Annotated in this window: 39 protein-coding genes and 1 riboswitch (2 of these 40 cut by a window edge); of the genes, 15 read left to right on the forward strand and 24 right to left on the reverse strand. The window is 62.7% G+C overall.

Features of this window, described 5'->3' with window-relative positions:
- Nucleotides 1-6,572: the 3' portion of a glycoside hydrolase family 94 protein gene (locus E4P32_RS19215; RefSeq protein WP_233526730.1), read on the forward strand. Its footprint begins 2,218 nt before the window's first position; 6,572 of the gene's 8,790 nt are visible here — the last part of the coding sequence; its start codon lies beyond the left edge, outside the window; the stop codon is at nt 6,570-6,572.
- Nucleotides 6,573-6,597: 25 nt separating this feature from the next.
- On the opposite strand, the gene E4P32_RS19220 is transcribed toward E4P32_RS19215, so the two are convergent.
- Nucleotides 6,598-8,319, reverse strand: coding sequence for an IlvD/Edd family dehydratase (locus E4P32_RS19220; protein ID WP_116435886.1), 1,722 nt, complete (start codon nt 8,317-8,319; stop codon nt 6,598-6,600).
- Between the two features lie 158 nt (nt 8,320-8,477).
- Between E4P32_RS19220 and E4P32_RS19225 the strand changes: the two genes are divergently transcribed.
- Nucleotides 8,478-9,377 carry a LysR family transcriptional regulator gene (locus tag E4P32_RS19225; protein ID WP_116435887.1) on the forward strand — a complete coding sequence of 300 codons (900 nt, stop codon included), beginning with the start codon at nt 8,478-8,480 and terminating at the stop codon, nt 9,375-9,377.
- Nucleotides 9,378-9,414: 37 nt separating this feature from the next.
- Here the strand turns inward: E4P32_RS19225 and E4P32_RS19230 are convergent, their stop codons facing one another.
- The 3 genes from E4P32_RS19230 to E4P32_RS19240 form a co-directional block, all read right to left on the reverse strand.
- Nucleotides 9,415-10,242, reverse strand: a complete 828-nt coding sequence (locus E4P32_RS19230; RefSeq protein ID WP_158559746.1) for a PDZ domain-containing protein — start codon at nt 10,240-10,242, stop codon at nt 9,415-9,417.
- A gap of 103 nt (nt 10,243-10,345) precedes the next feature.
- A complete protein-coding gene (locus E4P32_RS19235; RefSeq protein ID WP_135008769.1) occupies nt 10,346-11,641 on the reverse strand; it encodes a hypothetical protein in 1,296 nt (431 codons plus the stop codon).
- Nucleotides 11,642-11,978: 337 nt separating this feature from the next.
- On the reverse strand, nt 11,979-13,676 hold the full coding sequence (locus E4P32_RS19240; protein ID WP_116435890.1) for a methyl-accepting chemotaxis protein: 1,698 nt from the start codon (nt 13,674-13,676) through the stop codon (nt 11,979-11,981).
- 383 nt (nt 13,677-14,059) lie between these two features.
- Between E4P32_RS19240 and E4P32_RS19245 the strand changes: the two genes are divergently transcribed.
- On the forward strand, nt 14,060-15,268 hold the full coding sequence (locus E4P32_RS19245) for a GGDEF domain-containing protein (protein WP_116436047.1): 1,209 nt from the start codon (nt 14,060-14,062) through the stop codon (nt 15,266-15,268).
- Nucleotides 15,269-15,278: 10 nt separating this feature from the next.
- Here the strand turns inward: E4P32_RS19245 and E4P32_RS19250 are convergent, their stop codons facing one another.
- Nucleotides 15,279-16,520 (reverse strand): ABC transporter substrate-binding protein, encoded by a 1,242-nt coding sequence (locus tag E4P32_RS19250; RefSeq protein ID WP_116435891.1) that lies wholly within the window; start codon nt 16,518-16,520, stop codon nt 15,279-15,281.
- Nucleotides 16,521-16,651: 131 nt separating this feature from the next.
- A riboswitch (cobalamin riboswitch) is annotated at nt 16,652-16,903 on the forward strand.
- Between the two features lie 250 nt (nt 16,904-17,153).
- Between E4P32_RS19250 and E4P32_RS19255 the strand changes: the two genes are divergently transcribed.
- The 4 genes from E4P32_RS19255 to E4P32_RS19270 are packed head-to-tail and all read left to right on the forward strand — an operon-like array spanning nt 17,154 to nt 22,303.
- Nucleotides 17,154-19,331 carry a TonB-dependent siderophore receptor gene (locus E4P32_RS19255; RefSeq protein ID WP_116435892.1) on the forward strand — a complete coding sequence of 726 codons (2,178 nt, stop codon included), beginning with the start codon at nt 17,154-17,156 and terminating at the stop codon, nt 19,329-19,331.
- Nucleotides 19,321-20,463, forward strand: coding sequence for an ABC transporter substrate-binding protein (locus tag E4P32_RS19260; protein ID WP_233526731.1), 1,143 nt, complete (start codon nt 19,321-19,323; stop codon nt 20,461-20,463). The genes E4P32_RS19255 and E4P32_RS19260 overlap by 11 nt, the downstream gene beginning before the upstream one ends.
- Nucleotides 20,460-21,539, forward strand: coding sequence for an iron ABC transporter permease (locus tag E4P32_RS19265; protein WP_116435893.1), 1,080 nt, complete (start codon nt 20,460-20,462; stop codon nt 21,537-21,539). Before E4P32_RS19260 ends, E4P32_RS19265 begins: the two co-directional genes overlap by 4 nt.
- Nucleotides 21,539-22,303, forward strand: coding sequence for an ABC transporter ATP-binding protein (locus E4P32_RS19270; protein ID WP_116435894.1), 765 nt, complete (start codon nt 21,539-21,541; stop codon nt 22,301-22,303). The genes E4P32_RS19265 and E4P32_RS19270 overlap by 1 nt, the downstream gene beginning before the upstream one ends.
- A 59-nt stretch (nt 22,304-22,362) precedes the next feature.
- Here the strand turns inward: E4P32_RS19270 and E4P32_RS19275 are convergent, their stop codons facing one another.
- The 6 genes from E4P32_RS19275 to E4P32_RS19300 form a co-directional block, all read right to left on the reverse strand.
- A complete protein-coding gene (locus E4P32_RS19275; RefSeq protein ID WP_116435895.1) occupies nt 22,363-23,532 on the reverse strand; it encodes a branched-chain amino acid ABC transporter substrate-binding protein in 1,170 nt (389 codons plus the stop codon).
- Between the two features lie 183 nt (nt 23,533-23,715).
- Nucleotides 23,716-24,333 carry a 3-isopropylmalate dehydratase small subunit gene (leuD, locus tag E4P32_RS19280; protein WP_116435896.1) on the reverse strand — a complete coding sequence of 206 codons (618 nt, stop codon included), beginning with the start codon at nt 24,331-24,333 and terminating at the stop codon, nt 23,716-23,718.
- Complete coding sequence (gene leuC / locus E4P32_RS19285) at nt 24,326-25,735, reverse strand: 3-isopropylmalate dehydratase large subunit (RefSeq protein WP_116435897.1); 1,410 nt, start codon at nt 25,733-25,735, stop codon at nt 24,326-24,328. Before leuC ends, leuD begins: the two co-directional genes overlap by 8 nt.
- A 32-nt stretch (nt 25,736-25,767) precedes the next feature.
- Nucleotides 25,768-26,652 carry an alpha/beta hydrolase gene (locus E4P32_RS19290; protein ID WP_116435898.1) on the reverse strand — a complete coding sequence of 295 codons (885 nt, stop codon included), beginning with the start codon at nt 26,650-26,652 and terminating at the stop codon, nt 25,768-25,770.
- A 130-nt stretch (nt 26,653-26,782) separates the two neighbouring features.
- Nucleotides 26,783-27,109 (reverse strand): hypothetical protein, encoded by a 327-nt coding sequence (locus E4P32_RS19295; RefSeq protein WP_116435899.1) that lies wholly within the window; start codon nt 27,107-27,109, stop codon nt 26,783-26,785.
- A 22-nt stretch (nt 27,110-27,131) separates the two neighbouring features.
- Complete coding sequence (locus E4P32_RS19300) at nt 27,132-28,085, reverse strand: DMT family transporter (RefSeq protein ID WP_116435900.1); 954 nt, start codon at nt 28,083-28,085, stop codon at nt 27,132-27,134.
- A 221-nt stretch (nt 28,086-28,306) separates the two neighbouring features.
- Between E4P32_RS19300 and E4P32_RS19305 the strand changes: the two genes are divergently transcribed.
- From E4P32_RS19305 to E4P32_RS19315, 3 genes are all read left to right on the forward strand, one after another.
- Complete coding sequence (locus E4P32_RS19305; protein ID WP_116435901.1) at nt 28,307-28,690, forward strand: hypothetical protein; 384 nt, start codon at nt 28,307-28,309, stop codon at nt 28,688-28,690.
- A 169-nt stretch (nt 28,691-28,859) separates the two neighbouring features.
- On the forward strand, nt 28,860-29,522 hold the full coding sequence (locus E4P32_RS19310) for an NAD-dependent epimerase/dehydratase family protein (protein WP_116435902.1): 663 nt from the start codon (nt 28,860-28,862) through the stop codon (nt 29,520-29,522).
- 156 nt (nt 29,523-29,678) lie between these two features.
- Nucleotides 29,679-30,230: a flavin reductase family protein gene (locus E4P32_RS19315; protein ID WP_116435903.1), complete on the forward strand. Its 552-nt coding sequence runs from the start codon at nt 29,679-29,681 to the stop codon at nt 30,228-30,230.
- 73 nt (nt 30,231-30,303) lie between these two features.
- On the opposite strand, the gene E4P32_RS19320 is transcribed toward E4P32_RS19315, so the two are convergent.
- From E4P32_RS19320 to E4P32_RS19340, 5 genes are all read right to left on the reverse strand, one after another.
- Nucleotides 30,304-31,965 carry a methyl-accepting chemotaxis protein gene (locus E4P32_RS19320; protein ID WP_116435904.1) on the reverse strand — a complete coding sequence of 554 codons (1,662 nt, stop codon included), beginning with the start codon at nt 31,963-31,965 and terminating at the stop codon, nt 30,304-30,306.
- 144 nt (nt 31,966-32,109) lie between these two features.
- The gene (locus tag E4P32_RS19325; protein ID WP_116435905.1) at nt 32,110-33,237 is read right to left on the reverse strand and encodes a patatin-like phospholipase family protein; all 1,128 of its coding nucleotides are present in this window, start codon (nt 33,235-33,237) and stop codon (nt 32,110-32,112) included.
- Between the two features lie 366 nt (nt 33,238-33,603).
- Nucleotides 33,604-34,542, reverse strand: coding sequence for a dihydrodipicolinate synthase family protein (locus tag E4P32_RS19330; RefSeq protein ID WP_116435906.1), 939 nt, complete (start codon nt 34,540-34,542; stop codon nt 33,604-33,606).
- A 93-nt stretch (nt 34,543-34,635) separates the two neighbouring features.
- Nucleotides 34,636-36,903, reverse strand: coding sequence for a GGDEF domain-containing phosphodiesterase (locus E4P32_RS19335; RefSeq protein ID WP_158559747.1), 2,268 nt, complete (start codon nt 36,901-36,903; stop codon nt 34,636-34,638).
- Nucleotides 36,904-37,502: 599 nt separating this feature from the next.
- Nucleotides 37,503-39,053 carry a methyl-accepting chemotaxis protein gene (locus tag E4P32_RS19340; RefSeq protein ID WP_116435908.1) on the reverse strand — a complete coding sequence of 517 codons (1,551 nt, stop codon included), beginning with the start codon at nt 39,051-39,053 and terminating at the stop codon, nt 37,503-37,505.
- Nucleotides 39,054-39,121: 68 nt separating this feature from the next.
- On the opposite strand from E4P32_RS19340, the gene E4P32_RS24155 reads away from it, so the two are divergent.
- The gene (locus tag E4P32_RS24155) at nt 39,122-39,289 is read left to right on the forward strand and encodes a hypothetical protein (protein ID WP_158559748.1); all 168 of its coding nucleotides are present in this window, start codon (nt 39,122-39,124) and stop codon (nt 39,287-39,289) included.
- 43 nt (nt 39,290-39,332) lie between these two features.
- On the opposite strand, the gene E4P32_RS19345 is transcribed toward E4P32_RS24155, so the two are convergent.
- A complete protein-coding gene (locus tag E4P32_RS19345; RefSeq protein WP_116435909.1) occupies nt 39,333-39,941 on the reverse strand; it encodes a TetR/AcrR family transcriptional regulator in 609 nt (202 codons plus the stop codon).
- 206 nt (nt 39,942-40,147) lie between these two features.
- On the opposite strand from E4P32_RS19345, the gene E4P32_RS19350 reads away from it, so the two are divergent.
- Genes E4P32_RS19350 through E4P32_RS19360 form a run of 3 tightly spaced genes read left to right on the forward strand, consistent with a single transcriptional unit; the run spans nt 40,148 to nt 44,445 of the window.
- A complete protein-coding gene (locus E4P32_RS19350; RefSeq protein ID WP_116435910.1) occupies nt 40,148-41,620 on the forward strand; it encodes an efflux transporter outer membrane subunit in 1,473 nt (490 codons plus the stop codon).
- Between the two features lie 58 nt (nt 41,621-41,678).
- Complete coding sequence (locus tag E4P32_RS19355) at nt 41,679-42,893, forward strand: HlyD family efflux transporter periplasmic adaptor subunit (RefSeq protein WP_116435911.1); 1,215 nt, start codon at nt 41,679-41,681, stop codon at nt 42,891-42,893.
- Nucleotides 42,894-42,906: 13 nt separating this feature from the next.
- Entirely contained in the window at nt 42,907-44,445 is a 1,539-nt protein-coding gene (locus tag E4P32_RS19360) for a DHA2 family efflux MFS transporter permease subunit (protein WP_116435912.1), read from the forward strand.
- A gap of 70 nt (nt 44,446-44,515) precedes the next feature.
- Here the strand turns inward: E4P32_RS19360 and E4P32_RS19365 are convergent, their stop codons facing one another.
- From E4P32_RS19365 to E4P32_RS19385, 5 genes are all read right to left on the reverse strand, one after another.
- Nucleotides 44,516-45,196, reverse strand: coding sequence for a Fe2+-dependent dioxygenase (locus E4P32_RS19365; RefSeq protein ID WP_116435913.1), 681 nt, complete (start codon nt 45,194-45,196; stop codon nt 44,516-44,518).
- 122 nt (nt 45,197-45,318) lie between these two features.
- Complete coding sequence (locus tag E4P32_RS19370; RefSeq protein ID WP_116435914.1) at nt 45,319-47,643, reverse strand: catecholate siderophore receptor Fiu; 2,325 nt, start codon at nt 47,641-47,643, stop codon at nt 45,319-45,321.
- A 359-nt stretch (nt 47,644-48,002) separates the two neighbouring features.
- The gene (locus E4P32_RS19375) at nt 48,003-49,433 is read right to left on the reverse strand and encodes an efflux transporter outer membrane subunit (protein WP_116435915.1); all 1,431 of its coding nucleotides are present in this window, start codon (nt 49,431-49,433) and stop codon (nt 48,003-48,005) included.
- The gene (locus E4P32_RS19380; RefSeq protein WP_116435916.1) at nt 49,433-50,692 is read right to left on the reverse strand and encodes an efflux RND transporter periplasmic adaptor subunit; all 1,260 of its coding nucleotides are present in this window, start codon (nt 50,690-50,692) and stop codon (nt 49,433-49,435) included. The genes E4P32_RS19375 and E4P32_RS19380 overlap by 1 nt, the downstream gene beginning before the upstream one ends.
- Before the next feature lie 16 nt (nt 50,693-50,708).
- Nucleotides 50,709-53,939, reverse strand: coding sequence for an efflux RND transporter permease subunit (locus E4P32_RS19385; RefSeq protein ID WP_116435917.1), 3,231 nt, complete (start codon nt 53,937-53,939; stop codon nt 50,709-50,711).
- Nucleotides 53,940-54,099: 160 nt separating this feature from the next.
- Here E4P32_RS19385 and E4P32_RS19390 point away from each other — a divergent pair, with 160 nt between their 5' ends.
- The gene (locus E4P32_RS19390; RefSeq protein ID WP_116435918.1) at nt 54,100-54,966 is read left to right on the forward strand and encodes an oxygenase MpaB family protein; all 867 of its coding nucleotides are present in this window, start codon (nt 54,100-54,102) and stop codon (nt 54,964-54,966) included.
- Between the two features lie 31 nt (nt 54,967-54,997).
- On the opposite strand, the gene E4P32_RS19395 is transcribed toward E4P32_RS19390, so the two are convergent.
- Both E4P32_RS19395 and E4P32_RS19400 read right to left on the reverse strand, forming a co-directional pair.
- Complete coding sequence (locus E4P32_RS19395; protein ID WP_116435919.1) at nt 54,998-56,575, reverse strand: DHA2 family efflux MFS transporter permease subunit; 1,578 nt, start codon at nt 56,573-56,575, stop codon at nt 54,998-55,000.
- A gap of 2 nt (nt 56,576-56,577) precedes the next feature.
- Nucleotides 56,578-57,671, reverse strand: partial view of an HlyD family secretion protein gene (locus E4P32_RS19400; protein WP_116435920.1) — the 3' portion only. The gene runs 16 nt beyond the window's last position; only the last 1,094 of its 1,110 coding nucleotides appear in the window; its start codon lies off the right edge, out of view; its stop codon occupies nt 56,578-56,580.

Raw genomic sequence — 57,671 nt, forward strand, 5'->3', positions numbered from 1 at the left:
GCATCCTCAGCCATGATCTGCTGGAAGGGAATTACGTCCGCGCCGGCCTGATCAGCGACGTGCAGTTGTATGAACAATATCCGTCGCGTTACAGCGCCGACGTCAGCCGCCGCCATCGCTGGATCCGCGGCGACTGGCAGATTGCCGCGTGGATGTGGCCGCGGGTGCCGGTCCGGCGCGATGCAGCCGGCAAGCTGCACTACGAAAAAACACCGCTGTCGGCGCTGTCGCGCTGGAAGCTGTTCGACAATCTGCGCCGCAGCCTGGTCGCACCGGCGCTCACGCTGGTGACCCTGAGCGGTTGGATGCTGTTGCCGGGGGCATGGTTCTGGACCGGCATTGTGCTGGCCGTGACGCTGGTGCCGACCGTGTGTTCGTTGCTGCTCAATCTGATCAGGAAACCCGACGACATTCGTCTGCAGCAACACGTTTCGGCAGCATTCACGACGCTGGGCGCGCAACTGGTGCATGCAGGTCTTGCCATCAGCCTGCTGCCCTACGAGAGCTGGTATCAACTGGACGCCATCGTCCGCACGCAATGGCGTCTGCATGTGTCCGGCAAGGGCCTGCTCGACTGGAACAGTTCCGGCGAAGCCAATGCCCGCGCCGGCAATGGATTGCGCTCCTACTACACGGCGATGTGGCAATCGCCGCTGCTGGCGCTTGCCGTCGCCGTGTATCTGGTGCTGCGCCATCCCATGGCGCTGACCGCTGCCGCGCCCATCCTGCTGCTGTGGTGGCTGGCGCCGGTGATCGTGTTTCGCATCAGCCAGCCGATCCTGCGACGCGCGCCGCGTCTTGACGATACCCAGCAAAGCTATCTGCATGCGCTGGCGCGCAAGACCTGGCTGTTCTTTGAAACCTACGTCGGTCCGGCCGACAACTGGCTGCCGCCCGACAACATGCAGGAACATCCGGTAGAAGTGCTGGCGCGGCGCACCTCGCCGACCAATATCGGCCTGTCGCTGCTGGCCAACCTGACGGCCTACGATTTCGGCTACATCCCTGGCGGCCAGTTGCTGGAACGCACGCGCAACACCTTCCAGACCATGGCAGCCCTGGAGCGGCATCAGGGGCATTTCTACAACTGGTACGACACACAATATCTGCGTCCGCTGCCGCCCGCTTATGTATCGACCGTGGACAGCGGCAACCTGGCGGGCCATTTGCTGACCTTGCTGCCGGGCTTGCAGGCGCTGGCCGATGCACCGGTGCTGCATGCCAAGCTGTTCCCCGGCATACGCACGGCGCATGCGATCCTGCACGAACTGTCGCGGACTTTACCGCTGACCGGAGAGCAGCAATTGTCGCCGCTGTTCACCCGTGAACTCGACAGCGCCTGCGCGACGCCTCCGACGTCGCTGAGCCAGGCCTGCGTCGTACTGGAGAGCCTGAATCGTCACGTGGATGAGTTTTCCCGCGGGCTGAATCAGGTATCGTTCTCCAGCACGACCAGCACACCAGGTTCGCCGTCCGACAAACAACCGCAACGATTCAGCCAACTGCGCAGCTGGGAACGCGCGCTTGCCAGCCAATGCCGCGAAGCGCTGGCCGAACTGCATGCGCTGGCGCCCTGGCTGCGCTCGGATCAACTCCAACGCTGCTGCGAGGAATTTCCATCGCTCGCAGCCACGCTCAATGGCCCGCTCAGCCTGCGCCAGATTGCGCAGTTACCGGCACTGATTGCGCAAGCGCAAGCACCGGTCTCTGCCAACGCAGTGGAAAGCAAGCGCGTTCCGGGCGACCTGCAAACGCTGTTCAAGGAAGCCAGCGATCTCGCCGCCGCGCGCCTGGCCGCCATCGATATGCTGGCCGTGCAGGCCGGCGAGTTCGCACGCATGGAATACCGTTTCCTGTACGACCCCGCCACACATCTGCTGGCGATCGGCTACAACGTCACCGAGCGCCGGCGCGACACCGGCTTCTATGACTTGCTGGCATCGGAGGCGCGCCTCGCGACCTTCGTCGGCATCGCGCAGGGACAGTTGCCGCAAGACAGCTGGTTTGCGCTCGGCCGGCAACTGACGCTGGCCGGCGGCGAGCCTATCCTGCTGTCGTGGAGCGGTTCGATGTTCGAATACCTGATGCCCTTGCTGGTGATGCCGACTTTTGGCGGCACCCTGCTCGACCAGACCTATCGCTCGGTGGTGGAACGGCAGATCAGCTACGGCGCACAACGCGGCGTCTACTGGGGCATGTCGGAATCGGGCTATCACAGCTTCGACGCCAGCCTGAATTACCAGTACCGCACCTTCGGCGTGCCGGGTCTCGGCTTCAAGCGCGGACTGGGCGACGACCTGGTGATTGCGCCGTATGCCTCGATGATGGCGCTGATGGTCGCGCCGGAACAGGCTTGCAGCAATCTGCAGGCGATGAGTGCGGCAGGATTCGAAGGCGTCTTCGGCATGTATGAGGCCATCGACTACACCGCATCGCGCCTGCCGCGCGGTCAGAACAATGCCCTGATCCGCTCCTTCATGGCGCATCACCAGGGCATGGGATTGCTGTCGCTGGCGTATCTGTTGCTGGACCGGCCGATGCAGCGCCGCTTCGAATCGTATCCGCTGTTCCAGGCCACCATGTCGCTGCTGCACGAGCGCGTGCCCAAGGCCGGCGCGAATTATTCCAGCGCCTCCGAGCTTGCCGATGTACGCGTCGCTTCCACCGCGCAGGACCAGCAGATTCGCATCGTGCGCCGGCCCGATCCGCGCACGCCCGAAGTGCAACTGCTGTCCAACGGCCGTTATCACGTGATGGTCACCAGCGCCGGCGGCGGCTACAGCCGCTGGAACGATGTCGCCGTCACGCGCTGGCGCGAAGACACCACACGCGATCACTGGGGCAGTTTCTGCTACGTCCAGGATATTCGCGACAAGGAGTTCTGGTCGACCGCGTATCAGCCGACGCTGGCCACGCCGACGCATTACGAAGTGATTTTCTCGGAAGGCCGCGCCGAGTTTCGTCGCAACGATCGCGATATCGAAATGCACACCGAAATCGTGGTCTCGCCGGAAGACGACATCGAATTGCGCCGCACCAAAATCACCAACCGTTCGCGCACCACGCGCACCTTGGAGATCACCACCTATGGCGAAGTCGTGCTGGCGCCGTCGGCGGCGGACGCAATGCACCCGGCCTTCAGCAACCTGTTCGTGCAGACCGAGATCGACATGCAGCGCGGCGCCATTCTGTGCACACGCCGGCCGCGATCAGCCAATGAAGTCGTACCGTGGATGTTCCACCTGATGGCGGTGCACGGCGGCGGCGATACCCATGCTGATGCAGCGTCGTATGAAACCGACCGCATGCAGTTCCTCGGCCGCGGCAACACGCCGGCGACACCGCAGGCAATGCGGCAGACCGGACCATTGTCGAACAGCGCCGGCTCGGTGCTTGATCCGATCATGGCGATCCGCCGCCGCATCACGCTGGAGGCGGAGCAATCCGTCACCATCGACGTGGTGACGGGCGTCGCCGCCACCCGCGACGTCTGTGCAGAACTGATCGGCAAGTACCAGGATCGCCATCTGGCCGATCGCGTCATGGAACTGGCATGGACCCACAACCAGGTGGTGCTGCGCCAGCTCAACGCCAGCGAAGCGGATGCGCAACTGTACGGCCGCCTGGCGAACTCGGTGGTCTACGCCAATCCCCTGTTGCGCGCCGACGCCAGCATCCTCGCGCGCAACCGGCGCGGCCAGTCGGCGCTGTGGAGCTATGCGATTTCGGGCGACCTGCCGATCGTGCTGGTGCAGATACGCGACATGGCCAGCATCGAACTGGTGCGCCAGCTGGTGCAGGCGCATGCTTACTGGCGCTCGAAGGGGCTGGCGGTCGATCTGGTGATCTGGAACGAAGATCACGCCGGTTACCGGCAAGTGCTGCAGGAGCAGATCCTGAACATGATCTCCTCCGTCACCGGCGCGCATACCATCGACCGTCCGGGCGGCATCTTCGTGCGCCTGCTCGACCAGATCTCCGACGAGGACCGTATTCTGTTCCAATCGGTGGCGCGCGTGATCCTGAACGACAGCAGCGGTACGCTGGCCGAGCAAGTCGCGCGGCGCGATGCGCCTGAGGTGAAGATGCCGTTGTTGTCCGCGAGGACCGATCTGGTTGCTGACGCCACCATCGCGACGTTGCCGGCCGCGCGTGCACCCGCACCATTGCTGGACAACGGCATGGGCGGCTTCAGCGCCGACGGCCGCGAATATCTGATCGTCACCGGTGACGACCGTCATACGCCGGCGCCGTGGAGCAACGTCATTGCCAATGCGCAGTTCGGCAGTGTGGTCTCGGAGAGCGGGCAAGCCTATAGCTGGGCCGAGAACGCGCATGAATTCCGCCTCACGCCGTGGGCCAACGATCCGGTCAGCGACGGCGGCGGCGAAGCCTTCTATCTGCGTGACGAATACAGCGGCGCCAGCTGGTCGCCGACGCCGCTGCCGCGACGCGGAACGGGTGAATACCTGACGCGCCATGGTTTCGGCTACAGCGTGTTTGAGCATAGCGAAGCCGGTATCTTCTCGGCACTGAGCACGTTCGTCGCCCTGGATGCGCCGGTGAAATACATGGTGCTGCGCGTACGCAACGATTCACAGGCGCAGCGTCGTTTGTCCGCCATCGGCTACGTCGAATGGGTGCTCGGCGACTTGCGCGCCAAGACGGCGATGCATGTCAATACCGAGACCGACACGGCCACCGGCGCACTGCTGGCCAGCAACCACTACAACACGGAGTTTCCGCAACGTGTCGCCTTCTTTGATCTCGACGCCGCCGCCAAGAACGTCACCTGCGATCGCAAGGAGTTCATCGGACGCAACCGCTCGCTGCAGGATCCCATCGCGCTGGAACGGCAGCGCCTGTCGGGCAAGACCGGCGCCGGCCTGGACCCCTGCGCCGCGATACAGACCACGTTCGACCTGGCGCCCGGTCAGGAGCGTGAGCTGGTGTTCGTGCTCGGCCTCAGCGATACGCGCCAGACCGATACCGCCACGTTGATCCTGCGTCATCGCGGTGTGACGGCGGCACAGGCGACGCTGGCATCGGTCAAGGATTACTGGCAGCGCACGCTCGGCGCAATCCAGGTGACCACGCCGGAACCAACGCTGGACGTACTGGCCAACGGCTGGCTCCTGTACCAGACGCTGGCTTGCCGCATGTGGGCGCGCAGCGGCTACTACCAATCGGGCGGCGCGTTCGGCTTCCGCGATCAGCTGCAGGACAGCATGGCGCTGGTGCACAGCGAACCGGCGCTGGTGCGCAGCCACTTGTTGCTGTGCGCTGCACATCAGTTCGTCGAAGGCGACGTCCAGCATTGGTGGCATCCGCCGACCGATCGCGGCGTGCGCACGCATTGCTCGGACGATTACCTGTGGCTGCCGCTGGCGGTGCATCGCTACGTCACGATCACCGGGGACACGTCAGTACTGGATGAGACCGTACACTTCCTTGAAGGTCGCGCCGTCGGTGCAGAGGAAGATTCCTACTATGACCTGCCGCAACGTTCGGGCGACAGCGCCAGTCTCTATCAGCATTGCGTCCGTGCGATCCGCCACGGTTTGCAATTCGGCGTACACGGTTTGTCGCTGATCGGCTCCTGCGACTGGAACGACGGCATGGACAAGGTCGGCGAACACGGCAGGGGCGAAAGCGTCTGGCTCAGCTTCTTCTTCTACGAAGTGATGCAGCGTTTCGCCGACGTTGCGGTGATCCATCAGGATCAGACGTTCGCCGCCGAGTGCCGCGCGCAGGCGCAGACGCTGCAGCAGCACATCGAACAGAACGGCTGGGACGGCAACTGGTATCTGCGTGCGTATTTCGACGACGGCACGCCGCTCGGTTCCCACGCCAACGTCGAGTGCCAGATCGATTCGATCTCGCAAAGCTGGTCCGTGCTGTCCGGCGCCGGCAATGCCGATCGCACGCAACAGGCGATGCAATCGGTGCGTCAACGCCTGGTCCGCGACGACGACAAGCTGATCCAGTTGCTCGATCCGCCGTTTGACCGCTCCGATCAGAATCCCGGCTATATCCGCGGCTATGTACCCGGCGTGCGCGAAAACGGCGGGCAATACACACATGCCGCCATCTGGACAATCATGGCCTTCGCGCGCATGGGCGACCGGCAGTCGGCATGGGACCTGATGCGCATGATCAATCCCATCAATCACGCGCGCAATGCCGAAGAGATCGCGGTCTACAAGGTCGAGCCTTACGTGGTCGCTGCCGACGTCTACGCCGTCACGCCGCACACCGGTCGCGGCGGCTGGACCTGGTACACCGGCTCGGCCGGATGGATGTACCGCTTGCTGGTCGAATCGCTGCTGGGCTTCCATGTCGAAGGCGACAAACTGACCATCAATGCCTGCGTGCCGGACGACTGGGACAGCTATGGCATCGACTACCGTTACGGCGACACCACCTATCGGATCATGATCACGCAAACGAGGGGAAATGGGTCACCGGGAGCATGCCGCTTCAGCGTCGATGGCATAGCCTTAGCTGAGGCTGTCCTGACGCTGGTCGATGATCGTCAGGAGCATCGTATCGACGTCATGTTGTCGCGCTAAGCTGGTGGTGCCGGATTGCAGCAATTCACTCCGGCGTCTTGCCCACCATCCTGGCCGCACGCAGGAAATCAAAATCCACGCCCTGGTCGGCCTGCGTCACGGTGTCGAGGAACAGCTTGGCATAGCCGCGCTCGGCGGTGGGAATGACCAGCGGCGTCTCTTGTGCACGCCGGGCCAGTTCTTCGTCCGTCACCAGCAAGGCGATCTCCCGGCTCGACACGCTCAGGCGGATGCGGTCGCCGTTTCGTACATAGGCCAGCGGTCCGCCGATGGCCGACTCCGGGGTGACGTGCAGCACGATGGTGCCGAAGGCGGTGCCGCTCATGCGGCCGTCGGAAACCCGTACGATGTCTTTCACGCCGGCGCGCGCCAGCTTGCGCGGGATCGGGATGTAGCCGGCTTCGGGCATGCCGGGCGCACCTTTGGGACCGATGTTCTTGAGCACCAGGATGTCGTCCGCGCTGACGTCCAGCGTGTCGCTGTCGATGCGCGTGGCCATGTCCTCGACGTTCTCGAACACCACGGCGCGTCCAACGTGCTCCATCAGCCGCGCGTCTGCCGCCGACTGCTTGATGATCGCGCCGCCGGGCGCCAGGTTGCCGCGCAGGACGGCGATGCTGCCTTGCGGATAAATGGGATTGGCAGCCGAACGCACGACGTCTTGCGGAAAGCCGTCGCCGGCGCGTTCGAGTTCTTCGCCCAGCGTGCGTCCGGTCACCGTCATCGCCTCGAGTCGTAGCAAGGGCTTGAGTTCACGTAGCAGCGTCGCCATGCCGCCGGCGTGGTGGAAGTCCTCCATGTAATGTTTGCCAGAGGGCTTCAAGTCCAGCAGCACCGGCGTCTCGCGGCCCATGCGGTCAAGCGCCTCCAGATCGATCTCGAGTCCCATGCGTCCGGCAATCGCGGTCAGGTGCACGATGCCATTGGTGGAGCCGCCGATGGCCAGCAACACCCGCATGGCGTTCTCGAAGGCGGCCGGCGTCAGTATCTTGTCGATGGTCAGGCCGTCGTGCGCCATCTGCACCGCCTGCGCGCCGGTTTCTTCGGCCACGCGAATGCGGTCTGCGGTCACCGCCGGCGGCGAGGCGCCCCCCGGCACCGTCATGCCCATGGCTTCGGCGATGCAGGCCATGGTGCTGGCGGTGCCCATCACGGAACAGGTCCCCACGCTGGCGACCAGCTGGTTGTTGACCTCGGCAATTTCTTCCGCGTCGATTTCTTCGGCGCGATATTTGCCCCAGTAGCGCCGGCAATCGGTGCACGCCCCGACCCGTTCGCTGCGATGACTGCCGGTGAGCATGGAGCCGGTGATGAGCTGGATCGAAGGAATGCCCGCCGAGGCCGCGCCCATCAGTTGCGCCGGCACGGTCTTGTCGCAGCCGCCGATGAGCACCACGGCGTCCATCGGCTGCGCACGCACCATTTCTTCGGTGTCCATCGACATCAGGTTGCGCAAGTACATGCTGGTCGGCGCCGAGAAACTCTCGTGGATCGAGATGGTCGGAAAATCCATCGGCAATCCGCCCGCCAGCATCACGCCGCGCTTGACTGCTTCGATCAGCTGGGGCGCGTTGCCGTGGCAGGGGTTGTAGCTGCTGCCGGTGTTGACGATGCCGACCACCGGCCGCTCGAGCGCCTGGTCGGTGTAGCCGGCGCCCTTGATGAAAGCCTTGCGCAGGAACAGCGAGAAGCCCTGGTCGCCGTAGTTGGTGAGTCCTTTTTTCAAACCGGTTTGCTTGGGTTTCATTTGTCTCGTTTCCGGCTGCCTGCCCGCAAGGTCGGTAGCTTGTCGGTTATCGAAGCCTGTTGATCAACAGGTGGTGAAGCGGAATACTGGGCGCTTTCATTACAAAAAACAATTTGGTATTTCTTGCTTTAAAAGAAGATATTTTTTAGTATCGATGCATGGACCTTCGCTACATTCAAAGCTTCGTCGCCACCGTCGAATGCGGTTCGATCGCCGAGGCGGCGCGCCGTCTGGACCTGACGTCGGCAGCGTTGGCCGCGCGCGTCAAGGCGCTCGAAGAAGAACTCGGGACGCCCCTCCTCAAGCGCTCCGGCCGTTCCGTGAAGCCGACTGCGGCCGGCCTCAACATTCTCGACAGCGCCCGCAGCATGTTGCGCGAAGAGCGCGACCTGCGTGCGATGGCCGTCAAGGAATCGCCGGTCGGCGAATTGCGTCTGGGCACCTTCGTCTCGGCGCTGACCACCGTGCTGCCGCCGGTCTTGCGCACGCTCTACGCGGAGCATCCCGATCTGTCGGTGTCGGTGGTGTCGAATGGTTCAGTCGAGTTGTGCCGCATGGTGGCGGCAGGAGAACTGGATGCGGCGGTGGTGGTCGAGCCGCAGTTCGCGATTCCCAAGACCTGTGAATGGCGTCCTCTGATGGACGAACCGCTGGTGGTGGTGGCGCCTGTCGCCATGGCCGGTCGCGATCCGCATGCGCTGCTGCGCGAGGAACCGTTCATCCGCTACGACCGTACGGTCTGGGGCGGCCAGTTGGCCGATCGCTATTTGCGCGATCACGGCATTCGTCCGCATCAGCGCCTGGAGATCAATGGACTGATGTCGATTGCCGTGATGGTTGATCATGGACTCGGCGTGTCGCTGTTGCCCGACTGGTCGGCGCTGTGGTCGGGCGGTCTGTCGATCGCGCGGGTGCCGTTGCCGAGCCATGCGCCGGTACGCCGGATCGGTTTCATCTGGGGTGTGCAACGTCCTCATGCCCATCTTGCCGGCCTGTTCTTGAAGCACGCCGAAGCAGTGTTTCAGAAACAGTCCGGCAAGCGCAATTCGCGCAAATAGCCACCCGGGCGGGTCGGCTATTTGCAGACACAACGGCTTATTTCTTCTTCGCCGCCTTCTTGTTCGGCGCCAGTTTCTCCAGCGCCTGACGTGCATAATCCGCCACTTGGCCCTCAGGCTGAATGCTGAGAACCCGTCGATAGGCATCCTGCGCACCGATGACGTCGCGCAGCTTCTCCATGGTCTGTCCATAGAAATACCAGGCCAGCGTGTCTTGGGGAGACTGTTGCAGCACCTGCTGGTACTTGCGCGCAGCATCGGTATAGCGGGCGGCGTCGAAGTCGGCCGTGGCCGCATCCATCAGGCTGCCGGCGGCGGGAGCTGCTTTGGCCACCGGCGCACCGAAATCAACCAGGACGACTTGCTGGCGTCGATTGCGCCAGACCAGCACTTCTATCCTGGCGCCGGCTTCAGGCTGACCGATTGCCGCCGCCACTTCGGCTGCGGTCGCCAGCTTCTGGCCATTGATGCCGAGGATGACGTCGCCGGCCACCAGACCGGCCCGCTCGGCTGCCGATGCGGTCATCACTTCTCCGATCAGCGCGCCTTTGGCATTGGGCAAGCCCAGCGGCCTGGCCGCGGCCGGCAGGAGCGGATCGAGACGAATACCCAGCATGGGCCTGGCGCTTGTGGTGGGACATTTCTTTTCCAGACGCACCTGTTTTACTGCCGCGATGTGTCGTTGCCAAAACGGCTTGCTCGACACATCCGCGGTTTTTTCCAGGGCGGTGTTGAAGCCGCGCTCGGAGACCGCCAGCGCATCGCAATCGAGCGCCCGGTATTTGACCAGCGCTTCAGCAAACGGATCGGGCGCAACGTACGGCGGCGGCAGAGGCGCGCATCCCGCCAATGAGATCAACAGCACGATGAGAATTGCATTGCAGACTTTTGACACTGACTTGCCCCCCGGTTTATTGCAACGAGCATGCATGCTCTTCGTGTTCGATTGCCGATATGCCGCTTGCATGTCAGCGCTTGTCCTGTCCGTCGTAAGGCGTCGCACAACGGCCGTCGGACGGCTTGTATTGCGGGCACATGTAAGTGCGTTGCGCGGTAATCAGGTTGTAGCGTTTCACCAGGTCATAGTCGCCGGCGCCGAGCGCGTGTCCGCAACGATAGGCCTCCCACTGCTCGTCGTGCAAAAACGGCCCGCCCGCAGCCCAGGTCCCGCCCGCGCAATATTGCCGGGACAGTGCGCGTTCCAGGGTGTCGCCGCCCAGCACGTCATTGTCGAGCGGACCGAAGCACTGATAGGTGCCGCGCTTCTGCTTGCGGCAGATGGCGACGGCTTCATATTGCAGTGGTCCCCAGGTGGTTTTCTTTTCGGCTTTCTTGGCTGAGCCCGACGTGGTGGATGTAGTCGATACAGTTGAGGCGCCTGACGTATCGGCCGGCTTCGCATTGCCGCCGGTTGATGTGTCGACGCTGTTGACCGGCGCGGTCCGGTTGGAGGATAAAGACGAGGGTTGGGCCGATGCGATCACCGGTGGCGGCGGCGCGCTTCGCTGCTGTCGCAGCAGTGCGGCTTGCGAGGTGGGCGCTGTCGTGACTTGAGCGGTTTGGCGCTGCTGCGTAGCCGGCAGGTTCGACGTATTCGAGACGTTTGACGCGTTGGGGACAGTTGATGTGTTGCCTGTCGGCGCCACCGTGCCTGTACGCGCCTGTGCCGCGGACGACGCTGGTGTTGTCTGCGCCGACTGCTGCTGTTGTTGCTGCGGCGGCGACCCCGGTATGGCGACGGTCTGCGTGTATCGTTGCTGCGGCGGCTGTTGCGACTGTTGCGGCTGCTGCGGGGCCGCAGCGTGCGGCGGCGCCAGCGGAGCACCCTGGCCGAGTGGCGGCAGCTTGCCGCCCGGGCGTTCGGTGATGCGCTGACGCTCCGCCCGTTCCGCTTCCTGGTGCTTGCGCTGCTTCTCCTGCGCTTCCTGCTGTTGGCGTTCGCGCGCCGATCCTTGCGAGCGGGCCGCCTCTTGTGCACGGGCCGCCTCTTGTTCGCGTTGACGCTCGCGCGCCGCTTCCTGCTGCTGCCGTTCGCGGGCAGCCTCCTGCTCGCGTTGACGATCCCGGGCTGCTTCCTGCTCGCGCTGACGGTCGCGCGCCACCTCCTGTTCCCGCTGACGTGCGCGTGCAGCCTCCTGCTGGCGTTCCCGTTCTTCGTGGTCGAGACACTGCTGTTGCAGCGACGGCGGCCTGGTCGGCGGACAATAGGCCAGGGCGACTCCCGGCAGCACAAACAATACGGCGCACAGCCCCAGGGACCTCACCAGGTTTTTATTCATTTCCCCCACCCCTCATGTTTTTTTGTGAACTTGTTTTGGCAAGTTGCCGTTCGATCCCGGTGAGTCCGCACATCATTTCCACAAGGAAATTTGCAAGGCGTCCGAAGATTCGTTGGCGCGATCATACTAGCGAGGTTTGTCGCTCGGCGAATCACTCATTTGAATGAAATGGCGGAAAGATGCTGTTTGTGTGGCGGCGTTGCCATACCGGCGCCGGCGAAAGCGCTGCATCAGCAGAATGCATGGTGATGACGAGCAGCCGGCGCCAAGCAAAAAGCCCGCTTGCGCGGGCTTTGTTTCATACGTGACGCCTGGCGATGCATCAGGCGCTGCGGCGTTCATCCCTGAGCTGCAAGGCCGGGTTGACCACCTTGGTGTCGGCGCCGAGCGGACGCAGCGGCACGATGCGGGCGGAGCCGGACAACGCCGGGTCTTCCAGGCTGAACACGCCGACCGCCTGATTGAGCCTGCCGGCCTGATCCTGCAAAGTGCCGACGGCGGCGCTGGCTTGTTCCACCAGGGCGGCGTTCTGTTGCGTGACCTGGTCCATCAATGCAATGGCGCGGTGCACTTCTTCGATGCCGATGCTTTGTTCGTGGCTGGCGGCGGAGATTTCGCCGACCACATCGGTGACGTGCTTCACGCTGGCGACGATCTGCTCCATCGTTTCGCCGGCCTGGCCGACCAGCTTGGCGCCGGTGTCGACCTTCTCGACCGAGTCGTCGATGAGCGACTTGATTTCCTTGGCGGCGGCCGAGCTGCGCTGCGCCAGGCTGCGCACTTCGGTGGCGACCACGGCGAAGCCGCGACCTTGCTCACCGGCACGGGCTGCTTCGACCGCAGCGTTCAGCGCCAGGATATTGGTCTGAAACGCGATGCCGTCGATCACGCCGATGATGTCGACGATCTTGCGCGAAGAAGTATTGATGGAATCCATGGTGTGCACCACCTGGCCGACGATGGCGCCGCCCTGCATGGCGATCGCGGAAGCATTGCGCGCCAGCTGGTTGGCCTGCTTGGCGTTGTCGTCGTTCTGCTTGACGGTGGAAGTCAGTTGCTCCATCGCCGAGGCGGTTTCTTCCAGCGAAGCGGCCTGGTCTTCGGTGCGGGCGGCGAGGTCGCGATTGCCTTCGGCGATCTGGGCGCTGATCTCGGTGACGTCGCTGGCGGCGTCGCGGACTTCGGCGACGGTGCGGCGCAGGTTGCTGCTCATTTCCGACAACGCGGCCATGATGCTGTCGCGTCCCTTGCCGAGATCCTTGTCCTGCTCGATGGCGTGGTAGAGCTCGCCACGATCGACGGCGAAGGCCAGTTCCTTGACTTGCGCCGGTTCGGCGCCGAGTGCGCGGCGGATGTGACGGGTGATCAATGTCGCCAGCACAACGCCGGTCGCCATGGCAATCGCCAACAGAACCAGCATCAGCGCCTGGAAGCCGTGCGCCAGGTTGCGTGCGCGGGCCGATTCGGCCTGGGTCATCTGTTCTTGCAGATCGATGAACTTGTTGATCGACGCGAGCCATTCAACGAAAGCCGGCTTGCCCTGTTGCAGCATGATCTGGCGTGCGCCGTCGGTGTCGCCCGAGGTGCGGGCGGCGATTATGCGTTGCACCAGCGGCATGGCGCGCACTTCGACGGCCTTGATGGCGGCGAGGTCGGCGCGTTCTTCGGCGCGGATGTTCTTGCCCTTTTCACCGGAGAAGATGGCGTCCAGCGGTTGCGCGGATTGCTGGTAGTCGTTGTCCAGTTTGCTGATCAGGCCGGTGACGTCCTTGACTTCGGCGTCGCTCACCAGGGTCAGGTCGCGCAATGCGATGGCGCGATCGTGCACGCTGCCGCGGAAGTTGATCGCGTAGCGCTGCTTGACGTTGTTGTCGTCGCTGATGGTGCTCAGGCTGCCTTCGATGGCGTTGACCTTCATGATGCTGAGCACGGTGAGCGCCACCATCATGGCTAGCACGATGGCGAAACTGATTCCTAGGCGGGCTGCGACGCTGATGGCAGGCCGTGGCGATTGGTTCATGGTGATGCTCCCTGAAGTTGTACGCCGTCCGGAGTCGGCGCTTTTTATCTTGTTTTGGCGGTTGTTCGCATCTTGCGGTGCACAACAACTGCTAGCTGACGCAATCTTAGGGAATATCAATGAATAGTAAAAATTGATAGTTTTCATCAATTCAATAGCTTTTATGCACGATCCTTGCCGGTGCTGGGTTAGCGTCGGATTTCCAGGTGGAAATGAGGTTGAACTGGTAGAAATGGTCAGAAATCTTTTTACAAAAATACAAGAAAGAGGGTTGAATGCTTGCGCGCGCTGCTCTGCCGACACTTTATGCAAAGAAATCATCGACCGCCGTCGGCCGCAGCTTGCGCATTACAATACGTCCCTGTTTGATTTCATTGCGCGCCATGCTGACCGTTGTCTCGATTCTCACCACGACCGCCCTGTTCAGCGTGGCGATGCTGCTGGTGCTGGGGTCCCTGCTGCGTTCGCCGGTGGCGGGTGTGCGCGAATGGTTTTTCGCCAACCTGGCAATGGTGGTGTCGCTGCCGCTGCTGGCCTTGCGCAACACAATTCCCGATGTCGTTTCCATCGTCGTCGCCAACGTCATCGTGTCGCTGGCGGGCGCCTTCTATTACGCCGGCTGTGCGCGTTTTCTCGGCCGCCCGACGCGGTGGAAGCTGATGCTTACGGGCGTGACGCTGGTCGGTGTCGCCATGGTCGTGTGGCGCTACGTCGACGCCAACCTGCCGCTGCGCGTTGCCGCCTCCACCAGCTTCAACGCCATCATCTGCACTGCCGTCGGCGTGATCCTGCTGCGCCATCGCCCGCGTGATCGCAGTCCCTACAATTTCTGGTTCGCGGCGCTGATGGCCTTCCTGTTCGCGGCGACGCAATTGGTGCGCGGCCTGTACTTCCTGACGCTGGCGCCGGACGAATCGCTGGCCATGCTCAACAGCGTCTGGAACATCAGCCTGCTGACCGTCGGCGCGGTGGTCATGCCGACGCTGACGATGATCGCGGTGATGATCGTGCATGACGCCATGCTGGCCAAGGTCGAGCACGCGCTCAACCACGACCACCTGACCGGTGCGCTCACGCGCAAACGCTTCGAAAGCATTGCACGCGATTTGCTGGCGGCAGCGCAGCCGATACAGCCGACAGCGCCGCCGGTGCTGCTGCTGATCGACCTGGATCATTTCAAGCGCATCAACGACACCCATGGCCACGCCGGCGGCGACGAAGTACTGCGCGCGTTCGTGCAGATGGCGCACGGCTTCATGCGACCGGGCGATGCGATGGGGCGGTTGGGCGGAGAAGAATTCGGATTGCTGCTGCCGTCAGCGACGGCAACCGAAGCAGCCGTCGTAGCAGAGTCACTGCGCGCACAGGCGGAAGCCCAGATCGTGTCGGGCGAGTTCGGCGCCTGCCGCTACAGCATCAGCATCGGTGTCGCTGCCGCGCAGCGCGGTGACAGCCCCGACCGCCTCAACGCGCGCGCCGACCGCGCCTTGTACGTCGCCAAGAATGGCGGCCGTAACCGGGTGGCGATGGAAGAAATACAACCGGAAACAAAACTGCCGGCAAACGCCGGCAGGAATGTGGTGCGGGCCTGACGCTGCCTGATCAATCGGCGGCGCGCAGCTTCTTCACTTCCGCGTCCGACGGTTGCAGGCTGGCGCCGTCGACATACACGAAACTGCTCATGATGCCCTTGCCATCCTTGACGCCGGTGCGGCCGACGAAAGCACCCAGGGTCGACTGGTGATCCTGCGCGCGGTAGGTGATGGTCGCCACCGGCGTCTCCACCTTCAGGCCGGAAAACGCTGCCGCCAGTTTGTCCGAATCGGCGCTGCCGGCCTTCTTCAACCCGGCCGCAATCGACATCAGCGCGCTGTAACCGACCAGCGAACCGTTGCGTGGATAGTCGTTGTATTTCTTGCGATAGGCATCAACGAATTTCTTGTGCTCAGGCGTATTGATGGCGTACCACGGGTAGCCGGTCACGAGCCAGTTAGTGGGCGCTTCAGCGCGCAGCGGGTCGAGGTATTCCGGCTCGCCCGACAGCAGCGACACCACTTCGCGTCCTTCAAACAGACCGCGTGTATTGCCCTCGCGCACGAACTTGCCGAGGTCGGTCGCGAACAGCACGTTGAAGATGGCATCCGGCTTGGCATCGGCCAGCGCCTGCGTGACCGCGCCGGCATCGATCTTGCCCAGCGGCGCCGCCTGCTCGGCGACGAATTCGATGTCCGGTTGCGCCGCCTTCATCAGCGTCTTGAAGCTGGCGACGGCGGACTGGCCGTATTCATAATTCGGATAGACGATGGCCCAGCGCTTCTTCTTGAGCTTGGCCGCGTCCTTGACCAGCGACGCCACCAGCATGTAGGTCGAGGGGCGCAGGCGATAAGTGTATTTGTTGCCGTTGTGCCAGACGATCTTGTCGGTCAGCGGCTCGGCCGCGAGGAAGAAAATCTTGCGCTGCTTGGCGTAGTCGGTCAGCGCCAGCCCGGTGTTGGACAGGAAACCGCCGAACAGCAGCGACACCTGTTCGCGCTTGACCAGTTCTTCGGCCACGCGCACCGAGTCGCCCGGGTTGCCGTTGTCGTCGCGCGAAATCACTTCCAGCTTCTTGCCGAGCACGCCGCCTGCGGCGTTGATTTCTTCCAGCGCCATTTCCCAGCCCTGGCGGTACGGCTCGAGGAAAGCCGGCTGCGCCTTGTAGCTGTTGATCTCGCCGATCTTGATGGTGGCTTGCGCTGCGGCGTTGCCGGAGAAACCTGCGGTGGTCAGCACCGCCGCAACAGCGGCGAACTGCAGTGCATGCGTGAAGCTGAGTGTGAATGTGAAGCGGAGTCGCGAATTCATGGTGTCCTTCCCGGTAAAGACGACAAGTATAGCGAGCGTCGGGAATTTCCACTTGCGTTTGCCCCTGTTGCGTCACGGAAAATCTGCGCGGCGCTCCCGAACGATGGCATTGCGGGAAGCCACCCCCACAAGTATCATGGCGGAGTTTTGGTGCTCGCGGTCAGATTCCTTGACCGCAGTTAAACGGGAAACACGCGCTGTGTATTTGTTTGTTGCAGCGGCAAACGTGTGCTGTCCCCGCAACGGTAAAACAGGCGTCGCGCATTGATGTAGCGCGACAGGTTTCCTCCACAGTCCACTGTGCCGCTTCAGATTTCAGGCATGGGAAGGCGAGGCGATCAGCCCTGTTAGCCCGGATACCGGCCAGAACGGATGGAAGCGAGCGACCGGGGTATGTCGTGAACTGCGAAGCACTGCGCACTGCATACCGAATCCGTCATCCGCTCGACCGCCTCCGCTTGCGATGGAGGTCTTCGCTTGCCGCATTCATGCGTCTGCCGTCTTCGTACTTCACTCACTCACCGTTTTGCCCGTTTCCTTTGATCACAGCGCGCGGGGATGCGCGCCGTACAAAAACAGACTGCCACCATACACCACGCACCAGGACATGGCGGTCATCAAAGGGAAGCTCACATGAAACACTCTGCACCACTGCGCACGGGCAAACCGCGCCTGTCTCATTTGTCGTATGCGCTGGCCGGCGCGTTCGGTACATTCGCTGCACTCAACACCGGCGCCGCGTTCGCTCAGGCAGCCGAGGCCTCGCTGCCCGAGATCACGGTCTCGACCCAGGACGGCGGCAGCCTGAAGGCGCCCTCGACCGCCGGCGGCCGTCTCAACCTGACGCCACTGGAAACCCCGGCCAGCGTTGCCGTCATCATGGGCGACACCATCCGCGACCGCGGTTATCAAACCCTGCTTGACGCCGAAACGCGCGCCCCCGGCGTGACCTCGGTGCCGTTCTCCGGCAACGGCAACAACTCGCTGTCGGCGCGCGGCTTCTACGGCCCCAATTCGATTTCGCAACTGTACGACGGCTTGCAGTTGTACAACGCCGGCGGCGTGGTGACCTTCCCGGTCGATCCGTGGAATGTGGAACGCGTGGAGTTCCTCAACGGACCGGCTTCCGTGCTGTACGGCACCGGCTTCGTCGGCGGCGCCGTCAACGTCGTGCCCAAGCGGCCCGACCTGAAACAGCAGTCGAATGAAGTGCAATTTTCGGCCGGCTCCTTCGGCACCTATCGCAAGGCCTTCGACAGCACCGGCCCGCTCAGCGACACGCTGGCCTATCGCCTCGACGTCAGCCACGTCAACTCGGACGGCTGGATGGACCGCGGTCGCAGCGACAGCCTGACCGTGTCCGGCTCGCTGCTGTGGAAAGCCACGCGCGACCTGACCCTGACGCTGGCCAACGACTACGCCGACATCCATCCGGGCAGCTACGAAGGCACGCCCATCGTCAACGGCGCCATCGTTCCCGGCACGCGCTTCAAGAACTACAACGTCGACGACGCCCAGGTGCGCTTCACCGAAAACCGCACCTACCTGCGCGCGCGTTACGAGCTCAGCGACAAGGTCGTGCTCAGCAACGACGTCTACCTGATCAAGCACGACCGCCGTTACAAGGAAACCTATACCTACACCTACAACCCGGCCACCGGCAACGTCGCCCGCTCCAATTATCGCGACATCGTCGGCGCGCAGACCCAGTACGGCGATCACGGCTACGCCACCATCGACGGCGAACTGTTCGGCAACAAGAATCAGCTGGTGGTCGGCTTCGACCTCAACCGCTCGCTGTACGACCGCAACGACAACACCAACGCCGCGGGCAACTTCGCCGGCGGCACCACCGTCAATGCGCTCAACTTCAATCCTGGCACGTTCGCACAGGGCAACTCGCCGGCCATCCGCGCCTTGTATCGCGTCACCGTCGACCAGGCCGGATTGTTCCTGCAGGACCGCTATCAGTTGAACAAGCAATGGGCCGTCACCGGCGGGCTGCGCGGCGACAACTACCAGACCAGGCGCGATGACTTCATCACGCGCCTGACCGCCAACGGCAACCAGAATGCGGTGTCGTGGAATACCGGCGTGGTCTTCACGCCGGTGACCGACACCTCGCTGTACGCGCAGTATGCGGTGGCGTCCGATCCGGTCACCTCGCTGGCCAGCATCAGCGCGTCGCAGATGCAGTACGGCGTATCCAAGGGCAAGCAGGCCGAAGTCGGCGTCAAGCAAGCCTTGTGGAACGGCCGCGTGGAATGGACGCTGGCGGCCTACCGCATCATCAAGAACAACCTGCTGGCGCCGAACATCAACAACACCGCCATCTCCGACACCGTCGGCCAGCAATCGTCGCGCGGCCTGGAAGGCTCGCTGACCTTCAAGGTCAACGACGACTGGCGCGTCGAGGCCAATGCCTCGGTGCTGCAGGCGCGCTTCGACAACTTCACCGCTTCGGTCGGCGGCAAGGCGACTTCGCTGGCCGGTTACCGTCCGCAGTTCGTGCCGAAACGCACCGGCAATCTGTTCGTGCTGTGGAACGCCACGCCGCAAGTGGAAGCCCGCACCGGAGCCCATTACGTCAGCGACCGCTACTCGGACAACACCGACCAGTCGCGTCTGCCGGCATACACCGTGCTCGACGCCGGCGTGGCGTGGAAGGTAACGCCGAAACTGAAGTTCGATTTCCGCATCGACAATCTCACCGACAAGGTCTACGCCGCATCGACCTACGCCGGCACCGCGACGCAGTGGATCCTGGGTGCACCGCGCACCTACACGGTCACCGGCAACTATGCGTTCTGACCGGATCATTCCGCTGCAACAACAGCAACAGCAACAGCAGCAGCAACGGCGGCGGCTGTTGCTGCCATTGCTGCTGTTGCTGGGACTGCCGTTGCTGGTGCGGACGCCCTTGGTCCATGCCGCAGACACCCGCCACAGCCTGACGTTCAAGGATGACGTCGGTCGTGAACTCACCCTGAAGACACCGCTGAAACGCGTAGTCGTCTTCAACCGCTACACCACCGAATTCGTGCGCGCCGTGGCGGGCATGCAGCCGGTGGTGGGCGTCGACATCGACTCTGCACGCAGCCGCAATTATTGGCCGACGGTGACGCCGGCCATGCTGGCGGGACAAGGGCAGTCGAGTCCCAATTACGAAGCCATCGTCGCGATGCAGCCGGATGCGGTTTTCTTCCCGCGCAACAGCGACTGGCAAAAGGCGTCCGCCGTGCTCGGCCGCTTCGGCATCCCGGTGGTGGTGGTTACCGCCTGGGACGTGCTCAAGCATGAAGAAAACGTCACGCTGTTCGGCAAGCTGTTTGAACAGCCACAGCGCGCCACCAAACTGAACGCTTTCTATCGCCGCTACCGCGACTTGCTTGCGCAGCGCTTGCAGAACCTGCCGATGGCGCAGCGCAAGCGCGTCTACATCGAAGAAGTCGGCGCCTACAAGACTCTGTTGAAGGGATCGGGCTGGCACGACATGGTCGAGGTCGGCGGCGGCGTCAATGTGTTCCGCGATGTCAGCGTCCTTAACCAACCGTCGGCGCGCGGCAGCGTACAGGGCTTCAGCGTCGATCCGGAAGAAGTCGTCGCGCGCATGCCCGACGTCATCGTCAAACTTGAACCCGGCCAGTACGAACCACACAGCCGTGCGTTCTCGTTGCAGGTGCTCGAAGCGGTCGCCGCGCGCCCAGGCTTCGACCGTCTGCCGGCGGTGCGTAATGCCCCTGTGCAGGTGTATCACATCAGCTATTACCTGGCGGGCGGTTGTTCCAAGATCATCGGCGCATTGCAGATCGCCAAATGGCTGTATCCGGATCGCTTCAAAGACGTCGATCCCGACCAGGTCATGCGCACCTGGCTGGAAGATTTTCAACAGGTACCGGCGCCGGGTGGTTACACCGCGTCGTTGGCGGAACTGCGCAAATGAACAACACGCTTCTCGTACAAGCGCTGAAACATCACCAGCGTCGCAATGCACTGGCGATGATCGCCGGCGTCGCGCTGCTGATCGCCGCGATGGCGCTGGCCGGATCGCTGGGTGCACAAAAATTCGGCATGGCGACCAGCCTGCGCGCACTGTTCGCGCCTTTGCTGCCGGCGGCGTGGCTGAGCGACATTCCGGCGTGGCAGATCTCGCTGCTGCAACAACTGCGGCTGCCGCGCATCGTCATGGCGGTAGTCGCCGGCGCGGGCCTGGCGCTGGCCGGCGTAGCCATGCAAGGCATCACGCGCAATCCGCTGGTGAGTCCCTACACGGTCGGCATTTCCCCGGCGGCGGCGTTCGGCGCGTCGCTGGCGATCTTGTCAGGTGCGACCGGCGTGGCGGGCGCCTGGAGCGGTCTGTATCTGACCGTCGCGGCCGCCTTCGCCAGCGCGGTGCTGTGCGCGACGCTGGTGCTGGCGTTCTCGGCGCTGCGCGGCGTCAGCGCCACCATGCTGGTGCTGGGCGGCGTCGGCCTGACTTATCTGTTCAGCGCCCTGACCGCCAGCGTGCAATTCGTCGCCACCGAACAGCAACTCGCGGCCATCGTGCAATGGACCTTCGGCTCCCTCAACGGCAGCACCTGGAATGAAGTCGCGGTAGCCGGCGGCGTCTTGCTGCTCGGCGCGCCGCTGCTGCAATGGCATGCCTGGGCGCTCAATGCGTTCGCCGCCGGCGGCGATGACATCGCCGCCTCGCTTGGCTTTGCGGTCGGCCGCGTGCGCACGGTAGTAACCGTGGTGGCGGTGATGATTACCGCTGCGGTGGTCAGCTTCACCGGCGTGATCGGCTTCGTCGGCCTGGTGGCGCCGCATATCGCGCGCCTGCTGATCGGCGGCGACCATCGCTGGCTGCTGCCTTTCTCCGCCATCGTCGGCGCGCTGCTGGTGCTGCTGTCGGACATGGCCGGACGCCTGCTGTTCGCGCCGGTGATCATCCCGGTCGGCATCGTCGTCGCCTACGTCGGCGTGCCGCTGTTCCTGCATCTGCTGCTGTCGAGCCGGCACAAGGCGGGGCTGTGATGCTCAACATCTCCGGATTGCATTACCGTCACGGCAAGCGCCTGATCCTCGACAACATCGATCTGCAAGTCGGCGCCGGCGAAATCGTCTGCCTGGTCGGCCCCAACGGCGCCGGCAAGAGCACGCTGCTCAAATGCATAAATCGGATCATGCCGTCGCAGCACACCGGCATGACGCTGGCCGGCGACAATCTGCAAGCGATGTCGCGCCGCAACCTGGCGCGCGCCATTGCCTACGTGCCGCAGCACACCGGGCCCGCCATGTCGCTGCGCGTGGCCGACATGATTGCGCTGGGCCGCGCCCCGCACCGCACCTGGAACAGCGGCGACCATGATCGCCGCATCGTGCTCGACGCCATCGAACGCCTCAAGCTGCAAGAACTGGCGCTGCGTCCCTATGACGAACTCAGCGGCGGCGAGCGGCAGCGCGTGCTGCTGGCGCGTGCGCTGGTGCAGCAGGGACGGTTGTTGTTGCTGGATGAACCGACCAGCGATCTCGACTTGCATCATCAGCTGGAAGCCATGACCGCCGCACGCGAAATCGCTGACGCGCAAGGCAGCGGCGTATTGATCGCCATCCACGACCTGGCGCTGGCGGCGCGTTTCGCCGATCGCCTGGTGATGTTGAGGGAAGGCCGCGTGGTGGCGCAGGGACACTGGAGCGAGGTGCTCACGCCGCAGCATATCGAGGCGGTCTACGGCGTCAGCGCGCGCATCGGCAGCGACGGCGATATCCCTTACGTGATTCCGCTACGCATGCTTTGATCATGCGAGACGGCGCGAACATATCAGTCTGCGGCCCGCACGCAAGGCAACTGAAAACTTCAGTTGCCGATACCGACGTGATACTGCTTGTACATGGTCCACACCGAATTCCTGACCTGGTAGGTCGAGAAACTCACGTCGCGCAGATCGCCGTGGGCGTCGAATGAAATCGCGCCGGTCAGGCCGTTATGCTTGATCGCATGCAAGGCAGCCGTCACCTTGCGCGGATTGGCCGAGCCGGCGCGCACGATCGCTGCGACCAGCACCTGCACCTGGTCATACGCCACCGCTGAATAGGCGCCTGGCGCGGCGTTGTAGCGCTGCTGGTAATTTTTCTCGAAGGCTTCGAGCTGCTTCGACTTGCGCTGGTGTGCCCCGGGCATGATCGACACCGTACCTTCTGCGCCGGGACCCGCGGTCTGCAGATACATCGGACCGACCAGCGAAGCCGCCGTCACCAGTTGGGCCTCGATGCCCAGCCGGTACATGTTTTGCGCCAGCATCGCACTCTGCGATCCCAGCCCGCCGAAGAACACCGCATCCGCCTTGCCGACCCGGATCGCCTTGAGGATGTCGTTGAAGTCGTAGGTGGTGGCGCTGACCGAATTGACGCTGACGATCTTGCCGCCGAGCTTGGTGAAGGCGCTCTCGAATTTTTCCTTGTAATCACGCCCGAACACGCTGTCGTCATGCACGATGGCGACGCGGCTTTTGTGCAATTCCTGCGCGACATAAGCGGCCAGCACGGCAGCGCGCTGCTCGTCGTAGGCGGCAATGCGGAACGCGCTGTCATGGCCCTGCTGGGTGAAGCGCCGCGTGCCGGAAATGGCGAAATGCGGAATGCCAGCCTTCTGATAAATCGCCGAGGAGCTGACCGCCACCGCGCTATTGAAAATGCCGACCACGCCGGCGGTATCGTTCTTGGCGAAATAACGCGCGGCGATTTCGGCGATGCGCGGATTCGATTTGTCGTCCTGCACCTGCAGCTTGAGCACCAATCGGTCACCGCCCACGCGCAGGTCTGCGCCGTTGATCTCGTCGACCGCCATCTTGACAGCATTGAGCATGCTGACTCCACTGGCGCTGCTCAGACCGGTGAGTGGTCCGGCGAATCCGATGGAGACGTTCTTGTCGGCGGCGGCGGCCGTCGACTGCAATCCGGGCAACTGCCACCCAAGCAGCACCGCCATGGCCAGCAGCACCATGCTGCGTTTGCCTTGCTTCTCCATATGTCCCTGTCCTTTCGACATCGCGCTGATGTAGTTGTGATGAGTGCGCGACGTCGATAGTTATATCACTCCGGTCGGGAGCGCCATATGGTGAAAATGAAGCATAAAAACCCGGTGATTTCCATCTCACCGTGAGATATTATCGAAAAGACATCGACGCAAAAACGTCGAAATCGCAGCGTGTCAGCGCAAGGCGTCGGCCCACGGGTGGCGTGCGCGATGGCCTTGTTCGAAGTCGGTGATGGCCGGCAGCATCTGCAGGGTGGCGCCAACCATGTCGACTCCTTCGACGATCATCTTGCGGTGACGCTCGGCCAGCGGAAACGTGAAGACCTGCGTCGCGCTGCGCACTGCGCAGATATGCAGGTCAATCTCCAATTCATGATGACCGGACGCGAGGTCCTGCAACAAGGCGTTGATCTGTTCTTGCTGCAGCACGATCAGCAGCAAGCGATTGTTGAGCGCGTTGCCGAAAAATATCTCGCCGAAGCTGGGCGCGATCACCGCTTCGATGCCAAGCTGCTGCAAACCCCACACCGCATGTTCGCGACTGGATCCGCAACCGAAGTTGGGGCCGCCGATGATGAATTTCGCTGCGCGAAAACCATTCTGGTTGAGGATGAATTCCTTGCGCTCGCTGCCGTCCGGATGGAAGCGCAGATCGTACAGCACGCCGCGGTCCAGTCCCTGCCTGGTGATGATGCGCAGGAATTGCTTGGGCATGATCTGGTCGGTGTCGAGATTGTCGATCAGGATCGGCGCGGCGACGCCGCGCAGCAGTTGTCCTTGTTTTTCAAGCATGGCTGTCTCCCTGGTGCAAAGTCCTGACGTCGGCGATGCTGCCGGCCAGCGCCGCCGCTGCCGCCATGGCCGGGCTCATCAGATGCGTGCGACCGCCGCGTCCCTGACGTCCTTCAAAATTGCGGTTGGTGGTCGAGGCGCAGCGTTCGCCCGGCTCCAGCACGTCGTCGTTCATCGCCAGGCACATCGAGCAGCCCGGCTGGCGCCACTCGAAACCGGCGTCGATGAAGATCTGCGCCAACCCCTCACGCTCGGCCTGGCGGCGCACTGCGCCGGAGCCCGGCACCACCATCGCCCGCACCGAAGCAGCCACATGTTTGCCCCGGACGATGGCGGCGGCGCTGCGTAAATCCTCGATGCGGCCGTTGGTGCAGGAACCGATGAAGACGCGATCCACCGGCAGTCCGAGCAGCGATTGCTGCGCCCGCAGATCCATGTACGCCAGCGCCTGCGCAGTGGCGCCCTCCTCCGATGGCGGCGTCAGCGCATCGACCGCGATGGCCTGGTCGGGGCTGGTGCCCCAGGTGACGTAAGGCGACACCTGGGCGGCATGGAAGACGTACTCGACGTCGAAGTGCGCGTCATCATCCGAATGCAATGCGCGCCAATCGTCCATCGCTTTTGCGAAGGCGGCGTCATCCAGATTGTCGGCATGGCTGCGCACGTACGCGAAGGTAGTCGCATCGGGGCGAATCAGCGCGGCGCGCGCGCCGGCTTCCACCGCCATGTTGCACAAGGTCATGCGCGCTTCGGCCGACAGGGCGGCGATGGTGGTGCCGCAGAATTCCACCGCGTAACCGCGCGCGCCCTGCGCACCGATGCGGCCGATGATCATCAGGATCAGGTCCTTGACCGACGTCCCCGACGGCAGCGCGCCGTCGACGCGGATGCGCATGTCTTGCGCCAGGCGATAGACCAGTGTCTGCGTGGCGAGGATGTGTTCGACTTCGGAGGTGCCGACGCCGAATCCCAATGCGCCCAGCGCGCCGTAAGTCGTCGTATGGCTGTCGCCGCACAGAATGACCATGCCCGGGCGCACCCAGCCGTGTTCGGGCGCGATGATGTGCTCAATGCCCTGATCGTCGTCGGTGGTGTCGAACAGCGTGATGCCGAAGTCGCTGCAATTGCGTTTGAGGTTGCTGGCCTGCAGCGCCGACGGCGGATCAAAGATCACGCGCTCAGCGTTGCCGACCGGATGCGTCGGGATGATGTGCGACACCACCGCCAGTTGCTGGCGTGGACGCAGCACCGGCCGGCCCTGCTCGCGCAGGCTGCTGAAGGCTTGCGGGCTGGTGTATTCGTTCATGATGTGGAGGTCGGCGTAGAGCAGCACGTGCTGCTCGTCGAGCACGGCGACGGTGTGCGAGTCGACCAGTTTCTGGTAGAAGGTGCGGGCTGGCATGATGGTCTTTCTGTGGGCTGGCAGAGTAGGTTTCAGGCGTGGAAGAACGGCAGCACTTCGGCCAGCAATTCTTCCGGCGCTTCTTCCGGGACGTAGTGGCCGCAGTCGAGTGCGCGGCCGCCGAGCCGGCCTTCTTCGGTGAACTTTCGCCATTCCGTGAGCGGATCGAAACAGCGTTCGATGACGCCCTGCTTGCCCCACAGCGCCAGCACGTCGCAGCGGATCTTGTTGCCGGCGGCGAGATCGTGGCGCTCGTGTTCGAGGTCGATGCCGGCACTGGCGCGATAGTCTTCGCAGATGCCGTGGATGGTGGCCGGATCGCGCAGGCAGCGCAGGTATTCGGCATAGGCTTCCGGCGTGAACGGCTTGAGGCCGGCGCTGCGGCCGCCGATGGTGTGTTTCAGGTAATCCTCGGGATGCGAACTGAGCAACGTCTCCGGAAACGGCGCCGGACGGATCAGGAAGAACCAGTGGTAATACGCGGTGGCGAATTCCAGGCTGGTCTGTTCATACATGGCCAGCGTCGGCGCGATGTCGAGCAGCACCAGCTTGCGGATCGCCGCCGGATGATCGAGCGCCATGCGATAGGCGACGCGACCGCCGCGATCGTGTCCCATCAGGTAGAAATTGTCGAAGCCGAGCGAGGCCATCAGGTCGATCTGATCCTGTCCCATCACACGCTTGGAGTAGTTGCTGTGGTCGGGCAGGCCGGCCGGCTTGCCGCTGTCGCCGTAGCCGCGCAAGTCGGCGGCGATGACGGTGAAGTGCTGCGCCAATGCGGCGGCGACCTTGTGCCAGATCACGTGCGTTTGCGGATGGCCGTGCAGCAGCAGCAAGGCCGGGCCGCTGCCGCCGTGAACGTAGTTGATTTTGGTGCCGTTGACCTCGGCGACCTGGCGTTCGAATCCTGCAAACATGGCGTGCTCCTTCGTAGGCAAGCTGGAATGGAGTCATTGTACGGCGGCCATGCATCCTTATAATTCAATCGAATTAAGGCTATTAGTTATTTTAATTTAATAATCCAAGACGCCTGCCGGCGCCGATTCTTCAGGCCTGCCAGACGCCGTAGCCCGCTTCACGCAGACCGATCGCCAACTCGACCTCCATGTCGCGCGCGCCGTCGTAGGGCATGGGGTTGTACATTTCGTAGAGCTTGGGCAGCAGGCGCAGGCCGAAGTCGCGCACGTAACGGTTGGACTGGATGCCGGCCTTGTGCTTGTCAAACCGCAGGTCGACGTTGAGGCCGGTCATGCCGACGTAGACGCAGGGCTTGCCGGTCACGTAGTCGGGATTGGCCTTGCGGAAGCGCGCCTCATACAACACGTCGGCCGACAGTTCGATGACGTAGACGGAGTAGTGGTAGCGGCGCGCCATGATGTGCGTGATGTGCGGAAAATCAGGAGCGCGCCGAACCCGCACCTGCACCCGCAGCAGACCTGCCGGGCACCGTCACCAGCAGCATGCCGGCCAGTGCGACCGCGAAGGCGGCCAGCTGGATCATGGTCAATTGCTCACCCAGCGCCAGCACGCCGACCAGCGCGGTGCTGACCGGCAGCATCACGGTGAACACGCCGGCGCGCGCGGCCGGTACCGACTTGAGTCCGGTCATCCAGAGCCAGACGCTCCACACGCTGGCGGCCAGCGCGTAGAACACCAGCAGCAGCCAGATGCCCTTGTGCACGGCGGCGAAATCGAATTGCAGCGCGGTATAGAACCCGAACGGCGTCATCAGCACCAGTCCCCACAAATTGATGATGGAGCTGATGCGCTTGGGACTGAGCACGGCGGTGAGCTTCTTGCCGATCACGGCATACGAGGCTTCGCACAATACGGCGGCGAACACCAGCATGTTGCCGAGCCAGGCCTGATGGGCGGCATCAGCGCCGGCGGCATCCAGGCTTGGCGCGTGCGGATTCTTGGCCAGCGACAGCAGCCCGATGCCGATCGCACCGCAGGCCACCGCCATCCAGACGCGCGCGCCGATGCGTTCGCGCAGGAAGATCCAGCTCATCAATGCCACCGCCGCCGGGATCACCGACATGATGACACCGGCCGACACGGCGCTGGTCATGCTGACCCCGCTGATCATGCAGATCGTGAACAGGAAGTTGCCGAGGAAGGATTCGAGGAACACCAGCAGCCGAGTGCGCGGCGTCAGCGGCGCTTCGTTGGCGGGCTTCTTCAGCCAGCGCAGCATCGCTACCGCGCCGATGCCGAAGCGCAGCCAGGCCAGCAGGAACACCGGCAGCGCCGCCGCCAGCGGCTTGGTCAACGCGACGTAGGCGCCCACCATGGACATGCTGAGCGCGAGACAGACATAGGCCGTCAGGCGGCCGGGAGTGTAATTCATGGATGCGGGGTTGGCGTCGGTTGGCTTTCTCCAGGGAAAGCAGCCCTGCATTCTAACGTGGGCGTGCGCCGATTGCAGGCTGGCGGCAGGCTCAGCCGTGATCCTCGCCAACTTGGTAAGAATTGTAAGCAAGTAATGCCGGGGCTTTTCTTCGCCCGAAAATAGAATATATTCGAATCGTGGCGAGAAATAAGATGCGCCTCAACTGAAAGGACATCATCATGATCAGCAAGAAAATCATCCCTGCCCTGCTTGTTACTGCAGTGTTGGCAGCGTCGGTTTCGACTTCGGCCTCCGCACGTGACCACGGCGGCAACAACGGCCTGGCGATCGCCGCCGGCGTCATCGGCGCAGTCGCGATCGGCTCGATGATCGCCAACGCCAACTCCGGCCCTAGCTATGCACCGCAACCGGTGTATCAGCAAGCGCCGGTCTACCAACAAGCGCCGCAGCCGGTGTATTACCAGCAGCCGCAGCAGGTCTACTATCAACCCGCGCCTGTTTATGTGCGCCCTGCCCCGGTCTACGTCGAGCGCGAATACCGCGAACGTCCGGTGTATCGTGAATACCGCCGCGAATATCGCGACGTGTATTACAGCCGTTAATTCCGGCCGCTAAGCAGACCCGACATCCCCTTGAGGAAGTACCGGCCGGAGGCTGCAGGCACATTGAGTGTCTGCAGCCTTCGGCTTTTTGCGGCCCCTGATTTTCAGGTTTGCCCTTGTGCAATCCTGAATCATTCCCAACTAGCCGTGAACTCTCGGGAGAATCCACATGAACATCCTCATCTTCGGCGCCACCGGCATGGTCGGCCAGGGCCTGCTGCGCGAATGCCTGCGCGACCCCGCCATCACCGCCGTGCAAGTGGTCGGACGCACGCCGGTCGGCGTGCAACACCCAAAGCTGAAAGAACTGCTGGTCCCTGATCTGTACCGCTACGATGCGGTCGAAGAACAGCTGCGCGGTTTCGACGCCTGCTTCTTCTGTCTCGGCGTATCAGCCGGCGGCAAGAGCGAAGCCGACTACACGCGCATCACCTACGACCTCACCATGGCGGCGGCGCAAACGCTGTGCCGGCTCAATCCGCAGATGAGTTTCTCCTACATCTCCGGCGCCAGCACCGACAGCACCGAGCGCGGCAGCGTCATGTGGGCGCGTGTCAAGGGCAAGACCGAAAACGCGCTGCTGGCGCTGCCGTTCAAGGCGGCCCACATGTTCCGTCCCGGCGCGATCCAGCCGATGCACGGCGAAGTCTCGAAGACGCCGGCCTATCGCTGGTTCTACACGCTGGCCGGACCGCTGCTGTCGCTGCTGCGCGGATTGTTCCCGCGCCACATCACCACCACCGAACAACTCGGACGCGCCATGATCAATGTCGCCCGAAGTGACCGCGCTTCCGGCGTCATCCACAACGCGGACATTGCCGGACTGGCATGACCGGATGGCAATAACTTGACCGGTCGCCAACTGATTACGGGTGGATTACGCTACCCGGTGGGCATTTCAGCGTGAAAATCAGTTTTTGTCCTACAGAAATGCCGTCGGCACCGGGCATAAAATGGATCATCTTCATTTCCGCACTGGTGATCCGTGATGAGCAAGAAGGTCGATTATCCCGTCTCCGACATCCGCCATTATCTTGAACCCGGTCCCATCGTTCTGGTGACTTCGCGCTGGCAGGATGAGACCGATGTGATGACGCTGGGCTGGCATACCGTGATGGAATTCACACCCTCGCTGGTGGGTTGCATCATCGCCGCAGGCAACCACAGTTTCGAACTGATCCGCAGCAGCCGCGAGTGCGTGATCAACATCCCCACCGCCGACATGCTCGATACCGTGGCAGACATCGGCAACTGTTCCGGCGCCGAAGTCGATAAGTTCTCGCGCTTCGGCCTGCACACCAGTGCCGCCGAAAAAGTCAAAGCGCCGCTGCTGGACGACTGTTTCGTCAGTCTCGAGTGCAAGCTCTATGACGATTGCCTGATCGACACCTACAACTATTTTATTTTTGAAGTGGTCAAGGCGCATGCCGCGCCTTCACCGAAATATCCGCAGACCGTGCATTACACCGGCGACGGCCAGTTCCGTGAAGCCGGACGCAACGTCAGCCGACGCGGCCGCTTCATGCCGCAGAATCTTTAGCCGCAAAAATCCGCGCCAAAGAAAAAGGCCGCACAGCAGTGCGGCCTTTTTAACGCCGATTTTTTAATCAGGCTCAGGCATCGACCTCATGTTCCAGGCGACGCGGTGCAGGCGACACCAGGCGCACGGCCGGCGGCGTGATGTCGATGGCGCGCTTGGCCGACTGCGATGCTGCAGTCGTCACCAGACGTGCAGCATCGAGCTTGAACACGCTGACCACCTGCTCCAGCGTTTCGGCCTGATCTTGCAGAGCTTGCGCGGCGGCGGCGGCTTCTTCCACCAGTGCAGCGTTCTGTTGCGTGACGTCGTCCATTTGCGACACGGCCTGATTGACCTGGCTGATACCGGCGCTTTGCTCTTCGCTGGCGCTGGCGATCTCGCCGACGATGTCGGTGACCTTCTGCACGCTGGTGACGATGTCGCTCATGGTGGTGCCGGCCTGCTGCACCAGCTTGCTGCCGGAGCCGACCTTGTCGACCGAGTCGTCGATCAGGGTCTTGATTTCCTTGGCGGCGGCAGCCGAGCGCTGCGCCAGGCTGCGCACTTCGGAGGCGACCACGGCGAAACCGCGACCCTGTTCGCCGGCGCGTGCTGCTTCGACGGCGGCGTTCAACGCCAGGATGTTGGTCTGGAACGCAATGCCATCAATCACGCTGATGATGTCGACGATCTTGCGCGAGGATTCGTTGATCGAGTTCATCGTATCGACCACCTGGCGCACCACGTCGCCGCCTTGCGAGGCGATGCTCGACGCCGACAGCGCCAGCTGGTTGGCCTGCTTGGCGTTCTCGGTATTTTGCTTGACCACCGAGGTCAGCTGCTCGAGGCTGGATGCAGTTTCTTCCAGCGAAGCGGCTTGCTGTTCGGTGCGCGACGACAGGTCGGTGTTGCCGACGGCGATCTGTCTGGCGGCGACGCTGACCGAATCGGTCGAGGTGCGCACGGTGCCGATGACGTCGACGATGCGCACGCGCAGCTTGTTGAAGGCGGTGGCGGCATGGCCGATCTCGTCCATGCGATCGACCTTCATCGGCTGCGACAAGTCCAGCGAGGCGCTGACTTCTTCAAACGTGTTGCGGATGTTGCGCAGGCTGCCGCTGATGTTGCGGTACAGGGTCAGCGCCAGCGTGCCGGTCAGCAGAAAAGCCACGACGATGACCGCGACCATGCTCTTGAACGCGAACTCGTAAGCAGCCACGCTCTCGGCGCGCACGTCGTCGACCAGCTTGCCGTTGTAGGCGATGTGATCGTCGATGCCTTTCTTGACGCCGGCGGCGGACAGCGCCAGCGGGGTGCCGGCCTCCAGCGTGGCGCGCACGCCGTCCATGTCGCCCGCATGCGCGGCGGCGAAAAACGGAATCAGCGCCTTGCGGTAGGCCTCCATGTTGGCCTTGTCGGCTTCCAGCATCTTGCGATCGGTGTCGTCGAAGATCTGTTCCTTCTCATACTTGGCGACGATGTCGTCGAATGCCTTGTTGGCTGCGACCACGGCCTTGTCCAGCGCGGTCTTGTCGCTCAGGTTGGAGAACACGGAGAGGCGATAACCGGCCAGGCGTGTATCGGCGAGGAAGCCCTTGGCGGCGTTGAGGCCGCTGATGCTGGGAATGATGCGGTTCTGCACGGTGTCGAAGCGCTGCTGCGCGCGCTGCAGCTGCCAGAGGCCGTCGATGCCGACAAACAGGAGCGCCAGCAAGGCCACCGAGAGAGTGAGAATAAGGCGTTTGGTGATCGTCATGGTCGTTTCATTTCTCAAAAAGTGAATGGAATCCGCGGCTTCGTGGGCTGCGGTGCTGGCGTTGTCTCCTCCTGTCGGAGGCGATGCTGGCGATTCCGGTGTTGCTGTTTTTAAATGCTGTGCTGCAGATACTGAGTGCTGCGCTTACGCCGCCAATGGAGTGCCTTCGAACGCGTTCTGCAGCGACTCGCCGTGCTCGCGACAAAACGCTTTCCCGGCGCGGTAGCCGACATCGAACAACAGCTGCATGTTCGACGCCGACCAGTCCAGCACCTCCGGCCAATGCTCGTCGGGGATGCCGCTCATGAGGTCGACCTTGAGCAGGCGGCGCAGCGGTTCGCCGGTGTCCGGGTTGGTGTTGTGCTCGAGTTCGAACAGGCGCATCTCGGTCTTCGAAATTTTCACCAGCGGCGTGATGATGGAGCGCACCCAGGCGTCGTACAGATTGCGCGGTTTGCGGATCAGGCGGTCCTCGCCGAGGATGTCGAGCACCACCAGCGTGTCGATGTCGTCGTGTTTTCCACCTGTCGTCAGGGGATTGAAATTGAGCGTGTCGAGCGCGGCGCCTTCGATGTAGTCGTCGCCGTCGATCTCGGTCGGCGGGTACAGGAACGGGAACGACAGCGCGGCGCGCACATTGATGGGCGCGATCTCATCCTTGTCCCAGATCTGCATCTCGGCCTTGTTCATGTTGTAGGCGTTGATGTAGAACTCGGGCTTCATGCGCGCGATGGCGTCGAAGTCGATTGCCTGTTCGAGGAAGGGATGATGCGCGCACAGCCCCAGGCTCTTGGACGACAGATCCGACGGCGACATGGCCGACAGCATCAGGTGCATCCAGTCGCTCCATGCGCCCGAGGCCTCCGTAAAACGCTGCGTGAAGACGTCGAGGAAAGGATTGCCGGGCATTCCGGAGGCTGCGGCCATGTTCGGCAGACCGGCAAGTTGCGGCATCTGTGCCGGCGCCTGATCACGGAAGCTGCGCGCGCCCTGGCCGGGCTTGTTGAAGATCTTGTAGTTGACCGGGAACATCTTGTAGATGCTGTCGGCGACGCCGACTTCGGCCCAGCGCACCAGCGCCTCGCGTGGTGTGCAATCCAGCGGCGCCTGATACAGCAAGCCCATGAGCACGCCGGCGCCGGATGCCGAGATCACGTCGAACTCGATGCCTTCGTCGATGAACGCCGTCAGCGCACCTGCGATCAAGGTTGAGTTCGGTGCACCGCCGCCGATCACCAATGCTTTTTTTCCCGCCCTGTACTGATTGGTCATGTGAGCCTCTCAGATTTCCCGTTGTGTTTTTTTGGAGCAGCGCCCCTTTTGTGGAAAAAGGGAATGATGCACTGCAAAATTTTCTGTCTGAGGGAAATATAGCCTCAAAGAAACTGGACGGAAGGGAGTGGAGCGATTTAATTAACGCATATCAGGTATTCAACGAATGGATATCGTCGGCGCGACAAGGCTTTGCACGATATTGACGATTTGACATGTACGTAATAACGGAGAACTTCTGTCACGCTACCGTGCATATGTCATGCGCATGTCATCCGTATGTCACGGTTCAAATGAAACGGCCGCGCCTTCTTGTGAAGGACGCGGCCGAAATTGCGATGCAACAGCAGCAGGGATTAATTCTGCTTATTTACCCCAGCGCAGCACCAGCGGATCGAGGCGGCGCGCGATCTTGATCAGGCCTTCGCGCGTGGCAGGGTGCATCGCCGCCAATGGATGACGCACGGCGTCGGACTTGATGATGCCGCCTTCCTTCATGAGGGCTTTGCACGAGGCCAGGCCGCCCTGGCGATTTTCGCAGTTGATCAACGGCAGCCATTCCTGATAGTGCTGCGCAGCCAGTTCGGTGTCGCCGGCCACGTAGGCGTCAAGGATGCGGCGGATGCCGTCCGGATAGCCGCCGCCGGTCATCGCGCCGGTGGCGCCGGCGTCGAGGTCGGCCATCAGCGTGATGGCTTCTTCACCGTCCCAGGGACCGACGATGGCGTCGCCGCCGAGCGCGATGATTTCACGCAGCTTGTTGGCGGCTTGCGGCACTTCGATCTTGAAATAGGAGACGTTGGCGATTTCCTGCGCCATCTTGACCAGCAGCGTCGACGACAGCGTGGTGCCGCTGACCGGCGCGTCCTGGATCATGATCGGGATGTCGATCGCGTCCGATACCGTCTGGAAGAATTCCTGAATGCCGCGTTCGCCGACGCGGATGGTGGCGCCGTGGTACGGCGGCATGATCATGACCATCGCCGCGCCCGCGTCCTGCGCATTACGGCTGCGCTGCGCGCAGATGCGCGAGCTGAAATGAGTGGTCGTGACAATCACCGGGATGCGGCCGGCGACGTGTTCGAGCACGGTGCTGATGAGCGCACTGCGTTCGTCGTCGGTCAGCGCAAACTGCTCGGAGAAGTTGGCCAGGATACAGATGCCGTCGGAGCCGGCGTCGATCATGAAATCGATGCAACGGCGCTGGCCTTCCAGGTCAATGTCGCCGTGGTCGTCGAAAATGGTCGGTGCGACCGGGAAGACGCCGCGATAGACAGGCGTCGGCGCTGGTTTTTTCTTGCTCATTGTTTGTCTCTCTTCAGTTTGATGCGGGCTACGCCTGCTTGTGCTCGGGTGCATGCTTTTGCGGCATCAAAACGGCAGCGGTCGGGGTGAAAGCTACCGACCTTTCAACAATTGATTGACCTGCTGGAACTCCATCGGCGGATAGTAGTAGAAGCCCTGGAAGAACTGGCATCCGATCGCTTTGAGGAATTTTTCCTGCACCAGCGTTTCAACGCCTTCGGCGACGGTGGTGCAGGAAAGAATCTTCGCCAGCGACACCACCGCACGGATAATCAGTTCACTCTTCTCGCTGATACCGATCTGCGCCACAAAAGACTGGTCTATCTTAATACTTTTCGTCGGAAAGCGACTGAGCTTCTGCAAAGAGGAGTAACCGGTGCCGAAATCGTCGATGGTGATGCCGTAACCTTTGGCGTTGAGCGCCTCCAGATGACTGATGGCCAGGTTCTCGTTGCCGACCAGTCCGGTCTCGGTGATTTCGAACTCCAGATGATCGGAACTGACGCGGTATTTCTCGCACGCTGCATTGACCAGGTCGAGCAGATCGGCGCGCACGATGTCGATGGCCGAGAGGTTGATGGCGATCGGCAGGCAGCGACGTCCCGAGTCCAGCGTCTGGCGGATATACCCACACACCTTGTCGACCACGAAAGCGGTGATGAAGTGAATCGCGCCGCTGGCTTCGGCGACGGGGATGAATTCAGCCGGCGAGACGTCACCCAGCGTCGGCGAGCGCCAGCGGATCAGCGCCTCGAGTCCGACGATCTCGCCGTCTTGCGTGACCTTCGGCTGATAGACCAGGCGCAGTTCGTTTTCACGCAGCGCCATCACGATGGATTGTTCGATGCTGAGGCGACGGCGGATCAGCGCGGCCGCTTCGTCGTCGAACACGGTGATGTCCTGAGTGCCGGAGCGGCGCGCCGAATCCAGCGCCAGTTTGCCGCGCTGAATCAACTCGTCGCCGCTGGTTTCGCCCGGGCGCGAGAACGCCATCGCCATCGACACCTGCACCGGATGACGTTCGCCGCCGACCAGCAATTCTTGCGGCAGGCTGCGCCGGATATGTTCGATCTGCGGGATGGCGTCGCGGCTGGCATGGCTGGTCTCGATCGTGAAGCTGAACACCACGCTGCGCAAGCGGGCGATCAGGCTGCCGTCCGGCAGCAACCGTCGCAGCACATCGGCGAAGGCCACGATCAGCGCATCGCCGGCGGCGCTGCCGTGGGCGTCGTTGACGTACTTGATGCTGTCGAGGCGGATCACCACCAGCGCCAGCTGGCGGCGCGGCGACATGGCGTGCAGGTGTTCTTCAAGTTGCCGATGCAGCAGATCGCGATTGGGCAATTGCGTAAGCTGGTCGTGATTACTGAGAAAGGTTTCGCGCTCCTTGCTGCGGTCGAGCGCTTCTTCGATGCGGCGCTGTTGCGAGATATCGCGCAGCAGAACGATGTAGTGCTGCTCGGAAGTAGTTGAGATGTTTTCTATCGCGATCAGGCGGCCGTCTTTGGTGGCGTATTCCTGGCCGCGCTTTAGCGCCAGGATGTCAGCGGCTTTCTCTGCGTCGCCGCGGCATTTGTGCTCCAGCAGTTCAAACAGGTTCGCCTCCCGGCCGCTTTGCGCGGACTTTCCGGGATCGCGGCCGATCAGATTGTCGGCCAGCGTATTGGCCTTGAGGATGCGCGCCTGGGCGTCGCACAGCACGATGGCGCCGCCGGCGTTTTCAAAGATTTCCTGGTATTGGGCATGGCTGCTCTCGAGCTCGCTGCTGGCCGCACGATGTCGGCGGATCGAAGCATCCAGCGCATGCAGCAAGCGAAATACGCCGAGCGGCACGCAGATATTGAAGAACAAGAACAGCAGCGATTGAATGTAGGCGTGCGCATTGGCCAGCGGCGCGGCGAGTCCCGGATAGACCGGCAGCGGCTCATTGCGCAGCAGCAGCATGAACGGAAAGATATTGATCGTCATCAGCACCAGCGCCACGCGCGAACCGAAGAAGATGCGGCCGATCAGCGGCGCCGTGTAGACGAACATGATGCCGTACTTGGCGATGTCGGAGTCGTTGATGAAATACACCATGCAGAATGAAGCGGCATAAATCGTCGCGATCAGGATCGCGCTGCCGATCACCGGTCGCCGCAGCGAGGCCAGCACGGCCAGCGACAGTGCAATGAAGAATCCGACCACGACGACGATGATGTAATAGGCGCCGACCTTGAACGCGTCGATGGCGCTGAGCAGGCCGATGCCGCACTCCAGCAGCAAACCGGACACCAGGATGATGCGCAGCGCGCTCTCTTTCCAGACCGTATTTTCCGCCGCACTCAAGGCATTTTCTTTAAGCAGTAGCCACTGGAACATTGTATTTTTTCTTCGTGTAGGTGTGGTCATGTGGAGCATGCGGAAGCACGTGCGTCGGACGCATGGCTCCCATGACTGCCGTCGGGCACTGGTTCCTGCTGCGCTTACCTTGGCGAATGGCTGAGGAGTGGCATGCCATCGTGATCGCGGGCGGCAGCAGCGCAAGGATAGTGCGTGCGTTGCCGGCGTCATCGGTTTGCCCGGTCGAACCCGGTTGGAAATTCGCTCTGATTGAAACCCCGTTAGTTACTAACAAAATCTAGTCCAATTTCGCATAGTCTCACAAATAATTTCCATTCGGCAATGAGAATTCACACGAGGCGATACGCTTGTCTCATTATCGACTCGCATAGAGGGACGTGAAAGTAATTGAAAATCGGGAGGAAAATCGCTCGCTGTATACCATTGAAGTGGATACACAGTCTGAACGCGAGATGACGTGCGTGATTGTAGACTCGCATTCCTGACAGATACATTACGCGCGGTTCAGACTATAAACATAAAAAAGCCCGCGACGGACGTCACGGGCTTTTTTGGCTTGCCGACCGGGAAACTGCGGCACTTCCTTCCCGGCCCGCGTTGTAGTCGCAATGTCAGCGTCAGCGCCGCAGTTTGAACACGCTGACCACCTGCGCCAGCTTGCCGGCTTGCTCCTGCAGCGACTGTGCGGCGGCGGCGGCCTGCTCCACCAGAGCGGCGTTCTGCTGCGTCACTTCGTCCATCTGCGTGATGGCGCGATTGACTTCTTCGATGCCGGTGCTTTGTTCGGTGCTGGCCGCGCTGATCTCGGCCACAATATCGGTCACGCGCCGCACGCTGGCGACCACTTCCGCCATGGTGGCGCCGGCTTGCTCGACCAGCTTGCTGCCCGATCCGACCTTCTCCACCGAGTCGTCGATCAGCACTTTGATCTCCTTGGCGGCAGCGGCGGAACGCTGCGCCAGGCTGCGCACTTCCGATGCGACCACAGCGAAACCGCGACCCTGCTCGCCCGCACGGGCTGCTTCGACCGCTGCGTTCAGCGCCAGGATATTGGTCTGGAATGCGATGCCGTCGATCACGCTGATGATGTCCACGATCTTGCGCGACGACTCGTTGATCGAGCCCATGGTGTCGACCACCTGGCCGACGACGGCGCCACCCTGTTGCGCCACTTCGGAGGCGGAGACGGCCAGCTGGTTGGCCTGGCGCGCGTTGTCGGCATTCGCCTTCACGGTAGAGGTGAGCTCTTCCATCGCTGATGCAGTCTCTTCCAGTGAGCCCGCCTGTTGCTCGGTGCGGCTGGACAAATCGAGGTTGCCGCTGGCGATTTCGGTCGATGCGGTGGCGATGGTGTCGGTGCCGGTGCGCACTTCACCGACGATGCGCAGCAGGCTGTCGTTCATTGCCTTGAGCGAATGCATGAGCTGGCCGGTTTCATCGTTGCTGTCGGAGCGGATGTCGGCGCCGAGGTCGCCTTCAGACACGCGCTGGGCAATGTCGACGGCTTTGGTAAGGGGCACAGAGACAATGCGTGCGACCCATACCGCGAGCGTCATCGCGATCACCACGATGGTGATCAGCAAGCCGAGGATCCAGCCGCGTGCTTCGTTGAAGGTGTGGTCGGCATCGGCGCTGGAACGCACGGTGCCATCGTCATTGATCTTGACCAGGCTGCCCAGTTGCTCGACCGCCTGACGGAACAGCTTGTTCGATTCGCCCTTGAATTGCAGACGCGCTTCATCCTTCTGGTTGGCGCGCGACAGCTCCATGATCTTCTTGTTCTCGGCAAGATACTTTTGCATGGTCTGTTGGAATTGCGGATAGAGCACTTTCTCTTCCGGTTCGGAGACCATCTGCTCATATGACGTCATGTCCTTGCGAATGATTTCCATGCGCGTCTTCATTGCTTTTTCGGCGTCGTCGTAGTCCTTCTCGTCGGTCGCCAGGATGTGCTGCAACTCCGAAATGCGGAAGCGCGCCATCGACGCCTGCAACTGCAAACCGACCTTGATGCTCGGCATCCAGTTGCTGGCGATATCGGTCGAGGCCCGGTTGACCTTGATCAGTTCGACAATCGAGAAGGCGCCCAGTCCCGCGGTGAGGATGATGACGGCCAAAAATGACAGGACCAGTTTTTTTGCGATTTTAAGGTTGTAGAACCAGCGCATGTGATTGCCTCGACGGAGATGGTGAAAATGGTGCGCAGCTGAAAGGACGCGCAAAGATGGCGTCGTCAATGACGGCATCGTCTCACGATGGTACGCATGCGGGCGCCTTCTTCATCGCTGAAGAAGGCGGTTGTTTACCGTTCATTTTTGCAGGAAGTATGCTCGCAAGGGCCGTGGTTGCTGGCCTGCAAGGTGATTCAGAATTGCCGGCGCAGCATTTTCACACGGCAATGTGATCGGATGATGACGTCGTAACAAGACGCCGGCGGAGCGGTTTGGTCAGACGCCGTAGATGCGGAAGAATGCCTCCAGCGAGCGCTCGACGGACTCCTTGATCTTGGCCGGCGGCATCGAGGTGATTACGCCGAGGATGCGGCCTTCGGCCCACTCCGCTTCGACCAGCACGCGAAACTGGATCGCTGTCAGCCACGGGTCAGCTTCGCGCAGGTCGCCGCGGTCCATGGCCCGTTTCATGAACTCGGAAATCACCAGCCAGCCGCGCTTGGGTCCGTTCTCGTAATACATGCAGCCGAGATCGGAGCGCTCGGCGTTGTAATACAGCAGGCGGCGCACCGCGATCACTTCCGGCGACAGCACCAGGTGCAGGTATTTGTTGGCGAACAGGCGCAGCGTGTCGCGCATGTCGGCAGTGCCGTCATCCTGGATCAGGATGGCGAACAGCGACTCGAACTGCATGCCGGCCTGCTGCTTCATGACCTGCAAAAAGATCTCTTCCTTGGAAGAAAAATAGTTGTACAGCGTCGCCTTCGAACCGCCCAGGCGTGCCGAAATTTCCGCCATGGAGGCGCGATCGAATCCGATTTCGTTAAATATTTCCGCCGCGACATCGATGATCGATTGCCGCCGCTCTTCACTCTTCTTGCGCATGTAATGTCTTTGCCATTGCGGCGAAACCCTTTAACTATCTGGCTCCGCCTGGTTTTCCCCGGGGCTGTTGCTTTTTTGTGCGCTTGCAGCATTTGCGCCACATTGTGCCGTTTTCCGTGCCCCATTTTCCCCTAGTTTTGCTTGACGGTCTTTAAAAGTCAATACTATACTGAACTGTACAGTTTACTTATGAGTGGATTCCGATCATGCAAGTTCCATCGATTTCAGGGGATCAAGAAGCGTCCCGAGTTCGTCCGCCCCGTCTTGCAACGCTGTCGGCGCTGGCCGTCGCCGCCCTGACGCTGGCCGGCTGCGCGCAGTTCTCCGACCTCGGTCCACGCGCCGAACCCAAGGCCATCGACGCCTATCAATCTTCGCAATCGCTGAACGCTGCCGGCATGGTGGCCTGGCCCGACGACAACTGGTGGACCGCCTACGGCGACAAGCAGCTCAACACGCTCATGGGCGAAGCGCTGCGCGGTGCGCCGTCGATGGCGGTGGCGCGTGCGCGTTTGCTGAAAGCCGAAGGCGTGGCGCAGCAACAGGGCGCGGCGCTGTTGCCGCAAGTCAGCGGCAACGCTTCGCTCGATCACATGAAGCAGAGCTATAACAACGGCGTGCCGCCCGATTTCGTGCCGCGCGGCTATAACAACGAAGCCCGTGTCACGCTCGACTTCAGCTACGAAATCGATTTCTGGGGCAAGAACCGCGCCGCACTGGCGGCCGCCACTTCCGAACTTGAAGCCGCACGCGCCGACGCCGCCCAGGCGCGCATCACGCTGGCGACCTCGATCGCCGCCGGCTACGCCGAACTGGAGCGCCTGTTCAGCCAGCGCGACACCTCGCAGGCGGCATTGCAGGTGCGCCAGGAAACCGAGAATCTGTTCGTGCAGCGCCGCCTCAACGGCCTCGAAACCGAAGGCAGCGTCAAGCAAGTGGTGGCGCGCCGCGCGATGGCGGAAGCCGACCTGCTGGCGGTGGACGAATCGATCGCCCTGCAACGCAACAAGCTGGCCGCACTGGCCGGCGCCGGTCCGGATCGCGGCCTGCAACTGGCGCGTCCGGTGATCGACATGTCCAAGCCGTTCAACCTGCCGCAGGAGTTGCCCGCCAACCTGCTGGGACGCCGTCCCGATATCGTCGCCGCCCGCCTGCGCGCCGAAGCCGCCGCCAAGCAGATCAAGGTGGCGCGTGCGCAGTTCTATCCGAACGTCAACCTGAGCGCCTACTTCGGCTTCCAGTCGCTGGGCACCAATCTGCTGACGCAATCGGGCTCCAGCATCGGCAGTTTCGGACCGGCGATTTCGTTGCCGATCTTTGAAGGCGGTCGTCTGCGCGGCCAGTTCCGTTCGGCCAGCGCCAGCTATGACGAAGCCGTCGCCAACTACGACAGCGCCGTCACGCAAGCCTTGCAGGATGTGGCCGACGTCGCCGTCAGCGAACGCGCCTTGAGCGGCCGCCTGGATCGCACCGAAGCAGCTGCGGACGCCGCCCGGGATGCCTACCGCATCGTGCGCAACCGCTACGAAGGCGGCCTCACCAATTACCTCGATGTGCTTAACGCGCAAGACACGCTGCTGACCAACCTGCGCGAGTTGTCGACCTTGCGCTCGCGCCTGTTCGCACTCGACGTGTCGATGGTCCGTGCGCTCGGCGGCGGCTACCAGCACGCCAGCTGAGCGCGCGCCGCACAGCATCGACTCCCTACAGACAAATATATCCACGAAGGAAAACGCCATGTCGCACAGTGACTCCCAAGCCATTCAAACCATCTCCACCGCCGATAGCGCTCCAGGCAATGCGTCCGGCAAGCGCAAGAAGCTGTTCACCATTTTCGCCGGCGTGGTCGCCGTGGTCGCGATCGGTTACGGCACCTACTGGTACTTCATCGGTTCGCGTTACGTGACCACCGACAACGCCTACACCGCCGTGGAAATCTCGCAAGTCACGCCGGCCGTAAACGGCATCGTGTCCGAGGTCAAAGTGGTCGATACCCAATACGTCCACCAGGGCGACGTGCTGGTCGTGATCGACAGCCGCGACGCCACGCTGGCGTTGGCGCAGGCCGAAGCCGACCTGGGTCGTGCCGAGCGCCGCGTGCAGAGCTACTTCGCCAACGACACCGGTTTCGTCGCGCAGGTGCAGGCGCGTGAAGCCGAACAAAAACGCTCCGCCGCGCAACTGCTGTCGGCGCAAGCCGACCTGCAACGCGCCGAGCTCGACCTGCGTCGCCGCGAAGCGTTGGAGAAATCCGGCTCCGTTTCGGGTGAAGAACTGACCAACGCACGCACCACCGTGCTGACCATGCAGGCCAACCTGAAAGCCGCCGAAGCCGGCCGCATCCAGGCCGACGCCAATCGCAACGCCACCGTCGGTGCACAGAAGGCCAGCACTGTGCTGACCGCCAACACCACTGTCGACACCAATCCGGAAGTCACGCTGGCGCGTGCCAAGCGCGACCAGGCCAAGCTGGACCTGGAACGCACCGTGTTGCGTGCGCCCGTGGAAGGCGTGATCGCTCGTCGCCAGGTGCAGGTCGGCCAGCGCGTCCAGGCCGGCACCGCCTTGCTGTCGGTGGTGCCGACCCGCTCCATGCACGTCGACGCCAACTTCAAGGAAGGCCAATTGTCGCAAGTGCATCTGGGCCAGCCGGTGACGATGAAGGCCGACATCTACGGCAGCGCGATTGAATACCACGGCACCGTGGTCGGCGTGGCCGGCGGCACCGGCTCCGCGTTCGCTGTCATCCCGGCGCAAAACGCCACCGGCAACTGGATCAAGGTAGTGCAACGCCTGCCTGTGCGCATTTCGATCGACCGCAAGGAACTGGCCGAGAAACCGCTGAGCGTGGGCTTGTCGATGGACGTCTCGATCGACACGCGCGGCAAGAGCGGTAGTGGCTCAGAAAACACGGCGATGAACTCCTCCGCTGCAAAGTCCCCGACTCTGTAACCAGGCGGCAACCATGTCATCCCATTTTTCCGATGCATCACTAAAGCCGCTCGAGGGCGCGCAGCTGATCGGCGCCGGCCTGCTGCTGGCTGCTGCCAACTTCATCGCGGTGCTCGACACCACCATCGCCAACGTCTCCGTGTCGACCATCTCGGGCGCGCTCGGCGCGTCGTCGAGCCAGGGCACCTACGTCATTACCTCGTATGCGGTGGCCGAGGCGATCACCGTACCGCTGACCGGCTGGCTGGCCAACCGCTTCGGCACGGTGCGCGTGTTCATCACCTCGATGATCCTGTTCGGCGTGTTCTCGGCGCTGTGCGGCATGGCCAATTCGCTGGGCATGCTGATCGCGTTCCGCGTGCTGCAAGGCCTGGCCGGCGGTCCGTTGATGCCGCTATCGCAAACCCTGCTGCTGCGCATTTTCCCCAAGGAGAAAGCGGCGGCGGCGGTCGGCCTGTGGGCGATGACCACGCTGATTGCACCGATCGCCGGCCCGATCCTGGGCGGCGTGTTGTGCGACCAGTACAGCTGGCCCTACATCTTCTTCATCAACGTGCCGGTGGCGCTGATCTGCGGCTACATGGGATGGAAGATGCTCAAGCGCTATGAGTCGCCGCTGCTGAAACTGCCGATCGACAAGATCGGTCTGATCCTCATGATCGTGTGGGTCGCCGCGCTGCAACTCATGCTCGACGAAGGTAAGGAAAAGGACTGGTTCGCGTCAACTGAAATCGTGGTGCTGGCGCTGATCGCGGCAGCCGGCTTCATCGCCTTCCTGATCTGGGAGCTGACCGAACGCAATCCGATTGTCGACCTGCGCGTGTTCCGCCATCGCGGCTACACCGCCAGCGTCACCACGATCTGCCTGGCGTTCGGCGCGTTCTTCGGCGCCACCGTGCTGACGCCGCTATGGCTGCAGGGCTACATGGGCTACACCGCCACGCACTCGGGCGAGACCACCGCGCTGACCGGCATCCTCGCGGTGCTGACGGCGCCGTTCGTGGCCAAGCTGTCGACCAAGGTCGATCCGCGCAAGCTGGTGTTCATCGGCGTGATGTGGCTGGGCGCGGTGACGCTATTCCGCAGCTTCAACACCACCGACATGAGCAACTTCCAGATCGGCTGGCCGCTGCTGATGCTGGGCATCGGTCTGCCGCTGTTCTTCGTGCCGCTGACCGGTCTCGCCCTGAGCAGCGTGGAAGAATCGGAGACCGCATCGGCGGCCGGCCTGATGAGCTTCTGCCGCACCATGTCGGGCGCGATCGCCACCTCGCTGGTCAACACCAGCTGGGAGAACAAGTCGATCTACTACCATGCGGAACTGGCCGGCCTGGTCGATCAGTTCGGCGATACGGTCAATTCGCTGACGCAGGCCGGCATGTCGCTCGACCAGGCGCGCGCCAACATGGAACAGATGCTGCAGTCGCAGAGCATCATGCTGTCGACCAATCACATCTTCATGATGGCGGCGATCTCGTTCGGCCTGGCGGCCGCGGCAGTATGGTTTGCGCCGAAGCCGACGCGGGTGGCGGATACGTCGGCGGCGCACTGAAGCAGTCGACCGGAAAAGAAAAAGGGATGCCGCGACCAAACGGCATCCCTTTTTTCATGTGCGGCGTTCCCTACACTTCAGCCCACTGCCGCAGCAGGTTGTGATAGTGCCCGGTCAGGCCAAGAACTTCTTCGGTGTCGCCGATCTTCGCGCGCAGGCTGGAGATGTTCTGGTCCAGCTCGAACAGCATGCTGCGCTGCCAGTCGTCGCGCACCATGCTTTGCGTCCAGAAGAAGGAGCACACACGGGCGCCGCCGGTGACCGGCTCCACGCGGTGCAGGCTGGTGGATGGATACAGGATCAGATCGCCGGCCGGCAACTTGACTTCATGGGTGCCGTAGGTATCGACGACAACCAGCTCACCGCCTTCGTATTCGTCCGGTTCCGACAGGAACAAGGTCGACGACAAATCGGTGCGGATGCTCAGCGAGGTTCCCGGTACTGCACGCACCGAACCGTCGACGTGCAGCCCGTAATGTTCGCCGCCTTCGTAACTGTTGAACAAGGGCGGGATGGTCGTCTTCGGCAGCGCAGCGGCAAAGAACAGCGGGCTCTTCTTCAGCGCCGCCAGGACGATCTCGCCAAGCTTGATGCCCAGCGGCGAACACTCCGGCAGCTGGCGATTGCGCTTGACCTTCGCGCCCTGCTCGCCGACCGTCGCCTTGCCGTCGACCCAGTCGGCGTCCGCCAGCTGCTGCCGGATGAACGCGACCTCGGCCGCCGTCAGCACTTCCGGAATATGCAGCATCATGATTGCTCTCCAATAAAAAACCCCTCCGTGCGGGAGGGGCCGTGTTTCGTGTTCTTGCCGCGACAGTTGCCCATTATGGACCACGCGCGCGAACCGGCGGCCGGCGCCGGTTCAACGTCACATCAGAACTTGAGGTTGGCGGTCAGCGTCACGGCGCGCGGCGTGCCGGGCGTATAGCGATAGCCGCTCTTGTTGATCGCGGCCACGTAGTCCTTGTTGAAAATATTGTACAGATTCAACTGCAGGTCGAGGTTCTTGTTGACCACGTAGCCGGCCATGCCGTCGAACACCCAGTAGGAGTCGGCGTACTGCGGAGTGCCGCTCAACACGTCGTCGCTGCCGCGCAGCAACGAACTTACGTAGCGCCCGCCCCCGCCGATGGTGAAGCCCTGCGGCAGCTTGTAGGTCGCCCACGAAGTGAAGGCTTGCTTGGGCGTGTAGGCCAGGTTGTTTTCGCCGTTGGCGGTCACCACCGCGCCGCTGTTGACCTTGGTGTTCATGTAGGTATAGCCGGCGGTCAGCGACAGGTTGGGCGTCACTTCGCCGGTCACACCCAGCTCGATGCCTTGCACGGTCTTTTTCCCGGTCTGGAAGTACTGGCCGGATGTCGCGTCCAGCTCCACCTCGTTGTTGACCTCGGTGCGATACAGGGCCGCGGTCAACGCCAGCTTCTTGTTCAGCACATCCCACTTGGTGCCGATTTCCGCGGTCTTGGTTTTTTGCGCCGCGAAGTTCGGATTGTCGGCGCTGTTGGCAGTGGCGCTCAAGGCGAAGCTGTTACCGCCCGGCGGCAACTGCGACGTCGCATACAGCGCATAGACGCTGCTGTTCTCGGTCGGCTTGTAGATGCCGGCCAGCTTCCAGTTGAACAAGTTGCCGTTGGTGCTGAAATTCTGGCGGAACAGCGTACCCGCCGCCACACCGGTCGGACAAAGCGTGCCGCGTCCGGAGGTGACGCACTTGTAGCCGCTGGCGGAATCGGTATCGTAGTGGTCGACACGCACCCCGCCATTGACCGACCAGCGATCATTGAACTTGAGGGTATCGAAAAGGTAAGCCGAAACCGTGCTGGTTTTGCCGGACGAATTCAAGCCGGCGTTCGGCGTCATCGCCCAGGTCCCGCGCCCGGCGTTGGGATTCGGATTGTACAAATTGGCGGCAGGCAAGGCCCCGCTCGTGTCGTAGCCGACGTTGTCCTGCTTCTCCTGCGTGAACTCAACTCCGCCCATCAGCGTGTGCTTGATGGCGCCTGTCTGCAGGTTGGCAGTGAGATAAGTCTGGTTGGTCAGGATGGTGTTGGTCTGGTCCTTGATCGTCGGATTCGAACGCGCGATGGTCCAAGTCGACCGATCAGCGGGATTCGGCGTCACCAGATTGGCGGCGCTTCCCATGAAGGAAGTCAGCAGGTAGTTCTGGTGGGTTCTGCCGTAACGCGTGGTGTTCTGCAGCTTCACATCCGGCGAGAAGTCATGCTCGACGCGCAAGGTCACGCGGTCCGTGGAGACGTCGTTGTAGTCGCTGGTGAGGCCATAGAAGTTCGACGAATTCACCCGGGGGGCACTGGTCACGTAGGCACGTGGCGGGATGGCTGGGGTGGCGCCGGCAGCGGCTGTTTGCGGGCTCCGATAGCCCGGCAGACCGATCGTCGGGACGCCGCCGTCGGGCACGTCGTTCTGTTCCATGTGCAGGTAGTCGAGGAAGATGCGGGTGCCGGTACCGAGGCCGTTGGCCAGCGAAGCCGCAATACCGCTGTGATCGTTGTTGACTTCATGGCGACCCGGCACGCCGCTGTCCTGCTTCATCAGGTTCAGGCGCAGGGCGGTGCCGTTGTCGGCGTTGAGCAGCTTGTTCCAGTCGGCGGTGGCGCGCTTCTGCCCCCAGCTGCCGTATGTGGCCGAGGCGCCGAAGGAGTCGTTCAATTCCGCCTGCTTGGTGACCAGGTTGATCGATCCGGTCGGCGAGCCGCGGCCGTTGTCGGTGCCGGCCGGCCCCTTGAGGACTTCCACCTGCTGGATGTTGAACATGTCGCGCGAGACCGAACCGAGGTCACGCACACTGTCGACGAAGATCGCGCCGGAAGCGTCGAAACCGCGCATGTAGATGGCGTCACCGGTGCTGGTGGAGCCGTTCTCGCCGAGGTAGAAGGTGCTCACGCCGGGGCTGTTGCGCAATGCTTCGGTCAGTGTAGTGGCGTTTTGCTGGTCGATCAGCTGGCGCTTGATGACTTGCAAGGTTTGCGGGGTGTCGACCAGCGGCTGGGTATATTTGGCGGACGAAGCACGCTCCGCCTTGTAGCCGCCGTCCTGCGTCGCAGTCACTTCGACACTGGGCAATTGCGATTGCTGGGCGTGAGCGGCAGCCGGCAGCAGAAGCGCACCGGCGATCGCCGCCGTCATCCTGGTATTGAAGCGCGGCTGCGCATGTTTGCGATTTTTTATGTAGGCCATGAACGGAACTCGTAGTAAAAGTTTCGAGCTGGCTTACATCTGCGATACAGAACTCAGAGTTGGCTGGCGACGGAGGGATGAATTGTTTTGCGTACCGATGGCTCGGCTTATTCACTCGCGTTGGCGGAACGGAAACCGCTGCGCCAGGGGATGTTCACAAAGAACAGTCAGGAGATGAATCTGCAATGCTTTCGCTGGGATTAATTCTAATTGATAATCGTTATTATTTGAATTAACTGTTACCATTCCGCAACACTTATCTGCGTCACGTAAAGTGTGGGCAGGTGTCCGTCCGGCCCCAAACGTGACGAAACCGGCGACCAGGCCGGTTTCGAAGGATGCGTGATTCGCGGCGGCCGCTATTTGAGGGCCAATGGCGCCTCCGGCCAGTCGCCGCCCAAGGCCTTGATCAGGAACACCGACGTCAGCATGCGCTGCCCCAGCAATTGCGCCGCCTGGCGTTCGCTGTTGAGCAACGACTGCTGCGCCGAGATCACATCGAGGTAAGTCGACACGCCGCCTTCATAGCGGCTGTTCGCGAGATCAAGTACGCGCCGCGCGCTGACGATGGCCGCCTGCGCTTGCGTGTAGGCGCGGTCCAGTGCGGCGACGCCGGTGATGCCGTCTTCCACTTCCTGCATCGCGGTCAGCACCACACGCCGGTAAGAGGCCACCGATGCTGCATAGCCGCCCGTGGCAAAGTCGACGTTGGCGCTGATGCGGCCGCCGTCGAAAATCGTCTGCGCCAGCGACACGCCGAGCGACCACACCACACTGGGCGCGTTGAACAAGGTGTCGATGTTGCGGCTGTCGACGCCGTACGACGGCGCCAGCATGATGCTTGGATAGAACGCCGCCTTGGCCACGCCGATCTGTGCATTGGCGGCGGCCATCGCGCGTTCGGCCGAGGCGATGTCGGGACGGCGTTCCAGCAGATCCGACGGTACGCCCAGCGGCACTGCCGGCGGCGTCATCGGCACCAGTTCCGGCGCCAGCGAAAACAGCGGCGCCGGCGTGCCGACCAGGGTGGCGATCGCGTGTTCGTATTGCGCGCGCGATTTGCGCAGCACGTCGACCTGGGTCAGTGTGGTGTCGAGCAGCGCCTGTTGCTGGGCGACGTCGAGGCCCGAGGTGGCGCCCAGATCATGGCGCGAAGTCGCCAGTTCCAGCGCCTTGCGTTGCAATGCGATCGAGCGCGACAGCACGTCGAGTTCGACGTCCAGTTCGCGCAGATTGAAATAGTTGCCGGCCAGGTCGGCGCTCAGCAGCAGCCGGGTGTTCTCGAAATCGGCGGCCGACTGTTGCGACGAGGCGCGCGCGCCTTCGACGTTGCGCTGCACGCGACCGGCCAGGTCGACTTCATAGTTGACGTTCAGGCCCAGCGCAAAATCGTTCTGCACCGTGGCGAAGTTGGGCGAATTGTAATTGGTCAGCGGGCGATTGCCGGCGATACGCAGACGCGATGCGCGCGTGCTGACGCCGACTTGCGGATACATGCCGGCAGAGGCGACGTTGGCCGAGGCGCGCGCCTGCGTCAGGCGCGCGGCGGCGATGGCGAGGGTCTGGTTGCCGTCGATCGCCTGCTGCTGCAAGGCGTTCAGCTTGGCGTCGCCGAAGCGTTCCCACCACGGTCCCTTGGCCTGCTCATCAGCGGGCGTACTTTGCCGCCACGGCGCATCGAGCTGCCAGGTCACCGGCATGTCGACGTCAGGCTTGCGATAGTCGGGACCGACGGCGCAACCGGCCAACGTCGCAGCCACGGCAACTGCAATGACAAGTGGACGCAGCATCACGACTTGGCCTTTTCTGCAGCCGGTTTACCTTCTTTATCCTTAGGTGCGGCAGTCTCGGCGGCGACCGACACTTCATCGCCTTCGGCCACGGAGTCCGACGGATTGAGGATCAGGCGCTCGTCGCCGTTGATGCCTTCCAGCGCTTCCACGGTCTGGCCGAAATTGCGGCCGAGCTGCACACGTTTGAGACGGATCTTGTTGCCGGCATCGACCGATGCCACCATCGCGCCTTCACGGCGGAACAGCAAAACGTCGGTGGAGACCACCAGCGCGCCGCTCGGCTTGAGCGGCAGGGCCACCTGCACGAAGGCGCCCGGCATCAGCGCGCCGTCCGGATTCGGCAAGGACACTTCAACCTGCATGGTGCGCGTGGTGGTGTCGATCGAGGCGGCGGTGCGCGCCACCTTGCCGTCGAACTTCTGGCCGCGCAATTCGGTCTGCGTGACGACCACTTTCTGGCCCTGCTTGATCAGGTTGGAATACGACTGCGGTACGTTGATATAGACGCGCAGCGGATCGGTCTGCGACAGCAGGAACAGTGCGCGTGCAGCGCCGCCGCCTGCGCCCGGATCAACCAGATCGCCGACGTCGACGTTGCGGCGCGTGATCACGCCGGCGAACGGCGCGACGATGCGCTTGAAGCCTTCCACCTGGCGCAGGCGTTCGACGTTGGCGTCGGCGGCGGCGAGGTTGGAACGCGCTTGCGAATAGCCGCTGCGGCGTTCTTCCAATTCTTGTTGCGAGACCGCATCCTTCTTGCGCAGCGCTTCCCAGCGATCGACGGTGCTCTTGGCCAGCTCAAGACTGGAAGCAGCCTGCTGGCGCGCGGCCACGGCCTGCGACAGTTGCTGGTCGATTTCCGGCGTGTCGAGTTCAGCCAGCAGCTCGCCCTTTTCGACGCGGGCGCCAATGTCTTTGTGCCAGCGTTTCAGGTAGCCGCCGGCGCGCGCCGAAATCGGCGACTGCACATAGCCTTGCAGGGTGCCGGGCAGCGACAGCGTCTGGGTCGCATCGCTGCTCTTGGCGACGGCGGTCTTGACGTATTGCTTGGCGCGCTCAGCGGTGCCGGCTTCCAGTTCGCGTGCGTTGAACACGCGGCTGATCACGGTGCGCGCGGCGCCGACGGCCAGCAGAATCAGCAAGACGATGACGATGATGCGCGTGCGGCGCACGATTTGCTGGCGTTTCAACAGCTCTCCAGCCTCACCCGGGTCGAGGGGATGGATGCCGAGTTGGGAATGACGTTCTTGCGACATTGCTTCAAATCTCCTGTTACGGCTGCTGAGGCTGAGGCGGCTGGTCGGCCGGTCCGTGCCCGTGTTGCTGGCGCGCTTCTTTGCGGCGCGCCAGTCGTTGGTGAACGCCCGCGAAAACGACGGGAACGAAGAATAAAGTAGAAATGGTGGCGAAGATCAGACCGCCGATCACGGCGCGTCCGAGCGGCGCATTTTGTTCCGCGCCCTCACCCAGGCCGAGCGCCATCGGAATCATGCCGATGATCATCGCCAGCGCCGTCATCAGCACCGGCCGGATGCGCGTGGCGCCGGACTCGAGCGCGGCGGCCAGCGGCGTGGCGCCCTCTTCGCGGCGCTGGCGGGCAAACGAGACGATCAGAATACTGTTGGCGGTCGCCACCCCCATGGTCATGATGGCCCCGGTCAGCGCCGGCACCGACAAGGTGGTGCCGGTGATGAACAGCATCCAGGCGATGCCGGCCAGCGCGGCAGGCAAGGCGGCGATGATGATCGCCGCATCGATCCACGACTGGAAGTTGACCACCACCAGCAGGTACACCAGCACGATCGCCATCGCCAGGCCGACGCCGAGGCCGATGAACGACGACTGCATGGTCTGCACCTGGCCGCGCACGACGACCTGGCTGCCGCGCGGCAGTTTCGGACGCATTTCTGCAACGAGTTTTTCAACCTTGCCGGCAACGCTGGCCAGGTCGGTACCCTGCACGCTGACGTAGACGTCGATGGCCGGCAGGATGTTGTAGCGCGAGGAAATCGCCTGCTGGCGGGCCGGCTTCACTTCCACCAGATTGCCCAGCAATTGCGTGTTGGTCGGTGCGCCGGTTGCGGTGGCAGCGCCGCCTGCGCCGACCGGGATGTTGAGCAGCGCATCGAGTGAATCGACACGATATTGCGGCGACTGCACGGCGACGTTATAGACCACGCCGTTCTGCGGATTGAGCCAGAAGGCCGGCGTCGTCTGCGAGCTGCCGGACAGCGCGATCAGCACGTTCTGGCCGACGTTGGCGGCGGACAGGCCGAACTGTTGCAGGCGCGTGCGATCCATCTGCATGTCCAGCGCCGGACCGTCGAGGCGTTGATGCACGTGAGCGTCGACCGCGCCGGGAACCTGACGAATCTGCTTGGTCAGCTGGGCGGCCAGCTCGGCGTTCTTTTCCAGGTTCGGTCCGGTGAACTGGACGTCGATCGCAGCCGGCAGACCGAAGTTCAGGATCTGCGTGACGATGTCGGCCGGTTGGAAGAAGAACTCGATGCCGGGGAAGCGCTTGGGCAACTCGGCGCGCAACAGGCTGACCAGTTTCTCGGTAGGACGATGGTCCTCACGCAGCGACATCAGGATTTCACCATCCAGTGTGCCGATGGTGCCGGCGTTGCTGTAAGAAAGGTTGATACCGCTGTTGGCCACGCCGATGTTGTCGAGGATGGTTTCCAGCTCGTCGGCCGGGATCATTTCGCGGATGGCGGCTTCAACCTGGTCGGCGGCGCGCGCGGTTTCCTCGATGCGGGTGCCGGTCGGCATGCGCATGTGCAGACGGATCTGGCCGCCGTCGACGTTGGGGAAGAAGTCGCGGCCGAGGAAGGGATACAGCAGGCAAGACAGCAGACAGAAGCCGAGGAAGGCCAGCGCGAAGCGACGCCGGTGCGACAGCAGCGACGACAGCACCAGCGTATAGGCGCGGCGCACATGTTCGAAACGGCTGTCGAAGCCGCGGTACAGGCGCTGCAGCAGGCTAGTCTTGCCGCCGCTGCTTCCACCCTCGGCGCCGTGGACGCCGCCCATCAGCAACATCACCAACGTCGGCACCAGCGTGCGCGACAGGATGTACGACGCCGCCATCGCGAACACCACCGCTTCGGCCAGCGGCACGAACAGGAAGCGCGCCACGCCCGACAGGAAGAACATCGGCACGAACACGATACAGATACACACGGTCGAGACGAAGGCCGGCACGCCGATTTCACCGGCACCGACGATGATCGCGTCATGCAGCGGCTTGCCCATGTGCATGTGGCGCTCGATGTTTTCAATCGTCACGATGGCCTGGTCGACCAGGATGCCGACCGAGAGCGCCAGGCCCCCCAGCGTCATCAGGTTGAGCGTCTCGCCGAGCATGTAGAGGATCAGGATCGAGGCCAGGATCGACAGCGGGATCGTCAACGCGATGATCAGCGTGCTGCGCCAGTTGCCCAGGAACAGCAGCACCATCGCCGCAGTCAGGCCGGCGGCGATGAGCGCTTCGGCGACCACGCCCTTGACCGCAGCTTTCACGAACAACGACTGGTCGAACAGCGGCGTGATCTTGACGTCGGCCGGCATGGTCTGCTGCGCTTGCGGCAGCAGCGCACGCAGGTTGTTGACGATGTCCAGCGTGGAGGCGCCGCCGTTCTTCAACACCGACAGCAACACGCCGCGCACGCCGTCCTGGCGCACCACGTTGGTCTGCGGCGAGAAGCCGTCGCGCACGTAGGCGACGTCGCGCAGGTAAGTGGTGGCGCCGTTGCTGGTGCGCACCGGCAGGTCATTGAGGCCGGCCACCGCTTCCGGCGAGCCGTTCATCTTGACCGTGTATTCGGTGGCGCCGAATTTGGCGGTGCCGGATGGCAGGATCAGGTTTTGCGTATTGACGGCGTTGACCACGTCGACCGGTGACAGGCCGCGCGCCTGCAGCGCCTGTGTATCGAGATCGACCGAGATCAGGCGCGTCTTGCCGCCGTAAGGGAACGGCACGGCGACGCCGGGAATCGTGATCAGTTGCGGACGCAGCGTGTTGATGGCGGCGTCGAACAGCGTTTGCTCAGGCAGCGTCGGGCTCGACAGCGCCAATTGCATGACCGGAATACTGGAGGCGGAATACTTGATCACCAGCGGCGGCGTGATGCCGGGAGGCAGCTGGCGCAGTTGCGACTGCACCGAGGCGACCGTCTGGGCGATGGCGTTCTGGATATTGGCGGTCGGCTGGAAGAACACCTTGATCACGGCGACGCCGGCCAGCGATTGCGATTCGATGTGTTCGATGTCGCTGACCACGGTGGTCAGGCCGCGCTCATTCTGGGAGGCGATGCGCTGGCCCATTTCCTGGGCGGACAGGCCGTTGTAGTTCCAGATGATGCTGATGACCGGGATATTGATTTCCGGGAAAATGTCCGTCGCCATTTTCATGAGCACGAGCGGCGTGGACAGCACGATCAGCATCGCCATCACAATAAAGGTGTAAGGGCGACGCAGCGCCAACTCGACCATTGACATGTACTTAGGTTCCCTGAAATAAGACTTTTATTATACTCAGAATAATTTGCCTGAAAGCCACTACTCTGGGGCTGTTTGCCCCTTTTCTGCTTATTTACCACGCTTCTGCAGCTAACTGACAAAAGCCTTACCATGGGCGTCCCGCCCAGCGAAAAGTCCCATGGAAGCCCTGCGTACCCGCATCGAAGCCAGCGTCATCAGCATCAGCCGTCCACCCGGCAGCCCCGACTTCCGGCTGCCCAAGGGCGATCCCGGCCTGTTCGGTCCGGATTCGGCCTGCTGGCAGGTGCACAGCGACTTCACCTCGATGCTGATCGGCGGCGTCAGTGCGCTGTTATTGCAGATGCTGCACCCGTTGCCGCTGGCGGGCGTGTGGGATCATTCCACATTTCAGCAAGACATGCTTGGCCGCCTGCGCGGCACCGCGCAGTTTATCGCAGGAACGACGTTCGGCAGCAACGCCGACGCCGAGCGCCTGATCGAACGCGTGCGCCGCATCCACGCCAATGTACGCGGTGTCGCGGCAGACGGCCGCGCCTATTCAGCCGATGATCCGGCGCTGTTGACCTGGGTGCATGCGGCGGAGGTGTGGTGCTTCCTGCGCGCGTACGTGCGCTATCGCAATCCGGACTTCAGCCTGGCGATGCAGAACCGCTACCTCGATGAAATTGCGCTGGTCGCCGAGAAGCTCGGCGCCGTCAACGTGCCGCGCAATCTGCAGGACCTGGAGAGTTATATCGAGAGCATGCGCCCGCAGTTGCGCTGCGAAGAACGCACGCTCAAGACGGTGGAGCTGGTATTGAATGCGCCCGCGCCGAATGCGCTGGCGTTGCCGTTCACGCGCCTGATGACGCGCGCCGGCGTGGACTTGCTGCCCGACTGGGCCAAACAGCAATTGGGAATGAAGCCGTTGCGGCCGCTGCAGCGGGCACTGCTGCAGCATGCCGTCGGCATCGCTGCCAAGCCGGTGCGCTGGGCGGTGCGTCAGAGCTCCGCCCAGCTGGCGCGTGAGCGCATGGCCGGCTGATCCGGATTAACGCATCGACTAACGACCCGACTTAGTGCGCGTCGGCGGACGGCGCTTTCGGCGGCGCCACTTTGTGCATCAACGGAATCAGCACGATCGCCACCAGGAAACACACCATCACCGCCAGGAAGGCATCGGCGAAAGTCTGCGTCTGCGCTTCGCGCATGGTCAGCTTCCATAATTGCTGCAAGGCGCCGGTCGGCGCGCTGCCGCCGTCGAGTCCCCATGCCAGCATGTTGGCGCCGGTGTTCTGCAGCAGATTGTTCATCGATTCATTGGCGCTGTTGAGATGTTCCGCCAGGCGCAGGAAATGCAGGTTGGTGCGATCGTTGAGGATGGTGCCGCACACCGCAATGCCGATCGCGCCGCCCAGGTTGCGCATGAGGTTGAACAAACCCGAAGCCTGCTTCAGCCGCTCGGGCTTGAGCGCTCCCAAGGTCAGCGTCACCACCGGCGCCACCGCGAACTGCTGCGCAAAACCGCGCAAGGCCTGCGGCAACAACAGCTCGCGCCAGCCCCAGTCGTGCGTGATCGGCGTGAAGTTCCACATGCTCAGTGCGAAGCAGGCCATGCCGAACATCATCAGCCAGCGCAGATCGACGCGCCGTCCCAGATAGGTATAGAACGGAATCGCACAGATCTGGAACAGGCCGGTCGCGAAGATGGCCAGGCCGATGTCGAGCGCACTGAAGCCGCGTACGTGCGCCAGGAACACCGGCGTCAGATAGACCGTGGCGAAGATGCCGATGCCGGTGACGAAGGAGAAGAAACAGCCGAGCGCAAAGTTGCGGTCCTTGAGCGCGCGCAGGTCGACCACCGGATTCTCGAACGCCAGGCTGCGCCAGATGAAGCCGACGCCGGCGACGATGGAAATCCACACGGTGGTCCTGATGACGTCGTCGCCCAGCCAGCCCAGCCGCGGTCCTTCTTCCAGCGAATATTCCAGACAGCCGAGACTGGCCGCCAGCAGGATCATGCCGAGATAGTCGGCGCCCTTGAGCAGCGACAGGTTCGGCTTGTCGATGCGCACCAGCATCGGCACCACCACTGCGACGAAAATCCCCGGCACCAGGTTGATGAAGAACAGCCAGTGCCACGAATAGTTGCTGGTGATCCAGCCGCCAACGGTTGGTCCCAGCGTCGGCGCCAGCGACGACAGCGCACCGACGGTCGCCGCAGCGATCACGCGCTGATGCCCGGAGAAATAGAAGAACGCCGAGGTGAACACCATCGGGATCATCGAGCCGCCGAGGAAGCCTTGCAGCGCGCGGAAGAAGATCATGCTGTTGATATCCCACGCCAGGCCGCACAGCATGCTGGCGATGGTGAAGCCGACCGCCGACGCGCTGAACAGCCAGCGCGTCGACATCACGCGCGCCAGCCATCCGGATAGCGGAATGACGATGATCTCGGCAATCAGGTAACTGGTCTGCACCCATGCGGTTTCATCAGCGCCTGCCGACAGGCCGCCGCCGATATCGGCCAGCGAGGCCGAGACGATCTGGATGTCGATCAGGGCGATGAACATGCCGACGCACATGGTGGCGAAGGCGAGGATCTTGGCTTTTTGCGTGAGTTCGGCAGCGGGTGCCAGAGCAGCGGCGCTCATGCTCAGCTCCGGTTGCCGTTGGAGTTGCCTGTACGCTCATCCACCTCCGCCGTCACCGACAAGCCCGGACGCAGCTTGCCAAGACGGGCAGCTTCGCCGTCAAGCAGGATGCGCACAGGAACGCGCTGGACGATCTTGGTGAAATTGCCGGTGGCGTTTTCGGCCGGCAGGATGCTGAACTGCGCGCCGGTTGCCGGTGCGATGCTGGCGACATGTCCCTGGAAGGTTTCACCGGGCAAGACGTCAGCCTTGATCTTCACAGCCATGCCGGTCTGGAAATGCGCGATCTGGCTTTCCTTGAAGTTGGCGTCTACCCACAATCCTTCCGCCGGCACCACTGACAACAACTGTGCACCGGTCGCCGCATACGCCCCCAGACGCGCGCGACGGTTGCCGACCACGCCGTCGACCGGCGCGCGCAATTCGGTATAGCCGACATTCAGCTGCGCCAGATTGCGTTCGGCGATGGCTTGCTGCATGGCCGCCTGGACCTTCTGCTTTTGCGTGGCGAGCACATCGAGCTGGCGTTGCGCCGCGACCAGGCCGGCTTGCGCCTTCTGGCCGTTGGCCTGTGCCTGCTTGTAGTCGGCGTCGGCTTTTTGGAAGCTCTGCACCGACACTGCCGCCTTGGCCGACAGGCTCTGATAACGCGTCTGGTCGTCGCGGGTGCGGGTGAGGTCGGCATTGCTGGCGGCGACACCGGCCTTGCCCTGGTCAATCACGGCTTCCTGCAGGCGACGCTCGGCGTCGATGTTGGCCAGCGCGGCTTGCTGCGCCTGCACTGCGGCGTCCAGTTTGTTCAGCACCGCGACGTAATCGCGGTCATCAATCTTGATCAGCAGGTCACCGGCCTTGACGCGCTGGTTGTCGGTGACCAGCACCTTGACGATGTTGCCCGATACCTTCGGCGCGATCACGGTGATGTCGCCGCCGACGTAGGCGTCATCGGTGTGCTCCCAATGGCGGCCTTCGGCAAACCAGTAAATCAGATAGACGGCTGCGGCCAGCAAGACCAGCGCCAGCACTGCGAATTTGATGAATCTCTTTTTGCCCTTCGGCGCTGCGCCATTGGCTTCGTTGCCGCCGACTGCTGTAG

The organism is Herbaspirillum sp. 3R11, assembly GCF_004563925.1.
Classification (GTDB): domain Bacteria; phylum Pseudomonadota; class Gammaproteobacteria; order Burkholderiales; family Burkholderiaceae_D; genus Herbaspirillum.

Coding starts and splice junctions, on each gene's coding strand:
- E4P32_RS19220 (WP_116435886.1), bottom strand. CDS start 8,319: ATGAAACCCAAGCAAACCGGTTTGAAAAAAGGACTCACCAACTACGGC.
- E4P32_RS19225 (WP_116435887.1), top strand. CDS start 8,478: ATGGACCTTCGCTACATTCAAAGCTTCGTCGCCACCGTCGAATGCGGT.
- E4P32_RS19240 (WP_116435890.1), bottom strand. CDS start 13,676: ATGAACCAATCGCCACGGCCTGCCATCAGCGTCGCAGCCCGCCTAGGA.
- E4P32_RS19245 (WP_116436047.1), top strand. CDS start 14,060: ATGCTGACCGTTGTCTCGATTCTCACCACGACCGCCCTGTTCAGCGTG.
- E4P32_RS19250 (WP_116435891.1), bottom strand. CDS start 16,520: ATGAATTCGCGACTCCGCTTCACATTCACACTCAGCTTCACGCATGCA.
- E4P32_RS19255 (WP_116435892.1), top strand. CDS start 17,154: ATGAAACACTCTGCACCACTGCGCACGGGCAAACCGCGCCTGTCTCAT.
- E4P32_RS19260 (WP_233526731.1), top strand. CDS start 19,321: ATGCGTTCTGACCGGATCATTCCGCTGCAACAACAGCAACAGCAACAG.
- E4P32_RS19265 (WP_116435893.1), top strand. CDS start 20,460: ATGAACAACACGCTTCTCGTACAAGCGCTGAAACATCACCAGCGTCGC.
- E4P32_RS19270 (WP_116435894.1), top strand. CDS start 21,539: ATGCTCAACATCTCCGGATTGCATTACCGTCACGGCAAGCGCCTGATC.
- E4P32_RS19275 (WP_116435895.1), bottom strand. CDS start 23,532: ATGGAGAAGCAAGGCAAACGCAGCATGGTGCTGCTGGCCATGGCGGTG.
- leuD (WP_116435896.1), bottom strand. CDS start 24,333: ATGCTTGAAAAACAAGGACAACTGCTGCGCGGCGTCGCCGCGCCGATC.
- leuC (WP_116435897.1), bottom strand. CDS start 25,735: ATGCCAGCCCGCACCTTCTACCAGAAACTGGTCGACTCGCACACCGTC.
- E4P32_RS19290 (WP_116435898.1), bottom strand. CDS start 26,652: ATGTTTGCAGGATTCGAACGCCAGGTCGCCGAGGTCAACGGCACCAAA.
- E4P32_RS19295 (WP_116435899.1), bottom strand. CDS start 27,109: ATGGCGCGCCGCTACCACTACTCCGTCTACGTCATCGAACTGTCGGCC.
- E4P32_RS19300 (WP_116435900.1), bottom strand. CDS start 28,085: ATGAATTACACTCCCGGCCGCCTGACGGCCTATGTCTGTCTCGCGCTC.
- E4P32_RS19305 (WP_116435901.1), top strand. CDS start 28,307: ATGATCAGCAAGAAAATCATCCCTGCCCTGCTTGTTACTGCAGTGTTG.
- E4P32_RS19310 (WP_116435902.1), top strand. CDS start 28,860: ATGAACATCCTCATCTTCGGCGCCACCGGCATGGTCGGCCAGGGCCTG.
- E4P32_RS19315 (WP_116435903.1), top strand. CDS start 29,679: ATGAGCAAGAAGGTCGATTATCCCGTCTCCGACATCCGCCATTATCTT.
- E4P32_RS19320 (WP_116435904.1), bottom strand. CDS start 31,965: ATGACGATCACCAAACGCCTTATTCTCACTCTCTCGGTGGCCTTGCTG.
- E4P32_RS19325 (WP_116435905.1), bottom strand. CDS start 33,237: ATGACCAATCAGTACAGGGCGGGAAAAAAAGCATTGGTGATCGGCGGC.
- E4P32_RS19330 (WP_116435906.1), bottom strand. CDS start 34,542: ATGAGCAAGAAAAAACCAGCGCCGACGCCTGTCTATCGCGGCGTCTTC.
- E4P32_RS19335 (WP_158559747.1), bottom strand. CDS start 36,903: ATGTTCCAGTGGCTACTGCTTAAAGAAAATGCCTTGAGTGCGGCGGAA.
- E4P32_RS19340 (WP_116435908.1), bottom strand. CDS start 39,053: ATGCGCTGGTTCTACAACCTTAAAATCGCAAAAAAACTGGTCCTGTCA.
- E4P32_RS24155 (WP_158559748.1), top strand. CDS start 39,122: ATGACGGCATCGTCTCACGATGGTACGCATGCGGGCGCCTTCTTCATC.
- E4P32_RS19345 (WP_116435909.1), bottom strand. CDS start 39,941: ATGCGCAAGAAGAGTGAAGAGCGGCGGCAATCGATCATCGATGTCGCG.
- E4P32_RS19350 (WP_116435910.1), top strand. CDS start 40,148: ATGCAAGTTCCATCGATTTCAGGGGATCAAGAAGCGTCCCGAGTTCGT.
- E4P32_RS19355 (WP_116435911.1), top strand. CDS start 41,679: ATGTCGCACAGTGACTCCCAAGCCATTCAAACCATCTCCACCGCCGAT.
- E4P32_RS19360 (WP_116435912.1), top strand. CDS start 42,907: ATGTCATCCCATTTTTCCGATGCATCACTAAAGCCGCTCGAGGGCGCG.
- E4P32_RS19365 (WP_116435913.1), bottom strand. CDS start 45,196: ATGATGCTGCATATTCCGGAAGTGCTGACGGCGGCCGAGGTCGCGTTC.
- E4P32_RS19370 (WP_116435914.1), bottom strand. CDS start 47,643: ATGGCCTACATAAAAAATCGCAAACATGCGCAGCCGCGCTTCAATACC.
- E4P32_RS19375 (WP_116435915.1), bottom strand. CDS start 49,433: ATGCTGCGTCCACTTGTCATTGCAGTTGCCGTGGCTGCGACGTTGGCC.
- E4P32_RS19380 (WP_116435916.1), bottom strand. CDS start 50,692: ATGTCGCAAGAACGTCATTCCCAACTCGGCATCCATCCCCTCGACCCG.
- E4P32_RS19385 (WP_116435917.1), bottom strand. CDS start 53,939: ATGTCAATGGTCGAGTTGGCGCTGCGTCGCCCTTACACCTTTATTGTG.
- E4P32_RS19390 (WP_116435918.1), top strand. CDS start 54,100: ATGGAAGCCCTGCGTACCCGCATCGAAGCCAGCGTCATCAGCATCAGC.
- E4P32_RS19395 (WP_116435919.1), bottom strand. CDS start 56,575: ATGAGCGCCGCTGCTCTGGCACCCGCTGCCGAACTCACGCAAAAAGCC.